Annotated in this window: 61 protein-coding genes and 6 pseudogenes (1 of these 67 cut by a window edge); 24 read left to right on the forward strand and 43 right to left on the reverse strand. The window is 58.9% G+C overall.

Annotated elements, in window-relative coordinates; all coding sequences use genetic code 11:
- Positions 1–37 precede the first annotated feature (37 nt).
- From ACEUKI_RS04825 to ACEUKI_RS04850, 6 genes are all read left to right on the forward strand, one after another.
- Positions 38–1,567 (forward strand): UTP--glucose-1-phosphate uridylyltransferase, encoded by a 1,530-nt coding sequence (locus ACEUKI_RS04825; RefSeq protein WP_080784798.1) that lies wholly within the window; start codon positions 38–40, stop codon positions 1,565–1,567.
- Between the two features lie 139 nt (positions 1,568–1,706).
- Entirely contained in the window at positions 1,707–3,620 is a 1,914-nt protein-coding gene (locus tag ACEUKI_RS04830; RefSeq protein WP_080784799.1) for a YafY family protein, read from the forward strand.
- A 10-nt stretch (positions 3,621–3,630) separates the two neighbouring features.
- The gene (locus tag ACEUKI_RS04835) at positions 3,631–3,948 is read left to right on the forward strand and encodes a hypothetical protein (protein ID WP_041080559.1); all 318 of its coding nucleotides are present in this window, start codon (positions 3,631–3,633) and stop codon (positions 3,946–3,948) included.
- Positions 3,949–3,960: 12 nt separating this feature from the next.
- Positions 3,961–6,552 (forward strand): DEAD/DEAH box helicase, encoded by a 2,592-nt coding sequence (locus ACEUKI_RS04840; RefSeq protein WP_374156566.1) that lies wholly within the window; start codon positions 3,961–3,963, stop codon positions 6,550–6,552.
- Positions 6,553–6,665: 113 nt separating this feature from the next.
- Positions 6,666–7,013, forward strand: coding sequence for an RNA polymerase-binding protein RbpA (locus ACEUKI_RS04845; RefSeq protein ID WP_374156567.1), 348 nt, complete (start codon positions 6,666–6,668; stop codon positions 7,011–7,013).
- A 131-nt stretch (positions 7,014–7,144) separates the two neighbouring features.
- Positions 7,145–7,864, forward strand: coding sequence for an HAD family hydrolase (locus tag ACEUKI_RS04850; protein ID WP_374156568.1), 720 nt, complete (start codon positions 7,145–7,147; stop codon positions 7,862–7,864).
- A 151-nt stretch (positions 7,865–8,015) separates the two neighbouring features.
- Here the strand turns inward: ACEUKI_RS04850 and ACEUKI_RS04855 are convergent, their stop codons facing one another.
- The 13 genes from ACEUKI_RS04855 to ACEUKI_RS04915 all read right to left on the reverse strand — a co-directional run bounded on the left by ACEUKI_RS04855 (position 8,016) and on the right by ACEUKI_RS04915 (position 18,475).
- Positions 8,016–8,420, reverse strand: coding sequence for a hypothetical protein (locus ACEUKI_RS04855; RefSeq protein WP_080784803.1), 405 nt, complete (start codon positions 8,418–8,420; stop codon positions 8,016–8,018).
- 131 nt (positions 8,421–8,551) lie between these two features.
- Positions 8,552–9,184 carry a MerR family transcriptional regulator gene (locus tag ACEUKI_RS04860; protein ID WP_374156569.1) on the reverse strand — a complete coding sequence of 211 codons (633 nt, stop codon included), beginning with the start codon at positions 9,182–9,184 and terminating at the stop codon, positions 8,552–8,554.
- Between the two features lie 100 nt (positions 9,185–9,284).
- On the reverse strand, positions 9,285–9,728 hold the full coding sequence (locus tag ACEUKI_RS04865) for an FHA domain-containing protein (RefSeq protein ID WP_080784805.1): 444 nt from the start codon (positions 9,726–9,728) through the stop codon (positions 9,285–9,287).
- Positions 9,729–9,734: 6 nt separating this feature from the next.
- Positions 9,735–10,556, reverse strand: coding sequence for a DUF881 domain-containing protein (locus tag ACEUKI_RS04870; protein ID WP_080784806.1), 822 nt, complete (start codon positions 10,554–10,556; stop codon positions 9,735–9,737).
- Between the two features lie 15 nt (positions 10,557–10,571).
- Positions 10,572–10,904, reverse strand: a complete 333-nt coding sequence (locus tag ACEUKI_RS04875; protein WP_007052290.1) for a small basic family protein — start codon at positions 10,902–10,904, stop codon at positions 10,572–10,574.
- Positions 10,904–11,881, reverse strand: a complete 978-nt coding sequence (locus ACEUKI_RS04880; protein WP_080784807.1) for a DUF881 domain-containing protein — start codon at positions 11,879–11,881, stop codon at positions 10,904–10,906. Before ACEUKI_RS04880 ends, ACEUKI_RS04875 begins: the two co-directional genes overlap by 1 nt.
- Entirely contained in the window at positions 11,871–12,488 is a 618-nt protein-coding gene (locus ACEUKI_RS04885) for a CDP-alcohol phosphatidyltransferase family protein (RefSeq protein ID WP_374156570.1), read from the reverse strand. Before ACEUKI_RS04885 ends, ACEUKI_RS04880 begins: the two co-directional genes overlap by 11 nt.
- Positions 12,489–12,501: 13 nt before the next feature.
- Positions 12,502–13,353 carry an ATP phosphoribosyltransferase gene (gene hisG, locus ACEUKI_RS04890; RefSeq protein ID WP_374156571.1) on the reverse strand — a complete coding sequence of 284 codons (852 nt, stop codon included), beginning with the start codon at positions 13,351–13,353 and terminating at the stop codon, positions 12,502–12,504.
- 11 nt (positions 13,354–13,364) lie between these two features.
- On the reverse strand, positions 13,365–13,628 hold the full coding sequence (locus ACEUKI_RS04895) for a phosphoribosyl-ATP diphosphatase (RefSeq protein WP_374156572.1): 264 nt from the start codon (positions 13,626–13,628) through the stop codon (positions 13,365–13,367).
- A gap of 62 nt (positions 13,629–13,690) precedes the next feature.
- Entirely contained in the window at positions 13,691–14,359 is a 669-nt protein-coding gene (gene rpe / locus ACEUKI_RS04900) for a ribulose-phosphate 3-epimerase (protein ID WP_374156573.1), read from the reverse strand.
- Between the two features lie 75 nt (positions 14,360–14,434).
- Complete coding sequence (lgt, locus tag ACEUKI_RS04905; RefSeq protein ID WP_374156574.1) at positions 14,435–15,382, reverse strand: prolipoprotein diacylglyceryl transferase; 948 nt, start codon at positions 15,380–15,382, stop codon at positions 14,435–14,437.
- Between the two features lie 112 nt (positions 15,383–15,494).
- Positions 15,495–16,364 carry a tryptophan synthase subunit alpha gene (gene trpA, locus ACEUKI_RS04910; protein WP_007054259.1) on the reverse strand — a complete coding sequence of 290 codons (870 nt, stop codon included), beginning with the start codon at positions 16,362–16,364 and terminating at the stop codon, positions 15,495–15,497.
- Between the two features lie 23 nt (positions 16,365–16,387).
- Positions 16,388–18,475 (reverse strand): bifunctional indole-3-glycerol phosphate synthase/tryptophan synthase subunit beta, encoded by a 2,088-nt coding sequence (locus tag ACEUKI_RS04915; protein ID WP_374156575.1) that lies wholly within the window; start codon positions 18,473–18,475, stop codon positions 16,388–16,390.
- Between the two features lie 621 nt (positions 18,476–19,096).
- On the opposite strand from ACEUKI_RS04915, the gene ACEUKI_RS04920 reads away from it, so the two are divergent.
- Positions 19,097–19,318, forward strand: a complete 222-nt coding sequence (locus ACEUKI_RS04920) for a hypothetical protein (protein WP_201798051.1) — start codon at positions 19,097–19,099, stop codon at positions 19,316–19,318.
- A gap of 1 nt (position 19,319) precedes the next feature.
- On the opposite strand, the gene ACEUKI_RS04925 is transcribed toward ACEUKI_RS04920, so the two are convergent.
- Complete coding sequence (locus tag ACEUKI_RS04925; protein ID WP_115770367.1) at positions 19,320–20,171, reverse strand: deoxyribonuclease IV; 852 nt, start codon at positions 20,169–20,171, stop codon at positions 19,320–19,322.
- A gap of 123 nt (positions 20,172–20,294) precedes the next feature.
- Between ACEUKI_RS04925 and ACEUKI_RS04930 the strand changes: the two genes are divergently transcribed.
- Positions 20,295–21,695 (forward strand): amino acid permease, encoded by a 1,401-nt coding sequence (locus ACEUKI_RS04930; protein ID WP_115770368.1) that lies wholly within the window; start codon positions 20,295–20,297, stop codon positions 21,693–21,695.
- A gap of 92 nt (positions 21,696–21,787) precedes the next feature.
- Here ACEUKI_RS04930 and ACEUKI_RS04935 read toward each other — a convergent pair whose 3' ends face one another.
- A complete protein-coding gene (locus tag ACEUKI_RS04935) occupies positions 21,788–21,994 on the reverse strand; it encodes a hypothetical protein (protein WP_115770369.1) in 207 nt (68 codons plus the stop codon).
- A 63-nt stretch (positions 21,995–22,057) separates the two neighbouring features.
- Between ACEUKI_RS04935 and ACEUKI_RS04940 the strand changes: the two genes are divergently transcribed.
- Positions 22,058–22,660, forward strand: coding sequence for an MFS transporter (locus ACEUKI_RS04940; RefSeq protein WP_374156576.1), 603 nt, complete (start codon positions 22,058–22,060; stop codon positions 22,658–22,660).
- A gap of 23 nt (positions 22,661–22,683) precedes the next feature.
- Here ACEUKI_RS04940 and ACEUKI_RS04945 read toward each other — a convergent pair whose 3' ends face one another.
- Entirely contained in the window at positions 22,684–23,697 is a 1,014-nt protein-coding gene (locus tag ACEUKI_RS04945; RefSeq protein WP_374156577.1) for a VanZ family protein, read from the reverse strand.
- Between the two features lie 218 nt (positions 23,698–23,915).
- On the opposite strand from ACEUKI_RS04945, the gene ACEUKI_RS04950 reads away from it, so the two are divergent.
- Positions 23,916–25,196, forward strand: coding sequence for an aminotransferase class V-fold PLP-dependent enzyme (locus tag ACEUKI_RS04950; protein ID WP_374156578.1), 1,281 nt, complete (start codon positions 23,916–23,918; stop codon positions 25,194–25,196).
- Positions 25,197–25,327: 131 nt separating this feature from the next.
- Here the strand turns inward: ACEUKI_RS04950 and ACEUKI_RS04955 are convergent, their stop codons facing one another.
- The 3 genes and pseudogenes from ACEUKI_RS04955 to ACEUKI_RS04965 form a co-directional block, all read right to left on the reverse strand.
- A complete protein-coding gene (locus tag ACEUKI_RS04955; RefSeq protein ID WP_080785027.1) occupies positions 25,328–25,588 on the reverse strand; it encodes a hypothetical protein in 261 nt (86 codons plus the stop codon).
- A gap of 236 nt (positions 25,589–25,824) precedes the next feature.
- Entirely contained in the window at positions 25,825–26,361 is a 537-nt protein-coding gene (locus ACEUKI_RS04960; protein WP_374156579.1) for a GNAT family N-acetyltransferase, read from the reverse strand.
- Between the two features lie 171 nt (positions 26,362–26,532).
- Positions 26,533–26,898: pseudogene (locus tag ACEUKI_RS04965) on the reverse strand (hypothetical protein).
- 74 nt (positions 26,899–26,972) lie between these two features.
- On the opposite strand from ACEUKI_RS04965, the gene ACEUKI_RS04970 reads away from it, so the two are divergent.
- On the forward strand, positions 26,973–27,539 hold the full coding sequence (locus tag ACEUKI_RS04970) for a hypothetical protein (protein WP_374156580.1): 567 nt from the start codon (positions 26,973–26,975) through the stop codon (positions 27,537–27,539).
- An 8-nt stretch (positions 27,540–27,547) separates the two neighbouring features.
- Positions 27,548–28,021, forward strand: coding sequence for a hypothetical protein (locus ACEUKI_RS04975; RefSeq protein ID WP_374156589.1), 474 nt, complete (start codon positions 27,548–27,550; stop codon positions 28,019–28,021).
- Here ACEUKI_RS04975 and ACEUKI_RS04980 read toward each other — a convergent pair.
- A complete protein-coding gene (locus ACEUKI_RS04980) occupies positions 27,954–28,106 on the reverse strand; it encodes a hypothetical protein (protein WP_374156591.1) in 153 nt (50 codons plus the stop codon). The two genes, ACEUKI_RS04975 and ACEUKI_RS04980, sit on opposite strands and share 68 nt — an antisense overlap.
- On the opposite strand from ACEUKI_RS04980, the gene ACEUKI_RS04985 reads away from it, so the two are divergent.
- Positions 28,096–28,389 carry a hypothetical protein gene (locus ACEUKI_RS04985; protein WP_251847828.1) on the forward strand — a complete coding sequence of 98 codons (294 nt, stop codon included), beginning with the start codon at positions 28,096–28,098 and terminating at the stop codon, positions 28,387–28,389. The two genes, ACEUKI_RS04980 and ACEUKI_RS04985, sit on opposite strands and share 11 nt — an antisense overlap.
- A 127-nt stretch (positions 28,390–28,516) precedes the next feature.
- Here ACEUKI_RS04985 and ACEUKI_RS04990 read toward each other — a convergent pair.
- The 8 genes and pseudogenes from ACEUKI_RS04990 to ACEUKI_RS05025 all read right to left on the reverse strand — a co-directional run.
- A pseudogene (locus tag ACEUKI_RS04990) lies at positions 28,517–28,681 on the reverse strand (EamA family transporter); the annotation flags it as partial.
- 359 nt (positions 28,682–29,040) lie between these two features.
- Entirely contained in the window at positions 29,041–29,289 is a 249-nt protein-coding gene (locus ACEUKI_RS04995; RefSeq protein WP_260847445.1) for a hypothetical protein, read from the reverse strand.
- A 46-nt stretch (positions 29,290–29,335) separates the two neighbouring features.
- Entirely contained in the window at positions 29,336–30,076 is a 741-nt protein-coding gene (locus ACEUKI_RS05000; RefSeq protein ID WP_115770817.1) for an AAA family ATPase, read from the reverse strand.
- 67 nt (positions 30,077–30,143) lie between these two features.
- Positions 30,144–30,371 (reverse strand): hypothetical protein, encoded by a 228-nt coding sequence (locus tag ACEUKI_RS05005; protein ID WP_236838468.1) that lies wholly within the window; start codon positions 30,369–30,371, stop codon positions 30,144–30,146.
- A gap of 331 nt (positions 30,372–30,702) precedes the next feature.
- Positions 30,703–30,969, reverse strand: coding sequence for a Fic family protein (locus ACEUKI_RS05010; protein WP_350028964.1), 267 nt, complete (start codon positions 30,967–30,969; stop codon positions 30,703–30,705).
- Positions 30,857–31,369 carry a hypothetical protein gene (locus ACEUKI_RS05015; protein WP_236838467.1) on the reverse strand — a complete coding sequence of 171 codons (513 nt, stop codon included), beginning with the start codon at positions 31,367–31,369 and terminating at the stop codon, positions 30,857–30,859. Before ACEUKI_RS05015 ends, ACEUKI_RS05010 begins: the two co-directional genes overlap by 113 nt.
- Positions 31,347–31,610 carry an antitoxin VbhA family protein gene (locus ACEUKI_RS05020; RefSeq protein ID WP_143247994.1) on the reverse strand — a complete coding sequence of 88 codons (264 nt, stop codon included), beginning with the start codon at positions 31,608–31,610 and terminating at the stop codon, positions 31,347–31,349. Before ACEUKI_RS05020 ends, ACEUKI_RS05015 begins: the two co-directional genes overlap by 23 nt.
- A gap of 145 nt (positions 31,611–31,755) precedes the next feature.
- Positions 31,756–33,129, reverse strand: a complete 1,374-nt coding sequence (locus tag ACEUKI_RS05025) for a hypothetical protein (RefSeq protein ID WP_374156581.1) — start codon at positions 33,127–33,129, stop codon at positions 31,756–31,758.
- A 398-nt stretch (positions 33,130–33,527) separates the two neighbouring features.
- Between ACEUKI_RS05025 and ACEUKI_RS05030 the strand changes: the two genes are divergently transcribed.
- Positions 33,528–34,169, forward strand: coding sequence for a moaA protein (locus ACEUKI_RS05030; RefSeq protein WP_115770740.1), 642 nt, complete (start codon positions 33,528–33,530; stop codon positions 34,167–34,169).
- Between the two features lie 16 nt (positions 34,170–34,185).
- On the opposite strand, the gene ACEUKI_RS05035 is transcribed toward ACEUKI_RS05030, so the two are convergent.
- The 3 genes from ACEUKI_RS05035 to ACEUKI_RS05045 form a co-directional block, all read right to left on the reverse strand.
- Complete coding sequence (locus ACEUKI_RS05035; RefSeq protein WP_115770741.1) at positions 34,186–34,584, reverse strand: carbon-nitrogen hydrolase family protein; 399 nt, start codon at positions 34,582–34,584, stop codon at positions 34,186–34,188.
- Positions 34,585–34,810: 226 nt separating this feature from the next.
- Entirely contained in the window at positions 34,811–35,785 is a 975-nt protein-coding gene (gene yidC / locus ACEUKI_RS05040; protein WP_236838447.1) for a membrane protein insertase YidC, read from the reverse strand.
- Positions 35,786–36,027: 242 nt separating this feature from the next.
- Positions 36,028–36,489 (reverse strand): hypothetical protein, encoded by a 462-nt coding sequence (locus ACEUKI_RS05045; RefSeq protein ID WP_115770742.1) that lies wholly within the window; start codon positions 36,487–36,489, stop codon positions 36,028–36,030.
- Positions 36,490–36,745: 256 nt separating this feature from the next.
- Here ACEUKI_RS05045 and ACEUKI_RS05050 point away from each other — a divergent pair, with 256 nt between their 5' ends.
- Together ACEUKI_RS05050 and ACEUKI_RS05055 are read left to right on the forward strand one after the other, a co-directional pair.
- Positions 36,746–36,937 (forward strand): permease, encoded by a 192-nt coding sequence (locus tag ACEUKI_RS05050; RefSeq protein WP_080785029.1) that lies wholly within the window; start codon positions 36,746–36,748, stop codon positions 36,935–36,937.
- Positions 36,938–37,078: 141 nt separating this feature from the next.
- Positions 37,079–38,642, forward strand: a pseudogene (locus ACEUKI_RS05055) (amino acid permease).
- A 198-nt stretch (positions 38,643–38,840) separates the two neighbouring features.
- Here the strand turns inward: ACEUKI_RS05055 and lepB are convergent.
- From lepB to ACEUKI_RS05070, 3 genes and pseudogenes are all read right to left on the reverse strand, one after another.
- Positions 38,841–39,491, reverse strand: a complete 651-nt coding sequence (gene lepB, locus ACEUKI_RS05060) for a signal peptidase I (RefSeq protein ID WP_115770743.1) — start codon at positions 39,489–39,491, stop codon at positions 38,841–38,843.
- 79 nt (positions 39,492–39,570) lie between these two features.
- Positions 39,571–39,998 (reverse strand): annotated as a pseudogene (locus ACEUKI_RS05065) (hypothetical protein).
- A 24-nt stretch (positions 39,999–40,022) separates the two neighbouring features.
- On the reverse strand, positions 40,023–40,367 hold the full coding sequence (locus ACEUKI_RS05070; protein WP_179133404.1) for a hypothetical protein: 345 nt from the start codon (positions 40,365–40,367) through the stop codon (positions 40,023–40,025).
- Between the two features lie 87 nt (positions 40,368–40,454).
- Here ACEUKI_RS05070 and ACEUKI_RS05075 point away from each other — a divergent pair, with 87 nt between their 5' ends.
- From ACEUKI_RS05075 to ACEUKI_RS05090, 4 genes are all read left to right on the forward strand, one after another.
- A complete protein-coding gene (locus ACEUKI_RS05075; protein ID WP_251848148.1) occupies positions 40,455–41,480 on the forward strand; it encodes a hypothetical protein in 1,026 nt (341 codons plus the stop codon).
- 156 nt (positions 41,481–41,636) lie between these two features.
- Positions 41,637–42,560: a RhuM family protein gene (gene rhuM, locus ACEUKI_RS05080; protein WP_251848149.1), complete on the forward strand. Its 924-nt coding sequence runs from the start codon at positions 41,637–41,639 to the stop codon at positions 42,558–42,560.
- 196 nt (positions 42,561–42,756) lie between these two features.
- Positions 42,757–42,966 carry a hypothetical protein gene (locus ACEUKI_RS05085; protein WP_251848151.1) on the forward strand — a complete coding sequence of 70 codons (210 nt, stop codon included), beginning with the start codon at positions 42,757–42,759 and terminating at the stop codon, positions 42,964–42,966.
- A gap of 103 nt (positions 42,967–43,069) precedes the next feature.
- Complete coding sequence (locus ACEUKI_RS05090; protein WP_080784829.1) at positions 43,070–43,411, forward strand: DUF488 domain-containing protein; 342 nt, start codon at positions 43,070–43,072, stop codon at positions 43,409–43,411.
- Between the two features lie 8 nt (positions 43,412–43,419).
- On the opposite strand, the gene ACEUKI_RS05095 is transcribed toward ACEUKI_RS05090, so the two are convergent.
- The 4 genes and pseudogenes from ACEUKI_RS05095 to ACEUKI_RS05110 form a co-directional block, all read right to left on the reverse strand.
- Positions 43,420–44,598, reverse strand: coding sequence for a helicase-related protein (locus ACEUKI_RS05095; protein ID WP_336623715.1), 1,179 nt, complete (start codon positions 44,596–44,598; stop codon positions 43,420–43,422).
- Positions 44,599–44,676: 78 nt separating this feature from the next.
- Positions 44,677–44,733 (reverse strand): annotated as a pseudogene (locus ACEUKI_RS05100) (hypothetical protein); the annotation flags it as partial.
- Positions 44,717–45,412 (reverse strand): DEAD/DEAH box helicase family protein, encoded by a 696-nt coding sequence (locus ACEUKI_RS05105; protein WP_144169400.1) that lies wholly within the window; start codon positions 45,410–45,412, stop codon positions 44,717–44,719. The pseudogene ACEUKI_RS05100 and the gene ACEUKI_RS05105, both read right to left, overlap by 17 nt.
- Before the next feature lie 63 nt (positions 45,413–45,475).
- Positions 45,476–46,387 carry a hypothetical protein gene (locus ACEUKI_RS05110; protein ID WP_144169401.1) on the reverse strand — a complete coding sequence of 304 codons (912 nt, stop codon included), beginning with the start codon at positions 46,385–46,387 and terminating at the stop codon, positions 45,476–45,478.
- A 580-nt stretch (positions 46,388–46,967) separates the two neighbouring features.
- On the opposite strand from ACEUKI_RS05110, the gene ACEUKI_RS05115 reads away from it, so the two are divergent.
- The 3 genes from ACEUKI_RS05115 (at position 46,968) to ACEUKI_RS05125 (ending at position 50,749) form a co-directional block, all read left to right on the forward strand.
- Complete coding sequence (locus ACEUKI_RS05115; protein WP_144169402.1) at positions 46,968–48,158, forward strand: pyridoxal phosphate-dependent aminotransferase; 1,191 nt, start codon at positions 46,968–46,970, stop codon at positions 48,156–48,158.
- A 39-nt stretch (positions 48,159–48,197) separates the two neighbouring features.
- Complete coding sequence (locus ACEUKI_RS05120) at positions 48,198–49,961, forward strand: bifunctional ADP-dependent NAD(P)H-hydrate dehydratase/NAD(P)H-hydrate epimerase (RefSeq protein ID WP_374156582.1); 1,764 nt, start codon at positions 48,198–48,200, stop codon at positions 49,959–49,961.
- Between the two features lie 158 nt (positions 49,962–50,119).
- Complete coding sequence (locus ACEUKI_RS05125; RefSeq protein ID WP_144169403.1) at positions 50,120–50,749, forward strand: HAD family phosphatase; 630 nt, start codon at positions 50,120–50,122, stop codon at positions 50,747–50,749.
- A gap of 113 nt (positions 50,750–50,862) precedes the next feature.
- Here ACEUKI_RS05125 and ACEUKI_RS05130 read toward each other — a convergent pair.
- Positions 50,863–51,087: pseudogene (locus tag ACEUKI_RS05130) on the reverse strand (ABC transporter transmembrane domain-containing protein); the annotation flags it as partial.
- 187 nt (positions 51,088–51,274) lie between these two features.
- Here ACEUKI_RS05130 and ACEUKI_RS05135 point away from each other — a divergent pair.
- Positions 51,275–52,198, forward strand: coding sequence for a LysR family transcriptional regulator (locus tag ACEUKI_RS05135; protein ID WP_080784835.1), 924 nt, complete (start codon positions 51,275–51,277; stop codon positions 52,196–52,198).
- Positions 52,199–52,512: 314 nt separating this feature from the next.
- Here the strand turns inward: ACEUKI_RS05135 and pyrE are convergent, their stop codons facing one another.
- The 4 genes in view from pyrE to pyrF are tightly spaced (at most 17 nt apart) and all read right to left on the reverse strand, a layout consistent with a single transcriptional unit that may run on beyond the window.
- Positions 52,513–53,208, reverse strand: a complete 696-nt coding sequence (gene pyrE, locus ACEUKI_RS05140; protein WP_080784836.1) for an orotate phosphoribosyltransferase — start codon at positions 53,206–53,208, stop codon at positions 52,513–52,515.
- A gap of 8 nt (positions 53,209–53,216) precedes the next feature.
- Complete coding sequence (locus ACEUKI_RS05145; RefSeq protein ID WP_080784837.1) at positions 53,217–54,188, reverse strand: dihydroorotate dehydrogenase; 972 nt, start codon at positions 54,186–54,188, stop codon at positions 53,217–53,219.
- A gap of 2 nt (positions 54,189–54,190) precedes the next feature.
- On the reverse strand, positions 54,191–55,015 hold the full coding sequence (locus ACEUKI_RS05150) for a dihydroorotate dehydrogenase electron transfer subunit (RefSeq protein ID WP_374156583.1): 825 nt from the start codon (positions 55,013–55,015) through the stop codon (positions 54,191–54,193).
- Between the two features lie 17 nt (positions 55,016–55,032).
- A protein-coding gene (gene pyrF / locus ACEUKI_RS05155) for an orotidine-5'-phosphate decarboxylase (protein ID WP_080784839.1) crosses the window boundary here: on the reverse strand, positions 55,033–55,320 show its final stretch. Its footprint extends 666 nt past the window's final position; the window shows 288 of its 954 coding nt (coding positions 667–954); its start codon lies beyond the right edge, outside the window — the gene reads right to left on this strand; it ends in the stop codon at positions 55,033–55,035.

The following is a 55,320-nucleotide window of genomic DNA, read 5'->3' on the forward strand; positions in this document are numbered from 1 at the left end:
AGACTGGTTCCTATTGATTTGACGAAAGGGACCCGAATTGACAGAAATAAACGATAAGGCCCAACTGGATATCACCGTCGCTGGCGACGCCGACGCCGTCACCTCGGACACCCCCGAAGAAACCGTAAACACCCCCGAAGTGGATGAGACTTTCGAGCTTTCGGCCGCCAAGATGCGCGAGCATGGCATGAGCGAAACCGCCATCAACCAGTTCCGCCATTTGTATGACGTATGGCGCCATGAAGAAGCCTCCAGCTGGATTCGCGAGGACGACATCGAGCCGCTTGGCCACGTGCCCAGCTTCCACGACGTCTATGAGACCATCAACCACGACAAGGCCGTGGACGCCTTCGCCAAGACCGCATTCCTCAAGCTCAATGGCGGTCTGGGCACCTCCATGGGATTGGACAAGGCCAAGTCGCTGTTGCCGGTGCGTAGGCACAAGGCCAAGCAGATGCGCTTCATCGACATCATCATCGGTCAGGTGCTTGCCGCTCGCACACGCCTGAACGTCGAACTGCCGCTGACGTTCATGAACTCCTTCCACACTTCGACGGACACGATGAAGGTGCTCAAGCATCATCGCAAGTTCAGCCAGCATGACGTGCCGATGGAAATCATCCAGCATCAGGAGCCCAAGCTCGTGACCGCCACCGGCGAACCTGTGAGCTACCCTGCGAACCCGGAGTTGGAATGGTGCCCGCCCGGCCACGGCGACCTGTTCTCCACCATCTGGGAGTCTGGTCTGCTTGACGTGTTGGAGGAGCGCGGCTTCAAGTATCTGTTCATCTCCAATTCCGACAATCTCGGTGCGCGCCCCTCGCGTACGTTGGCCCAGCACTTCGAAAACACAGGTGCCCCGTTTATGGCTGAAGTGGCCATCCGTACCAAGGCCGATCGCAAGGGCGGCCATATTGTGCGAGACAAGGCCACTGGTCGCCCAATACTGCGTGAAATGAGCCAGGTCCATCCGGACGATAAGGAAGCGGCCCAAGACATCACCAAGCATCCTTACTTCAACACCAACTCAATCTGGGTCCGCATCGACGCTTTGAAAGACAAGCTCGCCGAATGCGATGGTGTGTTGCCGTTGCCGGTGATTCGTAACAAAAAGACCGTGAATCCCACGGACCCGGATTCCGAACAGGTGATTCAGCTGGAAACCGCCATGGGTGCCGCAATCGGTCTGTTCAACGGTTCTATCTGCGTCCAAGTGGATCGTATGCGCTTCCTTCCGGTGAAAACCACCAATGATTTGTTCATTATGCGTTCCGATCGCTTCCACCTGACGGACACGTATGAGATGGAAGACGGCAATTACATCTTCCCGGACGTCGAACTTGATCCGCGATACTACAAGAACATCCACGATTTCGACGAACGGTTCCCCTACGCCGTGCCATCTTTGGCCGCAGCCAACTCGGTTTCCATTCAGGGCGACTGGACATTCGGACGTGACGTCATGATGTTCGCCGACGCCAAACTGGAAGATAAGGGCGAGCCAAGCTATGTGCCGAACGGCGAATACGTTGGCCCGCAAGGCATCGAACCGGACGATTGGGTGTGATTTACAACACGGTCGAACGATAAAAAAGATATTATTTTTGTGAAATGGCGCTCAACTGCGGAAAAAGCCTTTAAGATAGAGTGAGTGTGGGGAAACTCATACGCACTCATAACGAAACAATAACTATACGTGAGGACTAATGGCAGAGGGCACAAGCGGACGTCGGCGTTTTTCCGACAAATGGGGCAAGCACGAGCTGGACGTACTGGCTGTGTTGTCATCCGCGTTCCCGCAATGGCTCACATCCCGTCAAATTGCGCAGCGTGTCAAGGCTTACGCCGACTCGTATGGAGAGCTGGCAGATCAGGCCGCCAAGGCCGCGTTCGCCAAGCAGTTCCAGCGTGATCGCGCCAAGCTCGCCGCTATGGGCATCGCCATCGAATCACGGCAGCCTGAGTATTCGTCCAAGTCGGAAGGCCAGGACTTCGCGTCCTACCGTCTGCAGTTGGGCGACGAACCGCGCATCCGTCTGATGTTCGAGCCGGAAGATATGCCGGTGCTTGCCGCCGCCAACTATCTGGCTCGTTCGATGTCGATTTCCTCCGAGCCGGATCAGTCCCAGCTCGCCCAACATGCGTCGCGCACCACGCCGCGTGTGCCGCAGACCCCTATTCCCGGGCTCGGTTTGGATTCGATTGCGCCTGGCTTGGGCACGCAGCCCATTCCGGACTCGCTGGTCAAGGTTATCGATTCGCGTCGCTTTGCCGCCACCGTTGATGTGGACGGCGAACACCTGAACGTGGCCTACACCGATTCCGACGATTTGGCCATGTTTGTGCTGGAGCATCCGGGTGCCACGATTGTCAGCCCGCAGGAGGCTGTGGACGCCTATCATCGCCGCCTGCACGCCGCCAGCCGATTCACTCTGGCCGACGAATCCGCCAGCCCTGTAAGCGCCTCGGTGGTTTCCCCGTCGATTAGTCGCGATGTTCGTGAGCCGGGTGATCCCGAGTCGATCAAGGCCCAGAACAAGAAGAACGGATCCGCTTTCCAAACGGGCAGCGAGGTGGATCGTCGCCTGCGTCTGATGCTGTTCCTCTCCGCTCACCTAGGTGAGGAATTCTCGATGAGCGAGCTGGCCGAGCGCCTTATCGGCGAACCGAAGAACGACGACGAGCTCAAGAAATTCGTCAACATCATTCATAAGGACATCAACACCCTGACCACCGTTTCCGACGATGGTGAGATGGCTGGCAGCCAGTTCTTCGATATCGACTGGCCGCTGCTGGATGCCGAGGGTATTGTTTCCGCCACCAATTCGTTGGGCCTTGAACGTCTTGCCGGCATTTCGCCGCAATACCTCAGCATGCTCACCGCCTCGGTCAGCTACTTGGCTCATTCGCCGTTACTGCCGGACAAGCAGCGTGGGCAGGCCGAATCCCTGTATGAGCGTTTGCGCCGCCATGTCAGCCCGGGCCAGACCCCGTGGCTGAGCCTGACCGGCTATGAGCTGGAGCCCCGAAGCTTCTCCATCGTCAAGCGCGCGATCAACACCGATTCGCTGTTGGACATGGAGTACTCCGACGGTACCGGTAGTACCCGTCGCAAGCTGGTGGCCCCCTCCAAGATTTTCATCGACGAAGGCGTGTATTATGCCGCCGTCTACACGGATGTCGGTTCCGCCGCCCCCAAGGACAAGAAGGCCTACGTCTCCAAAGACAAGACCATCGACAAGGCGAGCGGCAAGCCGCGCATCTGGCAGGTGCTGCGCTTGGCCCGTATCGAAAAGGCGGAACTGGTCAAGCCCACCAAGCAGATCAACATCCCGAACATGCCGGTGAGCGAACTGCGCAAGTGGAGTTTCGACAACGGTACCGACGCGGTGTTCATCACCGATCAGCGCGATCTGGCATTCATCAAGACATTGCCGGGCGCTACCGTCGAACAATGCGGTGCCGGTGAAAAGGTGCATCTGACCGTTTCCTCCGACTCCTGGTTCGTGGCCTTCTGCATCGCACACGCGCGTCATATCACGGCGGTCGCCCCGGAAACGTTGCGCACCATGATCGTGGCACGCGCCGAACGCGAACTGAGCATCAGCGAGAACAAGTAAGGAGCCTTTCATGCCTTGGTGGATATGGCTGATTCTGGCCCTGTTCATGCTGGCCATGATTGTTGCCGGACTCATCTATGCAGCCCTTCATGGACTCCGTGCCTTGAAAGACATGTCCGACATCGGCGGCCAGCTCGGTGAGCGCGTGGCCGCGATGGGGGAGCCCGGCACTTCTGCCGACACCAGCGAGCCGCCTCTGTTCACTCAGCCGCTCAGCGTGGCACAGAATCGTTATGCCGAGGCCCATGCGGACGTGATTCGCAGCAAGGCCGCCAAGCGCGAGCGCCACACCCAGGCATGGGCCCGCTGGAAGCGATTCAACAACTAACGGAAAGCAGCAATGGCACGTCACCAACACCGTAAGGGCAATGCTGATTCCCAGACGCTGAGCCCTTCGCAGCGGTACGCATCATTCCAGAAAGTCCAACGCCATCGGGCGTCCGCAGCAGCGCGATTCGCCGAATCCCTGCCTTTCGAACTGGACGATTTCCAGACCGAAGCCAATGACGCGCTCGAAGCCGGCAGCAGCGTACTGGTCGCGGCCCCAACCGGTGCCGGCAAAACCGTCGTGGCGGATTTTGCCATTTATCTCGCCCAGGAACGCAACGTCAAAGCCTTCTACACCACACCGATCAAGGCGCTGAGCAATCAGAAATACCATGATCTGGTCGACGTGTACGGCCCGGACAAGGTAGGCCTGCTCACTGGCGACACCTCGATCAACTCCGAGGCGGACATCGTGGTCATGACCACCGAAGTGCTGCGCAACATGCTCTACGAGCGTTCCACCACGCTGAACGCACTGCGCTACGTGATTCTCGACGAAGTGCACTATCTGGCCGACCGGTTCCGCGGGCCCGTGTGGGAGGAAGTCATCATCCACCTGCCCAAGACGGTCAAGATCGTCGGCCTGTCCGCCACCGTGTCCAACGTGGAGGATTTCTCCAACTGGATTGCCTCGGTGCGAGGCGACACCAAACTGGTGATCAGCGAACACCGCCCCGTGCCTTTGGAACAGCACGTCATCGTGCAGGCGGACGAACACACCGAGCCTGAGGTGCTGGATCTCTATCGCCGCGACGGCAACGGCGAGCAGACCACCAAGCTCAACGCCGAACTCATCAACCGGCTCGACCAGTTGGACCGCAAGGCCGCACGCCGGCGCGGCGAGGAACGCCCCGATAAGCGCAAGGGCTTCGGCAGAGGCCGCGGCGGCAAAAGCGCCAAGAACCATGCCCCGAAAGCGGAACGCCGCACCCCGCGCCGCTGGGCCGTGGTGGACGAGCTTGACTTCCTGGGAATGTTGCCCGGCATCTACTTTATCTTCTCGCGCAACGGCTGTGACCAGGCCGTGGAACAGTGTATCAACGCTGGACTGGAGCTCACCACCGATGAGGAAGTGACCAAGATTCGCCGCATCGTGGATGAGATGGTGGAGGGGCAACTCACTCAGGAAGACCTGAAAGCCCTGCAGTTCTCCAAGTTCCGCTTTGCGTTGGAAGAAGGCTTCGCTTCGCATCATGCCGGCATGATTGCCCTGTTCCGCCAGGTAGTCGAACGATTGTTCGAAGAGGGTCTGGTCAAAATGGTGTTCGCCACGGAAACACTGGCCTTGGGCATCAATATGCCGGCCCGCTGCGTGGTGGTAGAGAAACTCGAGAAGTTCGACGGTACCGGTCATGTGGGCCTGACGCCCGGCGAATTCACGCAGCTCACCGGTCGTGCCGGTCGGCGCGGCATCGACACCATCGGCCACGCCATCGTGGTCGACCATCACGGTTTTGTGCCCGCCACGGCCGCCGCGCTGTCATCCAAGCGTGTCTACCCGCTGCACTCGAGCTTCCGACCCACGTTCAACATGGCCGTGAACCTGCTCAACTCCAGCGACTACGAGACCGCGCGCGTTACCCTGGACCAGTCGTTTGCCCAGTGGGAGGCCAACGAATCGGCCTGGCAGCTGGAATCGCAGATCAATACACTGAAGAACGCGCTGGCCGGATACGAACAGGCGTTCGCATGCGAACACGGCGACTTCAAACAGTTCATGACCCTGCGTATGGAGCTGAGCGACATCGAAAAGGAAGGCCGCCGTAAACTGAAGCACGAAGTGTTCCTGACCGATCAGGAGCGTTCACGCGCCTTCCAGAACCTTGACCAGCGCATTCGCGATTTGCGCAAGGCGGAACACGAGCATCCATGCCGCAACTGCCCGGACCTCCAGCAACACCTCAAGTGGGGCCACCGCTGGGCCCACGAGACCCGCGAACTGCAGCGCGTCACCGATCGCTACGACTCCCGTACCGGGTCCGTGGCCCGTCAGTTCGATCGCATCTGCGATATTGTCACCGGGCTTGGTTACCTCGAACGTCATGTCAATGCGGCCGGCCACATTGACATGACGTTGACCGAAAAAGGGTCGCTGCTGCGCCGCATCTACAGTGAACATGACCTGGAACTGTGCGAGGCGCTGCTCGCCGGCACGTTCGACAAGCTCGACGCCAACGGACTGGCCGCTGTGCTCTCTTCAATGGTATACGAGGCCAGACGCGGGGGAGACGGCGAACCGAGGCACTACCCGGGCGGCATCTCCGGGCCCATCGCCATCGCTTCGTCCAAGCTCAAGGGCATCTGTGAAGATATCGATATCCTGTGCGAGGATTACGGTCTGGACGAGATGCAGCGGCCGGACTTCGGCATTCTCGACATCATGTATGAATGGGCGGATGGCGGTTCGCTGGGATCGTGCCTGTACGGCACCGACATGACCGGCGGCGACTTCGTGCGCACTGCCAAACGACTGGCTGACGTGCTGCAGCAGATCGCTGTCGCCCAGCCGCTGCCGTTCGACGGGGGAGAGCGGCTGGCAGGCCTCGCCCACGAAGCGGCCGACCGGGTCAATCGTGGCGTGGTGGCCTACTCCGGCGTGGACTGACGGGGCCGTTTGACGGGAGTTTGTCAGCCGACGCCGGAAGCTTGGAATAGCGGCCAAGTCCGAACTGTTGCATAGATTAGTAGGGTTAAAGATCTTTCAAGGAGGATGCCGATATGGCAGAACGTAGCCTCAGGGGCATGAGCATCGGAGCGAAATCGCTGGAGTCCGACGACAACGTCGATTTCGCCGCACGAAACGATGTGGCGTATGTATGCCCGAAGGGCCACCGCACCATCCTGCCGTTTGCCGAGGGTGCCGAAATCCCGGACGAGTGGGAGTGCCGTTGTGGTTCCGTGGCCCACCGTGAGGGCGACGCCGACCGTGAGGGCAGCGAAATCAGCAAACCCACCCGCACCCACTGGGACATGCTGCTGGAACGCCGTAGCGAAGAGGAACTGGCCACCCTACTCGAAAAGCGCCTGCAAATGCACCGTGACGGTTGGATTCCCGACTACGAGTGATCTCCTACTGAACAACACGTGAACTTGATGCCCAGTCATCCCGACTGGGCATAATCATTGTTGGAACAAGTCGCATATCGTTTGACGACCATTCAAAGCAGTCGACATGAACAAAGGGGAGTGGAATCTCAATGGCACAGCATCCGATGAAAGTGGTCCTGTTGGATCTTGACGGCACGCTTACCAAGTCCGACGGCGGCATCATCGCTTCCGTCGTCAAGACGTTCGAGGAATTGGGTCGCCCGGTTCCCGACGATGCCGAGCTGCATCGTTTCATTGGTCCGGCCATCATCGAATCGCTGCGACGCAACCATGTGCCGGAGGAGGAGCTTGACCGGGCGGTCACCATCTACCGCAGCTACTATGTGGATCGCGCCGTGTTCGATGATCCGAACGAGCCCGGCAACAAAGTTCCCGGCCGCTTGGTGAACGTCGTGTTTCCCGGTATCCGCGAACAGCTGCTCAAGCTGCGTGCCGACGGCTATTATCTGGCGTTGGCCAGCTGCAAGCCCGAGTACCAATGCGTTCCGATCTGTGAGCATTTCCATCTGACCGAGCTGTTGGACGGCATCTATGGCGCATCCAGGGATAACTCTCGTTTGGACAAGGATCAGGTGATTCGGTACTGCTTCGACAAAATCGGTTTTGATGCTGCAGCGGGGGACAAGGCCGTGATGATCGGCGACCGCTACACCGACATCGACGGCGCCCACGCCTGCAATCTGGACGCCATTGGCTGCCGCTGGGGCTACGCTCCGGCTGGTGAGATGGAAGAACACGGTGCCTACGAAATCATCGAGCAACCTGAGCAGCTCGAAGACGCCGTGAACCGATACTTCGAGATGCACTGACTAATTGCTCCCACCGGCGGGAGCTGTCAGCGACGCTGACTGAGGGTGGTTACTACATGAGTAGAATCACCCTCAGTGGCGCTATGTGAAGCAACCCCTGCCAATCGAAGCTTTTTTTCAATAACCAATCTGACATAACGTACATTATCGGTTATTTAATATCATCTTTATTCCGGTGAGAAGCAACACCTAAACGCCTATCCATTTCGGTTTCTGAAGCGTTGCGTGCCTGCAGATACATGGCGATGATTTCCAGCAGCACCAACACAAATATGATGATTGCACCAGGCAATTGCGCACGATCATAGAACGCGAGCATATCCGCATCCATCAAATCCGCTGTAAACGTCAACACGGGAAACGGGATCAGCGCCGCCGCAAACGACAGGAAATGCGTTTTCACCATCGACCAGTCGACCGGATCGACCGGCGGTCGCCGGCGTCTCGGCGTGAACAGATGGCCTCGGCTGACCGTTATAGTGATGATGGACACAGCAAAGATGACGGCGACCATCCACAGAACGCCCGGCAACAATCCGACAACAATCCCGTTCACCCGGTCCTCCAATCAGTCATAATAATCACCTCAACATATAAAAAACATAAGATGGCAGGCGACAAAAGCAACACATACAACAAAGCGACCTGCCGACCAAAGCCGGCAAGTCGCCAACAACCATACATGTATCAGGCGGTTGCGCGTTGCAAGCGCTGCGCCTCGAGCTTCTTGCGCATCCTCATGGCAGTCAGTTCATCAATCGGACGGCCCGTGGCAATCGTCAGCGGCTTGGCCTCAAGATCAACATATTCTTCCTGTTCCAAGGCCGTCTCAATCTGATGCCACAACGAGCCCACCGACACGGCGAACACTGCCTTACCGCTTTGCAACAGTTCGAGCATCTGTTCGCTGGTCGTGCATTCATGCACGTTTTGACCATCGCACATGATGGTCACATTGGCCAGCTGATCGGTGCTGCGTTGAGTCAAGAATCCGATAGCCGCCGTCACGTTCTGCAGATTCACACCGGCATCAAGCAACTTCTTGGATACGGCGAGAATCACCACATCCTTAAACGAGTACAGTCGGCGTGAACCGGAGCCATGAGACGGCGTGATGGACGGCTCAACAATCTGCTTGCGCGCCCAATAATCGAGCTGTCGGTACGTGATGCCGGCCACCTTGGAGGCCACAGTGCCACGGTAGCCGCGCTTGATCTCCTCAGTATCGACATTGGAGAACAACTCCCCCTGAATCGCGTCAGCGTTCAGATTCTGACGGTCCTCAAGCAAAACATGAAGATGCAGCCCGGCCTGTCCCATGGCACTCCCCTAACTCACGCGTGTCTCGCATGTGACTCACACTGGTGTAATCACATGATTGCAATTTCTGCAATCAGTCTAACCCCGTGCTGGGCGTGGACTATTGGGAAATAATGGCAGATTTCGTGAAGAACACGAGACGGAATTTACCGATCATGATTTCGTCGCCGTTCTTCAGCATCGCCTGATCAACACGCTGACGGTTCACGTAGGTGCCGTTCAGACTTCCTGCGTCAACCACAAAGAACTGACCGTTGACCCTGCGGAACACGGCATGCTGACGGGATACGGTGGGGTCGTCGAGCAGAATATCAGCTCGCGGATCACGACTGACGGTGATTTCATCCTCGTCAAGCAAGTAACGAGAACCTGAGACCGCTCCCCTGGCGGAAATCAGCAATGCCGTTCCCTCGGACAATCTGGTGATGGTGTCCAGATCCTCTTGAGTCAGCGGTCGATCGCCGGTGGTGGTAACGGGCAGTACATTAATCGCGGGCAGGCCGATAATGGTGGTTTCGCCTGCGCTAGGAATCGGGTTGGTCATAATCTCCTATTCTACCGTCTTTGCATACTGGTTTTGCGTAGCTTCGCGTACTTCGTCGATAATGATGCTGTCAGAAGGCTGTACGTTGACGTTGGATCCGTATTTCACCTGGAGCTGAGCGCCCACACCGCCGGCGATATCGACTGCGTTGGACAGTTCCTGCGGATTGCCGATGGCCTTCACCGTGTATACGGGCTTGATGGTGGTGCCATCCACAATCAAACCTTCCTCGGCATCCTGAATGTAGGTGGAGGTGATGACGCGCACGTTATTGATGGCGATTACCTCGGCACCGGCATTGCGAAGTTCCTCGATAAGGTTGAACATGATTGAGGCGTCCACTTTAGTCGTCGAGCCTCGTCCGATTCGGATGGTCACGCCTTGACCCTTTGCCGGGAGTCTGCCGGAAATCAAGCCGCTGGTTTCCTCGTTTTGCTTGGCGATCTTACGCGCCTGCTCCTGCTCGTTAGCCGCCGATTTCAGCGAGTTGAGCTGGCTGTTCAACTGGGTTTTACGCTGCTCGAGATTGGAGATTTGCGTATTCGACTCGTTCAGCAGCCTTACCAGTTCGCTCTCGTCCATCGTTTCATACGTGGATTTAGTGTTATTGATCTGGCTCATGTAGGCGAACCCCAACAACGCGCACATCAGAGCGATGAGAATCGAGGATAGTAACCGTGATTTGTTGCTGGCACGGTTGAGATCCTTCCGGGGCTTCTTGCGCACCGTGGGAAACGACCCGGTTTCCATCCGGTCGTTGACCTTGTCTTGTGCATGCTGGTCGCGCATTTTCTCCAGCATGTTGTCTGATTGTGCTTTACGTGCCATACGTCAGTACCCTTGTCAGCCCCGGAAGATGAAGCGTCTGATCGCGGACACGTTGGAGAAGATGCGGATGCCGAGTACGACGATGACGGCCGTCTGCAGCTGCGAACCGACGCCGAGCTGGTTGCCGAGGAACACAAGCAGTGTTGCCGTCACCACGTTGGCGAGGAAGGAGATCACAAACACGCGGTCGGAGAAGCTGCGCTCGAAATAGGCTCGCGCGGCACCCAGCAGGGCGTCAAGAGCAGCGACCACCATAATCGGCAGATAAGGCTGCACGATGATCGGAATGTCCGGCTTGACGAACACGCCGATGACGACGCCGATGATCAGTCCCAGAACGGCTGCCATTATTCATTCCTTTCCGCGTACTTCACTTCGCCAGTGACTGCTGCCTCAAGTGTAATCGAATTGGATTTGCTCACCTGCGGGTAGATACCGGCTTCCTTGAAGGAATCGTAAAGACTTGCAAGTTTCTTCTCCCCCATCGCTTCGGCCAAGGCGCTCTTATCGCCTATGGCTTCAATGGTATAGGGGCTTTGTATCGCGGTCATGCCGATGAGAATATGCCCGCCGGCCTTGCGTATCGAGGTTTGCGCGCCGAGCCTATTACCGTTGATGGCAATGGCTGCGGCTCCGTTTTGGAACATCAGGGAGACCAGTTGCTGCAGATCCAGATCGGTGATGACTCGGATGTTGGTGGAGGTGCCGACTCTCGTCGAGGAGGATTGATCCGACTGGCTTGCCGCGATTGGATCGGCCAGTGTCATGGTGATTCCTTCGCCTTCGACCACCGTGGCACCATTGACCATTTCGTCTTGGATAAGCGTGTCGCTTTTCACGCTGCCGGAGATTTTCTTGGACTGTTCGTCAACTTGGGAGTGCAAATTATTGACGTCCGTGGTGAGTTCGTCTATTTGCGAGTTGCGATTCTCCAATTGCGTGGCCAAAGTCTGCCGTACCTGCTTACGCGGATCGGATTGCAACTGTTGCACGAATAGGCTGCAGGCAAAGCCAACGCCGACGCAGATGATGAATACGACGATGCGATTAAACCAGATGGAGAAGGTCGAATGATGCTCATGGACCAGTCGTGAGTCGGAGAACATCGGATCCATCGGACGATTGACAAGATCATCGATGAGCTGAAGCGAATCGTCGTTGGTTTTACGGCGGCGTCTAGTGCGGATGGCGGCGGCGTCATCCGGGGAAAGCGCATGATGCGATTCCGCGCCTCGGACTGAGTGGGAGAACACGGCGCGGCGTCGTACCGGCTCATTCTCCTTGGGTACGGGGAATGAGACCGGGGCCGTGGCCTCAAGCGCCATACTTCTCCCCCAGTTCCTTGCGTAGCAATCTGATGCCCTGCTCGGTATAGATATATCCGGCGAGCCAATACATGGCGATGCCCCAGATGCCGGCGGCCAGCGCGGCGATGTAGAGCAAGTGGAAGAACGTATTGGTGCCCAAATCGGCGAAAATCAGACTGACGATGGAAATCATCAGCAGCGCGGTACCGGCCTTGCCCACGAAATGCACGGGCAGCGGACCATAACCGTACTGGGCAAGCCATAGCACCTGAATCGCCATCCACAGATCCCTCAGTCCCACGATAATCAGCATCCACCATGGGATGATGCCAGCGACGCTGAGGGCCAGAATCGAGCAGAAAATGAGCAGTCGGTCGGCGATCGGATCAAGAATCTGACCGATCTTGCTCACTTGGTTGAATCTGCGCGCGATGATGCCGTCGAGTCCGTCCGAAGCCGAGGAAATGGCGATCAGGACTAGCGCCGCAATCATCTCGTGCTCGGAGATCAGCGCGCTGATGAAAGGAATCGAGATGATTCGCAGCACGCTGATCAAATTGGGCACGGTGAAATAGATGTCACGTGCTTCCGGACTGTATCCGGTGTTGACTTTCTGGTTGGTCATATCGACTAACAGTCTACATGCGGGAGGCTTGTAGAGCGGTAACGATGATGCCGCGTGCGCCGACTTCGTACAAATCATCCATCAGCTGGTTGACCTTGGCCTTGGGAACCATGACTCGCACGGCGTTCCACTGTTTATCGTGCAGCGGAGAGATCGTCGGGCTTTCAAAGCCGGGGGTCACGGCCACGGCGGCAGCGACCTTGCTGATCGGAATGTCATAGTCCATCAGCACATACTGATGTGCAGTGAGCACGCCTTGCAGACGACGGGTCAGCACGGCCAGACGTGAGTCCTGCTCGTTCAGACGCGGCGAACGAATCAGGCAGGCTTCGGAGTGCATGAGCGGTTCGGCAAACACGCGCAGGCCGGCGTTGCGCAGGGTGGTACCGGTGGAGACCACGTCGGCGATGAGGTCGGCCACGCCCAGCTGCACGGAGGATTCGACCGCACCGTCCAGATGGATGGTCTCGGCCTGGATGCCGTGCTCGACCAGATAGTCGTGTACGAGCTTATCGAATGTGGTGGCCACGCGCTTGCCCTGAATATCCTCCAGAGTGGTGATCGGGGATTCGTTCGGTGCGGCGAAACGGAAGGTCGAGGTACCCAAGCCGAGCGGCATGTGCTCGAGCGCGGCGGTACCGGAGTTCTTGAGCAGATCCTGGCCGGTGATGCCGACGTCGATGGCGCCGCGGCCCACGTATACGGCGATATCGAGCGGACGCAGGTAGAACAGCTCGATGCCATTGTCGGGATCTTGCACGACCAGCTGGCGAGGGTTGGTGCGCAGACGGTAGCCGGCCTCGGCCAGCATGTTCCACGCGGGTTCGGATAGCATGCCCTTGTTGGGCACTGCGATTCTCAGCATTTGCGTTCCTCTCACAGGTGCTTGTAGACGTCCTCAAGCGTCAGGCCGTGCTTGATCATCATGACCTGGACGTGGTAGAGCAGCTGGCTCATTTCCTCGGCGGTGCGTTCCGCGCCCTCGTATTCGGCGGCCATCCAGGTCTCGCCGGCCTCTTCGATGATCTTCTTGCCGATGAAGTGGGTGCCCTTGTCGAGCTCGTCGACGGTCAGGGAGCCTTCGGGGCGGGTCTGGGCCTTTTCGGACAGTTCGGCGAACAGGGATTCAAACGTCTTCATGTGATTCAGATTCTTTTCTTGTGGTTATGGATGAAAGGTGGATTGCGATTCAGGCTTGGAGCTCAGGCCTTGAACGCGGCCTCGGCCTTGGCGCGGATGTCGTCAATGGCTTGGGCAGGATTCTCGGCGCCGTACACGGCGGAACCGGCAACGAGCACGTCGGCACCGGCCTCGGCCACGATGTGCGCGGTCTTGGGGCTCACGCCGCCATCGACTTGGATGTGGGTCTTCAAGCCACGGCGGGTGATCTCATCGCGCAGGCGGCGGACTTTGGCCATCTGGTTGTCGAGGAACTTCTGGCCGCCGAAGCCGGGCTCAACGGTCATGATGAGGACCATGTCGAACTCGTCGAGGATATCGAAGATCGGCTCGACCGGTTCGGCCGGACGCACGGCGAAGCAGGCCTTGCAGCCCATCTCGCGCAGCTGGCGGGCCAGACGCACGGGGGCGTGGGTGGCACCCATGTGGAAGGAGACGGAGGCGGCGCCGAGCTTGGCGTATTCGGGAGCCCAACGGTCCGGGTCCTCGATCATGAGGTGCACGTCGACCGGCAGATCGGTGACCTGACAGATGCGGCCGACGATCGGCTCGCCCAGGGTCAGGTTCGGCACGAAATGATGGTCCATGACATCGACGTGGACCAAGTCGGCGTTGGCGATGGCCTTGAGATCACGTTCGAGGTTGCAGAAGTCAGCGGACAGGATGCTGGGTGCGATTGCGATATTGCTCATGGTTTCCTACCTTATCTGTGCAATGGGACTTGGAGCCCCGTGTTTCGCGCTGTTCCGGCGCTGTTTATCGTGGTGTCACTTAGTGCGCTTGGCTTGCTTTTTCTGGCGAAGCCGTTCCTCTTCGATGCTCTGGCGTTCGAGCTCGTCGGCGGTGACCGCCGCAAGCCCGCGCGCCTGCGCCTTGGGGTCCGGCCCGTACTGGTAGAGCACGACGAACAGGATGCAGCCGAGCACGAAGACGATGATCGCGGTCCACACGTTGGTCCTCAGGCCCAGGATCACCGTGGAGTAGTTGATGCGCACGTTCTCGATCCAGGTGCGGCCCAGGCCGTACCACATCAGGTACATGGCGAACTGCTGGCCGGCCTTGAGCCGGTCGGCGAGCTTGTGGCCGAGGTAGATGATGAGCGCGGCGCCAATGAGGTTCCAGATCATCTCGTAGAGGAACGTCGGGTGGAACAGCGTGGTCCTGTAGTCCGGGCATTGCGCGCCGGAATAGCAGATTTCGGATTTGCCGATGGCGTCCGCGTCGTTGAGCTTCAGGCCCCACGGCAACGTGGTGGGCCAGCCGTAGAGCTCTTGGTTGAACCAGTTGCCGAGTCGGCCGATGGCCTGGGCCACAGGCAGCGCGGGGGCGATGGCATCGGCGAAGATCGCGAACGGATAGTGCTTGTGGCGGCACCACAGGAACGTCACCAAGGTGCCGACGGAGATGCCGCCGAAGATGGCCATGCCGCCTTCCCACACCTTGAGGATGTTGACCAAGTTGCCGGTGGGCGGGAAGTAGTCGGCCGGCGTGGTGATGCAGTGGTAGAGGCGCGCGCCCACCAGTGCGCAGGGCACGGTGACGAGCGTGGTGTCGAGAATCTGGTCGAAGGTGCCGCCGTACCGCTTCCAACGCGTGGTGAGGATCCATACGGCCACGCAGATGCCGATCAGGATGCAGATCGCGTACATGTGGATAGTGAACGGGCCGATCTCGAACTTGGAGAAGGTCGGCGAGGGAATGTAAGCCAGATTCATCGTGCCTCTACTTGCTGGTGCTCATGGTGTGTGTCCACGCGCGGGTTGTGCTTGATGCTCTGTGACTACCCTACCGTGTCACGGCACAACCCGCGTGAGGCGCACCGGGTGTTCACCGGGCGTTGTGGATGCCTTCGGCCAGTTCCTCGCTCTTGGCGGCGAGCAGCTTCAAGCCTTCCTTCGGGTCGCGTGCGGTCTTGTTGTCGTCCGCGAGCAGGGTGTGCACGAGCGCGGAGCCGACGATGACGCCGTCCGCGTAGGAGCCGACCTTGGCGCCCTGTTCGGCGGTGGACACGCCGATGCCCACGCACACGTTCTCGGCACCGGCCTGACGGGTACGTTCCACGAGGAGTTCGGGCGAGGCGTCGATGGTGGCGCGTTCGCCGGTGACGCCCATGCGGGCGGCCGCGTACACGAAGCCACGTGCGTTGCGGGCCACGGTTTCGAGGCGCTCGGTGGACGAGTCCGGGGAGACCAGGAAGATGCGGTCGAGTCCGTGGCGGTCGGAGGCTTCGATCCACTCCCCCGCCTCGTCCGGGATAAGGTCCGGGGTGATGAGACCGGCGCCGCCGGCGTTCTCGAAGTCGCGGGCGAAGCGCTCGACGCCGTAGTGGTACACGAGGTTCCAGTAGCTCATGATGAGCGGCACGCCGCCGGCGTTGGCCACGGTTTCGACGGCCTCGAACACGCGCTTGATGGTCTCGCCGTTGTTCAGGGCGATGGAGGCGGCAGCCTGGATGACCGGGCCGTCCATGACCGGGTCGGAGTACGGCAGGCCGATTTCCACGGCGTCGACGCCGTGCTCGACCATCGTCTTGAAGGCGTCAAGCGAGACGTCCGGGTTGGGGAAGCCGTAGGGCAGGTAGCCGATGAAGGCGGGCTTGTTCTCGGCCTTGAACTTGGTGAACATAGCGCCCGACTTGCTGGGCTTGTGGCTGATGCCCAGCGGCTGGCCGGACGGCGTGGTTGCTTCGTTGGTCATAATCAAAAATCTCCTCTTCTTGTTCAGGCGACAGTATTGCCGTGGGCGCCGGTCACATCGAGCGCGGCGGCCTGGTCGTCGGTCAGGTAGCCGAACCACTTGCCGGCGGTGGCCATGTCCTTGTCGCCTCGGCCGGAGATGTTCACGATCATCACGGCCTTGTCATAGCCCTTGGCCTTCAGATCGGCGGCGGCTTTGTACGCGCCGGCCACGGCGTGCGAGCTTTCGATGGCGGGGATGATGCCCTCGGTCTGGCTCAGGTCGCGGAAGGCGTTCATGGCCTCCTCGTCGGTGGCCCAGCTGTAGTTCACGCGGCCGATGTCCTTGAGCCATGCGTGCTCAGGGCCCACGGACGCATAGTCGAGGCCTGCGGAGATCGAGTAGGTGTCGAGCGTCTGGCCTTCGTCGGTTTCCAGCAGGTAGCTCTTGGCGCCCTGGAACATGCCGAGCTGGCCGGTGCCGGGGGCGAAGCGGATGGCGTGCTTGCCGGATTCGGGGCCGTTGCCGCCGGCTTCGTAGCCGTAGAGGTTCACGCGCTCGTCGTCCAGGAAGGCGTTCATCACGCCGATGGCGTTGGAGCCGCCGCCCACGCAGGCGCAGATCGCGTCCGGATGGTCGATGCCGTACCAGTCCTGGAGTTGCTGCTTGGCCTCCTCGCCGATGATCTTCTGGAAGTCGCGCACCATGGCGGGGAACGGGTGCGGGCCCGCGACGGTGCCGAGCAGGTAGTGCGTGTCCTTGACGTTGGTGACCCAGTCGCGCAGGGCTTCGTTGATGGCGTCCTTCAGGATCTTGTCGCCAAGGGTCACCTCGACCACTTCGGCGCCGAGCATATGCATGCGGGCCACGTTGAGGGCCTGACGGCGGGCGTCGATCTGGCCCATGTAGATGCGGCACTTGAGGCCGAGCATGGCGCACACGGTGGCGGTGGCCACGCCGTGCTGGCCGGCGCCGGTCTCGGCGATCACGCGGGTCTTGCCCATGCGCTTGACGAGCAGGGCCTGGCCGAGCGCGTTGTTGATCTTGTGCGCGCCGGTATGGTTCAAGTCCTCGCGCTTGAGGAAGATACGGGCGTCGAGACCGGTCTTCTCTTTGACAAGTGCGGAGAAGCGCGGGGCTTCGGTCAGCGGGCTCGGGCGGCCCACGTAACGCTGCTGGAGCGTCATGAATTCCTTGTGGAATTCGGGGTCGGCCTTGGCCTCGTTGTACACGCGCTCAAGCTCGTCGAGGGCGGTGATGAGGGCCTCGGGCACATAGCGGCCACCGAACTGGCCCCAATACGGTCCCTGATGTTCGCTGAGCGGGGTTGTTTCGGATGCTTTCACTTGTGCTCCTGCCTTTACTAGTCGTTCCACTGCAAGTTCATGATTGTCGGCGGTGGCCACGCCCTCGCCGACCAGTACCGCGTCCGCTCCCGCGCGGGCGTAGTCTTCGACCTCGACCGCGCCGAATACGCCGGATTCCGCCACCTTGATGACGTCATCGGGCAGATCGGCCGCGAGTTCGTTGTATTTGTTCACGTCCACCTTGAGGTTCTTCAGGTTGCGCGCGTTGATGCCGATCACCTTGGCACCGGCCTTGCGGGCGCGTTCGATCTCTTCGCGGGTGTGCGTCTCCACCAGCACGGTCATGCCGAGCTCGTGCGCCAGGTCGAGCAGGCGCTTGAGCTGGGCGTCGTCCAATGCGGCGACGATGAGCAGCACCAGGTCGGCGCCGTGGGCGCGGGCCTCGAAGATCTGGTAGTCGGTGACGATGAAGTCCTTGCGCAGCACTGGAATGTGCACGGCGGCGCGGACCTTGTCGAAATCGTCAAGGCTGCCGAGGAATCTGCGGCCTTCGGTGAGCACGGAGATGGCGCTTGCGCCGCCCTTCTCGTACTCGCGGGCCAGCGCGGCCGGGTCCGGGATGTCGGACAGGTGGCCCTTGGACGGAGACGCGCGCTTAATCTCGGCGATCACGGGGATGCCGTCGGCGCGCTTAAGCCATCGTGTCGCGTCAATCGGAGCCGGGGCCGCCAGCGCGGCCTTCTTCACGTCCTCAAGCGATACGGTGAGCTCACGGGTGCGCTGATCCTTCAGCGCTCCCGCCACCAGTTCGTCCAAAACCGACATGGTCCTCCCTTTGTTGGTGTTCGGTCATGCGCCACTCTAGGTCACGCCCTGTCCCGATTGCCGAACCCGTCCTACATTTTGGGCTTTCACAGGCGATTCCGGCTTAGGCAGAACATCGGCATAAACTGGCACGCATGTGCAGACGTTTCGCGCTCGACTTGGAATGGGACGCCGTGGCTGGACCGCACCATCGACGGCGCATCCTTGCTCGCCGGCGTGCGGAACTCAGGCACTGCGTTATCCCGCCGCTTGCAATTTCACGAGGTCGCCCCGCTGCAGGGCGACGGCAAACGACTGATTCAGCCGTTGGATTCGACCGAGCCCATGCGCCTGTTTTGACGGAACATCTTTGACGAGAGATCGTCACTGAATCAATGCTTGCTATATATGTATCACAGTGTCATAACTATGAAATCATATTGTGGAATTGTGGTACATGAAGTTAGCATGACAACGATGTCACCGTTGGTAGGTGGACCAGTAGGTGCCGTTGCTGCCGGTGGTGGTGCTGAACTGCATGATGTTCATGATTTGGCGGTATTCGTTGGTCGTGGCGTAGCTGATACGGATGAGTAGCTCGTGTCATCGTCCGCCGGGCAGTTGGCTCGGGCCGGTTCGACGGTGACATCGTCACTTATGGCGGTGAGCCGTGCAACCGTATCGTGGCTGCGCTGCACGACGCGTTCGGCTTCGGACTGGCTGACGAGTTCACGGCAGGGCGGCATTGCGGCCCTGCTCCCCCAATGCCCGCGCGAGAACATGAACCCGCACGCCGCTCCGGTGGCCAGCACCGCGACCACCACCGTCGCGGCGTTCACCATGCGGGCCGAACTGCCGATGTGATTCAGTCCACCAGCCCGCGCAGCAGCACGATTTCGTCGCGGTGCGTGGTCGGCGTCTGCTCCTTGGTTTCGAGAATCATCGGGAGCTTGGCCATGGTCGGATCGTTGACCAGTCGCGTGAAGAACGGGATGCCGAGCTGGCCCTCGCCGATATTGGCGTGACGGTCCTTATGCGAGCCGAGGCCGAACTGCGAATCGTTCACATGAATCGCCTTGACCCTGGCCAAGCCGATCACCTCATCCAACTGGCGCATCACACCGTCGTAGTCGTTCACCAAATCGTAGCCGGCATCCAACGCATGGCAGGTGTCGAACGTGACGCCGACGTTCGCCTTATGCTCCACGCCATCCATGATCGTGGCGAGCTCATCGAAATTGCGGCCACATTCCGTGCCTTTGCCGGCCATGGTCTCCAGAAGCACCATGACGCCGGTCGTACGCTCGAACACCTGATTCAGTCCCTCGCTGATCAGTCGGCAGCCGGTCTCGGAGCCTTGGCCCACATGCGCGCCGGGATGAATATTGATATACACCTCCTGGCCGGCCTCGCGGATGGCGGTCAGCAGCTCGATGTCCTCGGCCAACGCCTCGATCGCGAATGCGCGCTTGGCCTCATCCTTGCCGGCCAGATTGTAGACGTACGGCGCGTGGACGACCAACGGCCCATAGCCCTCAGCCTTCAGACGCGCACCGAACGCCGCCGCGCCGGACGGGTCGAGCGCCTTCGAACGCTTGCCGTACGGGGAACGCGGGAAGAACGCGAACGCGGTGCCGCCCTCCTCATGGGAGCGTTCCAGCAGCGCATTCCATCCGCCGGCCGTCGACAGATGCGATCCGATATGCAGTTCCGTCATTCCAAACTCCTCGTGTTCCACTCGCTGTTCGTGTTACCGCTATCATATGGTAGGAGGCATCGAGCGCCGCCCGCACAACCGACACGAGACACAACTGTTCACCCGACCAAAGGAGACCCGAGCATGGTGGCAGCCGGCACACCCAAGGACGATACCGGCCTTGAACGGAAGATGGAGTCGCGCCACCTGACGATGATTTCCCTGGGCGGTGTGATTGGCACCGGTCTGTTCGTCAGCTCCGGCTATACGATTCATCAGGCGGGGCCGTTGGGCGCAATCCTCGCTTATGCGGTCGGCTCCCTGCTCGTCTACTGTGTGATGGTCTCGCTGGGCGAGCTGTCCGTGGCCATGCCGTATGCCGGCAGCTTCCACATGTATGCGAAGCGGTTCATCGGCCCCGGCACCGCGTTCACCATTGCTATCCTGTATTGGCTGAACTGGGCAGTGGCGCTCGCGTCGGAGTTCACGGCGGCCGGGCTGCTGATGCAGCGATGGTTTCCTCATTCGCCGTCCTGGGTGTGGTCGGCCGTGTTCATTGTGGTGGTGTTCGCGTTCAACATCATGTCCGTGCGGCTGTATGGTGAGGCGGAGTTCTGGTTCGCGTCGATCAAGGTGTTCGCCATCATCGCGTTTATTGTGATCGGCCTGCTGGCGATTTTCGGCGCCATACCGATTGCCGGCCATGATTCCGCGCCGTTGCTGGGCAACTTCGTGGCCGACGGCTGGTTCCCAAGCGGCATCGCACCTATTTTCTCGACTTTGCTGACCGTGGTGTTCGCGTTCTCCGGCACCGAAGTGGTGGGCGTGGCGGCCGGCGAAACCAAAGATCCATCGCGCGCGATTCCCAAAGCCGTGCACACCACGGTGCTGCGCCTGGCGATTTTCTTCATCGGCTCGATTCTGGTGATGGCGGCCTTGATCCCCTGGCACCAGGCCGGCGTGGACACGAGCCCGTTCGTGCTGGTGTTCCAGTCGATCGGCATGCCGTTCGCCGGCGACATCATGAACTTCGTGGTGCTCACGGCCGTGCTTTCCGCCGCGAACTCCGGCCTGTACGTGTGTTCGCGCATGGTATGGTCGCTGGCCAAGGAGCGGCTGATTCCCGCGCGTTTCGCCAAGACGAATTTCCGTGGTGTGCCGGTGTGGGCCGTGCTGTTCAGCATGGCGGGTTCGCTGCTGGCGCTGCTGTCTTCCGTGATCGCCGCCTCGACCGTGTATCTGGTGTTGGTCGCGGTATCCGGTTTGGCGACGCTGGTGGTGTGGTTCTCCGTGTGCGTGTGCCATATCCGTTTCCGGCGTGAATGGGCGAGGGACGGGCACAGCGCCGATGAGCTCGACTACCGTGCGCCCGGTTTCCCGGTGCTGCCGTGGCTGGCCATCGTGATGTGCATCGGCGCGCTGGTGCTCGTGGTGCTCGATGAGACGCAACGTTCGACCCTGTATTGCATGATTCCGTTCGTCGCCTGCTGTTATGCGGCCTATTACGCCCTCGAACGGCAGCTCAAACGCGAAAAGAATGCCTAACTCGGTTTCGAGGGGCTGATTCGGCGTTCGCCGGAGGTCTACTTGCGTTTTCAAGGGGCTGATGCCCAAGTAGACAAGGCTCTGAAATGGCGTCATGCCGTTGCCACAAAGCCGTTTATACTTGCGGTTTGGCGTTTGAGCAGCCCCTCGAAAGCCAAGTAGATGTCCCCACCGGACGAAATCAGCCCCTCGAAGCCGAGAAACCATTGATGGCCGATTATGTTGTGCCCGGTGACGTGCCTGGTTCCGTGCTCGAACTGGTGCAATAATTGGGGTTTGTTTTTTGCAAAATAGACCATACGCGCGTGATACGCGATGCACGTGAAGCTCCGAATACGGCATGATTCATGAAACGAGTCATCATGTCAACAAACGCCAATCCCCCATCGTCTTCAAATCCATCTCCAGGCCACAGTGCCAATGCGACTTCCGCCTCGCCATCATTGTGGCGCGCTCGCAGTTATCGACTGTGGTTTGCGGCCGACACCACCGACGTGCTCGCCGTCAGTCTGCGCACATTCGTCATACCACTCTTGGCCCTGCAACTGTCCGGCTCGGAATTCATCGCCGGCATCATCGTCGCCTTGGAATCAGCTATCGGACTGTTGCTGCTGCCATTCGGCGGCACGCTGGCCGACCGCCACGATCGCAGACGGATGATGATTCTGTTGGGTGCCATCGGCACTGGGCTGTCCGCCATCGCCATGGCATTGCTCGCCTTGCACGTGATGAATACGCCGATGTTCGCGCTATGCATAGCCTTATTCGCCATTATGAGCGGGCTGCTCGGCACGGCAATGGGCTTGAGTACGTTGGTCGGCTGGCTGTTGCAACAGCCAGATCTCGGTTTCACGGCGGTGATGGGCGTGGCCGTGGCCTGTTCCGTAGCGGGATTGGCCGTATCGTTGTCCGGCCCGCTGCGCAGCATTCCGACTCCCGAACGATGGTCGGAGGTTTCCCTGTAACGCCAAACGGCGGAGCGCCGGTCTTATATGAGGTCGTACGGCATCTGATGCTTGACCATCCAGAAGATGCCGAGGCCGATGAACACCAGCAGATTGAATCCGCCGCTATGCCACCACACCACGGCGATCAGCGTCGCCATGCGCGCCACATAGAACGCCACGCGAAGCCGCCCTTCGCGCGGCCGGGTCTCTATCGTCATGTGCGTGAAACTGCCGCCGAGCGTGCGGCCGCCGCACAGCCAGGGAACCACGCCTTCAAAGATGATGAGCGCCGCCAGGAAGAGGATCGAGCCGGTCCAGTCGAACGGTTCCATCGACTGCCATGAGCCATTGGAGCCCGAGGGCAGGTTCGAGCGGACGATTATGACGAACAGATGCGTCGGCATCACGGCGAACGCAATCAGCGTCATGTCGATGATGAACGTGATCAGCCGCCTCATGAAGCCAGGTGTGGTGGTCGGCGTCATATCGGCGACCCGCGCCGGAATCAGGCGCAGCGAAAGTATGGCCAGCGCGAATCCGATCAGCGCGCCGGTCGTGTTCCACAGGAGATCGTCCACGTCGAACAGACGGTAGGCGCACGGGAACACGCCCATGAGGCCGGTCAGCTGCATCGTCTCCAGGAATAGCGACGTGGCGAACGACAGTACTGCGGTAACTGGCAGCGGCCAACGCCATATGCGGCCCATGATGAAGCCCAACGGCAGGAAGAACACGATATTAAACGCGATTTGCAGTACGGCGGTGAGACCATCGGTACGGATGTCACCGATGAACTGCAGTGGGTTGAGCTGCGATGTCAGATGGTGCGCGGCGCAATAGGCCGCCGCATCGGCCGGCATCGGATACAGTGTGAAACACAGCAGGCCGAGCAGGTACAGCACCGTGCCATACGCCACTATGGCCGACGACAGTCGGATGCGATTGTCACGGTGATACAGCAACGCCAGCACTGGCACAGTCAGCAGCATGGACACAAACGGCCACAATGCCAGCGCGAACGCAAACGGTTCGGAAAAGTTCTTAAGAAATCCCATCTTCAATGCTCCCTGCTTCGGTCCGCTCCATTCGGTTTCGGACCATAACTCTCGACTTCTGATTCCAAGGTACGGAACATGACGGCACGCGGGTATCGGCCATGAGAGCGAAATCATTGGGATGAAAGGCGATTCGTCTCATTCGTATGGATGAGGGAGATGCACCAGTTACCATTGACGTTGAATCCAGCAGAACGGCAAACGAGCAGGGAGCGGCAATGGACCAGGTTTCTTACGAACATCGGCAGGCATCGATGACGGATTCGTCCGACGTTTTCCCTTCCGCCCGTCCGCTGCCGCTGACGTTGCCGGATGGGAAGCCCGCCATCGAGGCTTGGCCGCTGGACCAGTCGATCCTGCATCTCAACCATGGTTCGTTTGGCGCGGTGCCGAACAGCACGTTGAAAGCGGTAACCGAGTATGAGTCGCAGGCCAACCGTGCGCCGATCGGATGGTTCCCCGGGGTCGGCGCGTGCATCAGGGACATGCGCTCGCAGCTCGCGGAGTTTCTGGGAGTGCCGCCGAGCCGTGTGGCGTGGGTGCCGAACGCCTCGGCCGGAGCCAGTGTGGTGTATGCCAATATTCGCGTGCCGCGCGGATCCGAGGTGCTGGCCACCGATCACGGGTATGGTGCCGTGCTGCAAGGTGCGGCTCGCATGGCCAGGCGCGATGGAGCGGTGCTGAAGATTGCGCATGTGCCGATTGACGCCGACGAGGATGGCGTGGTCGACGCCGTGACCGCGCAGATGAGCGAGCGTACGTCGTTCATCGTGTTGGATCAGATCACTTCCGCCACTGCTATGCTGTTTCCGGTCCAGCGTATCGCCGCTGAAGCCCATCGCCGCGGTATCCGCATTTTGGTTGATGGCGCGCACGCCCCGGCCCAACTGGCCGATCCGGTCGGCGGGCTGCAGTCCGATTGGTGGGTCGGCAATTTCCATAAGTTCCCGTGTGCGCCGCGCGGTACGGCATTGCTGGTGATTCCACCCGAAGGCGGTCAGGATGGTCAGGATTTGTGGCCACTGATCGACTCGTGGGGTTTCGCTGACCCGTTCCCGGAACGATTCGACGAACAAGGCACCCAAAATCTGTGCGGTCCGATTGCCGCGCCCGAGTCCCTGCGCGAGATCGAGCGACTGTGGGGCTGGGATGTCGTGCGCCGGTACATGTCCGATCTTGCCGATTACGCGGAGAGCCGGGTGGCCGAGGCCGCCAGCGCGGTCAGCGGCGAGGATTGCTCGTCGCCGGTGCGCATTCCCTCCCCCGCCATGCGTCTGGTGAAGCTGCCTCACGGAAACCGCACGCCGCAGGAGCTGGACGCTCTATGCCCGGTATTCCGGGACCGGATTCTCAACGAACTGCATGCCGAAGTCGCGGTCACCCAGTTCGATGGCGAACTGTACCTGCGCCTCACCGCCCACGCCTACGTCACCGCCGATGTCATAGACCGCTTCGCCGAACAATCCATCCCAACCATCGTCGGATGGCTGCGTGTGTAAGCGAATCATATGTTGCGTTGGTGCCTTAACTATGGATGATTAAGGCACCAACGCAACATTATTGGAGTTTTGTGGGAATTGGAGAGCTGCTTACAGGGAATTGGCGATTGAGCGGCAGCTTTAATCTTGCGTCACAGCGGCTTGACGAAATCTTCGCCGTTGAAGTAGCCGGCGATGGTGTTGTGCTCGATGACAAGTTGCGGGTCGATGCTGGCGACTACCGCGAACACGCCCTCCTTAGCCTCCACGATATACGTGGCCGCCGCCTGATTGATGTCGAACACCTGCGCGCCGGAAGCCAGATCCACAATCGCCGTCTCGTGCTCTATGAGTTCGGCGCGGTCGCCATGCTCCGCTGCGAACCGCTTGATTGCCTCGTATTTGCTATTCATATTCATCCGTCACCTAGCCGTATTCTACTGATTCCCCCTAATGGTCAATTATCTCTTCCTCAATATATCTCTTCCTCAATAATCAATATGCTGTCATGTGATCGCATGACAGCATATTGACATTCCCCGAACAAAGCGTTCACCGTGTTTAGTTAACTGGTGGGTTGAGTGGCGACGCTGACGCTCGCACCATGCGTGGTGTTGTTTGAACGGTATGCATGGGCGTGGACGTGGTGTTAGCGTGTGCCGCGTCGTGCGGAGCGTTTGCGGTTGCCGGCCGTGGCGATGCGTGTGTAGTATTCCGTCTTGTCCTCATGGTCGATACGTGCGCCGCAATGCTGCTGCACCACAAGACTTGCCGGATTGGTTTTGTGGACACTCAGGTGAGCCTCCTCGATGCCGAGCTCGCGGGCCTTGGCGAGCGTGATCTTGAGCCCGGCGGTCGCGTAGCCGTGGCCGCGGTATTCGCGGGCGATACCGTAGCCGATGTGGCCCGGACCGTTGCGCAGGAAGTCGGTGAGCCGGTGACGCAGGTTGAAGATGCCCACATAGTCGCCCTCATCGTTGACGAGAATGTATTTGGTGGCTGGCACCCAGCCGTCCGGCAGGCCGACGCCAAGCGACTCATCACGCAACCCTCGCACATATGCGGCGAACCGTTCACGATTCATGCCGGCCGCTGGGTTCTCGAATCCCGTCTCCTCCGCCGGGAATTTCGCGAACAAGTCAAACGCTCGTTCCTGGTCCGCCAGCCACGTCTCAATCAGCCGCATTGGTCACACTCCTCCTGTTGACACAGCAGACCACACTACTACTGCTCGGCCAACGGCCGCAAGCCTTATCTAGTTGGCCATTCCTCGGCAGTAATGCGGCGTACGAGCTCATCACGATATACGTCGCCGAGCAGCTGGACGGTCCGTTACGAAAAGAAAAACCCCGGGGTTTCATGATGTCTCGCATGAGTGACTTTCCGGGGCATTCGCTAGTGGCATAGCCCGCCATGAGCCTCGAAAGTCAACTTGTATGATGAACAGTCCCAGCAGGAAGATCAGAGCTCCCGGCCGGTACGTGCGGTAGAAGTCGACCATATCCGGCTACGCCAAAGGCACTGCCATGATATACACCAGCGCAGCGAACACGGCGCCGAGCGCGGAAACAACCAAGAACGCGCCTACGGCAAAACGCAGCAGGCCACGATCCGAGGTCCTCCGACGCAGGCCACGGCATCCCACGAAGACGAATACCGAGACCAGCAGATAGAACAGCAGCCCGTACGCGGGCAGCATATCGATAATCAGCAGATCATTCATGGCATATCCTTTCGTGGCGTAATCCCATTCAACCTGCGCATGGCTAAAAACACAACATCATGTCAAGTAATCGCATGACAGCAGGTTTCGTCCGGCTTGGTTCGCACATAGAGCATCCGGTGATCGCGGCGTCCTGCGCCGTATTGTCCGTGGCGGTGCTCGCGGAGTACGTGTTCTCGATGGCGGCACGGGTCCCCGGCACCGCGACCGTGCGCGATATCGTGTTGGCTCTGGCGGTGCTTGCCGGCCTGGTCGGCGGCATGTTCCGCCCGGACCGGTTCCTGTGGCCGGCGCTTGTCACGGGCGTAATCCTCATGCTGGATGTCCCGATGGTCACGCCGATAGCCGTCGGCGTCGCCTGCGTGGGGTTCCTCACCTATCTCGACGCACGGGCCGGCGTCATCGCCACCGTGATCCTGCTCGCCTCATCCCTGTTCGGCTTCACCGAGCCCGACGAAAGTCGCAGAATGGTGGCCGCAGTGCAGAGTCTGACGTTCTGTTGTGTCCCGTTCCTGGCCGGCCTGCTGCTGCATGTGATGCGCCAGCGAGACCATGACTCGTACCTGTTGCAGCGGCAACGCAAACGCGAGGCACGGCCCGTAGCCTGCACGACACCATCAGCAACGACCTGGCCTACCTGATCCTGCGCATCGACCACACCGGAACCAACGGCATGCCCGCCGACGAACACGAGTACCGGCAACAGCTCGACGAATTGCGCGACGCCGCCAGCCGGGCCATGGGCCACACGCACGAGGTCATCGACTCGCTCGAAGAACACACGCCGACCCGGGCGAATGGCACGCCATCTGCGTCACCTTCGACACGGACGCCATCCGCATCTCCGCCAGCGACACCATCACATCCGATGACACGAGACTCGGCCTGGGCAGCGGCCTCGACCGCTACCGGACCATCATCGAAACAGGCGGCGGCACCTTCCAAACCCACACCGAACAAGCCCACTGGCAGCTGGATGTTAGCATTCCAATCGATGGCGACCGGTAAAACAGGCATTCGCAGACCAGCCATGTCAAGCAATCGCATGACAAGAATCATCCGTTTACGGCATCGCCGCCGGATGACCACACCAGCAGGGCACCCGCGAAGGAGACGACGATGATGCCGAGCACAGCCATCACGGTGATGGTCTGGCGCAATATCAGCGCGGCGATGACCACGCTCATGGCGGGGTCGATGGAGAACAAGCGTGCCGACCACGCGCGCCGACGTGATACGCCCGGACAACGTGTCCATCGTGTAGGGAATCGCGACTCCCAGCACCGCCGAGGCGGCGATGACGCCCCACTGGGCGGCCGACGCATGCGGGGCGTGACCGATGGATACCGGCGAAGTGTCCAGCGCCGCGACCGTGACCGACAGGGCGAGCCCGTCGAGCCCGGCGCCCGTCTTGCCGACCCGGTCGGCGAAGAGCGTGTACAGGCCGAAGCACACGTCCGAGCCCGGCGCGAACAGGTAGCCGGCCGGTGAAATAGCCTCCCGGCGTGAACGAGATCAGGCCCTCGCCTACCAGCGCGACCACCGCGCACAGGCCCTCGCGCCAGTGATGCGAACCGGCCAGGGCGACCACGCAGGGCCCGAGGAATTCCAAGGTGACGGCCACGCCCATCGGAATGCGGTCGATGGCCGAATACAGGCAGACGTTCATCGCCGCCATCGCCAGCCCGTAGACCACGATGCCCAGCCATTCGCCTTTCGGCCGGCCAACCAGTTTCGGGCGGACGAGCGCGAGCATGACGATCGTGGCGACCAGCATGCGCATCGAACTGACCGGAATCGGCCCCAACGCGCCGAACGCGGCACCCGAAGCTTGCCCAATACCCCTCCCCCGTCGCGGCCATTCCCACACGACCTCTGCGCCACCAATGATAGTGTTCGGCGAAGGCTCGCGACGTGCGGAGTCGACTTTGTATGGCGAGATCAGCAGAGAGCGGCAGGCTCACCCCAGCAGAAGACCGGCGATCACGAGGACCGCCGCCGGCATCATGGCGCATGCCGCGAGAATCCTACGATTCCGGCTGCTCATCATCGTCGGCCCCTACGGGTTGCAGCGAATATCCTACGGCCGTTTGCGGAAACACGCCTTGCCGATGCCCAAGACCGCCAGATAAAGCAGGAACATCACGGGCGCCATGTCACGTACCGCCACGGGTCGATCTGGAACGTATCGAAGACGATGAACATGACGCCCCACACGTTGATGGCGACGATCGCCAGAATCTGGGCGGCCGCCGAATCGAACCTGGATTCGGCCGAACGGGCATCATTCGCGCCGGCCGGAGCGTCAGGCGTCCGCCCGGCGCGACGCATGACGCCGATTACCGCCCACACGATGGCCGCCACCAACGCCACGGGCAGGCACAACAGCAATGCCGTGGGCAGCGGCGCGGGCCCGAGTCAACCGACCCGCCCGAACCTACTCGTCCGCGAACAACCGGCGCAACACAGCATCCCGATGATTGATGAACAGGCCGAGGACGCGATAGCTGTCGGTGTCCTCGTACTCGATGGGACGAATCACATCACCGCCGAAATCAAGGATCGTTGCACCGGGCAGGGCGAGCAGGATCGGCGAATGCGTGGCGATAATGAACTGCGCGCCGCGGGCCGCCGACTCGTGCAGGCGGGTCAGTAGGGCGAGCTGGCGCTGCGGGGACAGTGCGGCCTCCGGCTCATCCATGATGTACAGACCGGCACCGTCGAACGAGTTGAAGAAATCGAGGAATCCCTCACCATGCGAACGCTCGTGCAGATGCGCCAGCACCTGCGAACGATAGCCGCCGCCCGCATAATCGCGCGCCTTGGTCGCCACATTGAAGAAGCTTTCGGCACGGAAGAAGTAGCTCGACTGCGATTTGCCGCGCCCGCGTTCCACGGTCAGCGCATCACAGAGCCGCGACACGTCATCGACCGTGGAGAACCGGTAATTGAGCGTGCCGCCCTCCGCGTTGAACCCATAGGCGACGGCGATCGCCTCCAACAACGTCGATTTGCCGGTGCCGTTCTCGCCGACGAAGAACGTGACCGCAGAATCGAACGCAAGATGCTCGATCGAACGGATTGCCGGGATCTGTTGCACATACGACCGGGTGCCGAGCGCATCCCAATCGATGGAGACGCCCTCCACGAACCGCGGAGTCTGATACCAATCACCCATATCGCGACCATAACCAACTAACACCGTCGGCGCAATTGCGCGGCGGTGGCAACAGTATAGTCAAAACTCAAGCCCCATCAGCCGGCACCCCGGCCAGCAGGTTCGCGAACACCTCACGCGCATACCCGCCATACGCGGGCAACGCCACGGCTTCCGCGACACCCAGCCACACGATCAGCACGCCGGCCAACGCCAGATACCACCGATGCAACGTCACCCGCCGCCCATTGGCGATGCGCCACTTCACGCCCTCGAACCAGATCGAAAGCCCGACCGATAACGAACGACCGTCCATGATGAATCCCCTTCGACAATCACGTTATTGTGGCACCCTGCCGCGCCACGCCACTCGCGGCGTTGCCAACAGGATAGACGTTTACGCAACGTCAGCCGCAAGCGATAATGGCATGTATCGTTCAAGCCAGGCAATATGCCGTCAAGCAATCGCATGACAGGCCACCGCTGAGGGGTGATGATTCCGCGAGGTGAGCATTCAAGAACAATTAGTCGCTGGTATCCTAGTCGTGCTCTATCGGAACATAGCCAAGTATATTAACTGCAACCGGCAGTCCTCTCGATTAACATGTTATGAGCCGGTGACGGAAATTCCCGTAAAATCAATTAATTCACAAGTGTGATGCGGGAGTCTGTATAAGTAGACTTTCGGATTCTCTGCCATCGACCACGACTTTCTCAAGCAGATTTCGCAACTCCTCTAAATCGTCATCCATCGATTTGCGTGAAGCCCGAATCATCCAAGTTCCATCGATATTACGCCGGTCAAGCGGATGACCGGCCTCTTGCGCAATCAGAGTCCAAAACAGTCGTTGCGTGCGCCCATTCCCTTCGCGAAATGGATGAATACGATTCACCGTCACAAAATGCGAGGTCATTCTTTTCGATGAACCGATTCTCATCGAGATCTTGAAGAAGATTATCATTGCGCAATCTTGCCGCCTCTTCGCGCATCTCCTGCTCGATGTGCGACACATCAGTAAAAGCATGCTTGGCATCCACTTGTTTGCTAAGATTCACGATTCGAATCTTCCCCGCCCACGGATATACGTGGGAAAACAGCTGTCGATATATTTCCAGCAACTCAGCCAAGTCACCTGTGTTCTTCGGCGGATTGGACTTCATCACAGTTTCCATGATAGTGGCTGCGCGCACTTCTTCCTGGTCCAGTTCCTCCTGCGTCGTTGCGTTAACCAGGTTCTTCAGCAGACCTGTTTTCGGATCAAAATACGAATTCCATTGCAGCCGTTGCAGCTCAAACGCAACTATTGAGACCACGCTCCATCAGTTCAGAAGCCCCGATAAGACCGTTGACGTAATCCTCAAGAAGTCCCAATGTTCTGCTGTCCGGCAACGGCAGACCTCCCATGAGCGAATTGTGAATGGCGGAAGACATTGCCTGTTGACGCCTCAATACGGCGTTCGAATCATTTGCCTGTACTACAGCTCCAGTCATGACAGCGGCCTTTCTGCTAGAAAATTTACTAACTGCACTGTATGATACAGCTTGTTCTTTCATGCAAGCCAGTCAAAGTTGCAATATTCAAAAGCGATATCGTCTCTAAGTCTGACGACAATAATCCAATCATCAAGCAATCACTCATGATTATAACTATTTCGGACTCCGTCTCCTATGCAGAAATCATAAATTGGAAGCTCATTGATTATTTGAATACAAATCTAATATAGCTGAGTGAATAACGATGATGCGTTAAGTACTCTTTTAGCGCATTTATACTACAACCCACATAGTAAGCAATCCACAAGCGTATCACTTGCTTCGATTCAAGCAAGTATTCAACCATGCTTAATGTATCTGGACGTTTTTTTGCACGGAAAAAATGTTTGATTCCATTATATGAAGCGACGACCCTTCCTATCCACAATTGTCTATCTGCCTCACTAGACAGCAACGGTAATAATTGATTGAGAATAGCACTGAGTTGATCATGAAAATTTCCATCATGTTTTTGCGACATAGCGCCTATATGTTCAATAGCCACCCCCACGAGCAACACTTGTGTTTCAAGAGGTAAATATCTCTCATTCTCTAAAAGGCTAATAAAGGAATACGCGCCCGTAGGACGGGTTTGCAGTAACTCGAACCATTTATGTATTCCTTTTATACCAATATCCTGAAAACGAAATATTGAATCAGCCTTTTGTGCATGTCGAATCTCCTTGTGGCTCAAAGAAGGCACTTCAAATGTCGACAGTTTCCTGAATGCTACCGAACGGCTAGGAAATGGCTTATCGTCATTTCGAGCAATCTGTAAATCATTCATGTCGAGTTTGCATCCATATGCAATTTCCAATAATACTAGGAATGCCTGATGAATACGCAAATGTTCGGTAATATCAAGATGCTTGTGCGAGTACGTAGAGAAAACGGTATATGAATGCAGGGTCGCTTGCCCTCTTATTAAATTATCTGAAGCATCTCCACAAACTTGGATACGAGCACAGAAATTATTTTCACTAGAGATTCGCCCAATTTTAATCGGTTTTGCATTTTTTAGCCCATAGGCAATTATGGTATCTCTGTTTGTTTTAGCATTATTGGGCAGCCAGACAAACAAAGATGAATCTCCCCACCACTTATTGAGCGCAGGAATCATTGAACGCATACGATTGATTTTTAGATATTTAGAACCGATATGACTTAACGCGTAATCAGAAAGTTGGATAAGTCGTCGAACTGCTATCAAACGCCTAAAATTATACGGACCACCTCCATATGTAAAATCTGTATGTGCAATTTGGCAGTCTGAAAGCAGGTAACTCTTTTCACGTGGACCTGTGAAAAATGATATTGTTTCAGGACAAGGTTTCATTTTGGGCGCACTTATGGCGATTGCACCACTACTTTGTCGGTCCAGGCAAGATGGATCCAGTTGATCTAGATAATCTTCTTCCGGCCCCTTTTCTCCATTATGGAGTTCTAGCAACAGTCGACCATCGGACTCATATAACATGCCCGATGATAAGAAGTGATTATCTACATATGCTTTTCCCAATAAGGGAGCATCCAAAATCATGGTAATTTCCTTAAGAAAAGTGATATTAAATTTAAAGTGGAATTAATTCCAAACTCATGTCTATTTGTTCTTCGATATAGTCGCGCGCGTCTGCAAAAAAACGAGGATGTGACATCGCCGCCTTCCATACGGGCAGAATGGACGGCTTCCGCCACTCTCATCGCACGTATCTCTTGTTCCGTCATGTCAACCTCCTCATTGCAAACAACCATACCTACCGGAATAGGTTCCTGCAGAATCGGCAATCCCGTTCCGGAAAAGCGAATGTATTAATCAAAAGACATTTGCATAACCACCGCTACGCATCGCCAATAACATACCGATGAGCCAGAATGAGGCCCAGGCCATGATGCTAATCCGCGAATGACGCTGGTCAGAGTGGCAGGTACATTGGTCTTATGGCTAAGCGCAAACATATCGGCACTGTTGTTATTGCAATACTGGTCGCTATTCTGCTGGCGGTGGGCGTTTCCGGCTGGCTATTCTGGCAGTCGGCACAACGGGTAATCGGCGAGGCGCAGCAGGCGGGCGAATATGCGGCTGAAGCGCAGCAATCCGTCGGGCAGGGCGACTTCAAGCAGGCGCTTGAGCAGATGGACGGCGCGGGCAGTCACATCGTCGCGGCGCGCGACGAAACCCAGGGCATGCTATGGCAGGCCGCCGAATACGTGCCGTATTACGGTTCGGACGTGAAGGCGGTGCGCGGCATGCTGGATGCGGCCGCCGACGCCGCGACCAACGCCCTGCCCAAGATCGACAGTGCCGCGCAGGGCACGTTGGTGGACTTCAATATCGAAGAGCTGCTGTCCGGCATGAGCTTCTCCGACGGCACGTTGTCCATTCCCAAAATCGCCTCCATCAAGCAGGACTTGTCCGATGCTGGCGTGGTCTTGAAGCGCGTCAAGACGTCGATTTATGCGCTGCCGCAGCCCCACACGGAACAGATCACCGAAATGGTCGATCAGGGCAAGCAGGTGGTGGACCAGATTGATGAGACTTTCGACACCTTGAACACCATCATCGAGAAGATTCCGGGCTGACGTTGGTTCGTTCTTGTCAGGCGTACCATTCGGGTCGTCGCAGTTTCAGGAATGGTCGCTGCTTCCGAGCCATTGCGGTCTGCGTGAGATCGATGTCGGTGATAATCAACTGCTCTTGGTCATCGGCCTTGCTGACGACGTTGCCGTACGGGCCCACCACCACTGATTGGCCGGCGAACGTCACATCATCCTCCGTGCCGACCCGGTTGCACATGGCGATGGCCACCTGGTTCTGCATGGCCTGGACGCAAATCTCCCACAGGAACATCTCCAACGGTTCATCGGTAATATTCGCGGTCGGGATAATGACCAGATCGGCACCGGCATCGCCGGCCTGATCGCAGTAGGCCAAGGCCTTATCGGCGTTTTCGTCAATATCGTCGGTCATCGCCATCTGCGCCATCGCCAGTCTCATATCGTTTCCCCACCGCTAGACTGCAAGTCCACCTGTACATGACAATTGTGCTGTATTCCGGCGTCATCAGTCAATACACGCCAAATGTGAAAGCTATTAAATCTATACGGACAACACTATGCAGTCTTAGCAATGCTCCCCTCAGTCAGCTTCGCTGACAGCTCAACCGCAATTGAAGACGGTCTGACGACCGCGCTACATAGCTCGGCTGTCGCCTCGCCTTCGCCTACAAACAGCTCTGCTGTTTGCTTAACGGCTCAGCCTCAACGAGGGGAGCAAGTAGAGACGAGTAGTGCGTTACCGTTTCACGATTGAGCGCTTGGCAAGGTGTGGGGTTTTGTGTTGTTTGCGGTTGCGGCTGGCGGCCGACTTTTCGCGCTCGCGTCGGGCTTTCGTCTCCTCGCGGGCGGCCATCGCACGCTCCTCCTCTAGGGATGGCAGACCGGCTGCGGCACGGCGACGGTTGTCCTGCTCGTGGTCGCGCCTGGCCTTGCGCTCGCCTGCCGCCGAACCGAGCGTTGGGAACCATCGCAATTGACAGAGCGCCTGGCCGAGATTCCACAGATTGTTGGTCAACCAATAGAGCAGCACGAATGAGCATCCACTGAATCGCGAACAACGTCAGGCACATCAACGCCACGGCCACGCCGATGATGATGCGTGACTGCGGCGAGGCAACCGTGCCGAACGAGTCGGCGATGCGCACGCCGAATATGGACGATGATTCGATGTCGCCCGCCATGGCGTGGTCGATGCCGCCCAACGGTTCCGCATTCCCGTCGGCGATTGCGGGCAGGGATTGCAGCGTGTAGAACAGCGAGCACAGAATAGGCGCCTGGATCAGCGAAGGCAGGCAGGAGCCAAGCGGATTGGCGTTATGTCGCTGCTGCAAGGCCATGATTTCACGTTGCATGGCTTCTTTGGAACGCGGGTCCTTGCGCGCGGCGTACTTGTGCTGGATGCGTTGGATCTGCGGTTGGAGCACCTGTATCCGCTGCATCGCACGCATTTGGGAAAGGAAGAGCGGCAGCAGACAGATGCGGATGACGAGCACAAGGCACATGATCGCGATACCCCACGCGGGGCTGGGGCCAGCAGTCATGCCAAACGTGACCAGGGCGTGGTGAGACAGGGTGAGCAGTTGGGCGACGACCCATTCTAGGGGTCGCAGGATGTGGTTGAGGATATTGATGAAGTTCATTGGGATTCCTGATGAATTGACGAATCTGGGATGTGTTTTCCGAGTTCAAGCAACTGCAATCTGGTACGGCAACAGCTGGGAACTCCCCTCAGTCCGCTTCGCGGACAGCTCCCCTCAGAGAGGGGAACCAAATTAGGGGAGAAACAAGAACATCGCATAAATGCGTATCCACATGTCGCCTAAACAACACAATTGCGTTAGACCGTGGGGCGCAACGATGAGAGCTGAAAAGAGAAGCTAAATCAGATTCGGGAATCGGGAAGCGTGTAGCGGGGCCAGCGTGGCATCCATTGCGGGCGGGCCCATGAGCGGACGGCGTTCATCACCGTCGCATCGAAGCGAAAGCTGGCGGGCAACGGTCGGCGGCCGGCCGAACCTACGAACGACAACAGCACGACCGCGCAGCACGCACATACAGCCGTCACCGTGGCGGCGAAGACCATGGCGGCCAGGGCGGTCTGCGAATCACCGCCGGCAATCCAGCAGCCAGTGGCACTCAACGACAACAACAACGTCATCAACACGATGATGTCCGCCATCGGCATCGGACGCGACGGCACCCGGCCACGCGAAGCAACCACCGTCCATGTACCAGTCAAACGTTGCCGCAACGATTCCACACAGGCTACAGGCAGAAAAATCGGCATCAGCAACAGCACACATATGGCAAACCCCAGCCGGGTGCCAAGTGCAATGCCATTCATGATGTTCTACCCATTCCTTCTGAACCATACTTCCGCATGGAAGACGGCCCCAGTTTACTTTCCTGTAACACTGAACGCGCCGCGGGCTGGAATATATTTTGAGTCCTGAGTAGATCAGCCGTTCACAAGACCGATATCGCGACGGCGCAACACGAACATGTCCGAGAACATGGAAAAAACAAACAACAATCGATTTACCGTCGGGTTTCTGGCCTTTGGCCTCCTGTGAAGCACCGGCCTGTACGTGGTGGCCACCGTGCTGCTCCCCCAGCTGTTCAAGGACCTCGGCATCCTCAACCTTGCCACCACGCTTGGCCAGGCGGTCGGCCCCACCATCACCTCCGTGGTCAAGACCACGACCGGCACCTGCACGCCGGCGTTCGCCATCTTCATCATCATGGACGTGTGCGCCGCCATGTTCGTGCTGCGCATCCAGAAGGTGAAGTAGCCGCTGCGAGTGCCTATCTCCGTTTCAAGGGGCTGATTTTGACTCAGCATCATGCAGCGCAGCTATATCCCCGGTGCGGGTATACTGTTCCGGGCCGTCACGACGACGCCTATGGAACGCACGCATGGCAAAGAGAGAAACATGAGTCAGCCCGACACCGATACGGCGGCACAGTCGCCGTCCTCGCAACAGGAACCGCAGATTCAGGCGGATGGCCGTCGAAGCCATTCGGAACAGGTGAACCAACCAGCGCAAACCAGCCAGTCCGAGTCGTCACATGATGGCAAAGACGAGCACGCCCTACATACCAACCTGAAGCGCGGCATGGAATCCCGCCACCTGCAGATGATCTCATTAGGCGGCGTAATCGGCACCGGCCTGTTCCTGAGCTCCGGATACACCATCCAGCAGGCGGGCCCCATCGGCACGATCCTGGCATACAGCATCGGCGCGCTCATCGTCTATCTGGTCATGCTCACACTCGGCGAACTGTCCGTGGCCATGCCGGTGACCGGCTCCTTCCACGTGTATGCCGAAAAGTTCATCGGCCCCGGCCGGCACCGGCTTCGTGATCGCGATCCAGTATTGGCTCACCTGGACGGTGGCGCTCGGCTCCGAATTCACCGCCGCCGGACTGCTCATGCAACGTTGGTTCCCGGATAGCCCCACATGGGTGTGGAGCGCGGCGTGCATCATTCTCATCTTCACCTTGAACGCTTTGTCGGTGCGGTTCTTCGCCGAAGCGGAATTCTGGTTCGCCTCGATCAAGGTGTTCGCCATCTGCGCGTTCATCGTCATCGGCCTGCTCGCCATCTTCGGCGTTATTCCAATCGCCGGCTACCAGCATGCTCCGATGTTCGGCAACCTCGTCAAGGACGGTATCTTCCCCAATGGGTTCATGCCGGTGTTCGCCACGATTCTGACCGTCGACTTCGCGTTCTCCGGCACCGAGCTCATCGGCGTGACCGCCGGCGAGACGCGCGACCCGGAAACCGCCGTGCCGAAGGCCATCCACACCACGCTGTGGCGTCTGGTGCTGTTCTTCATCGGCTCGATCACCGTGATGTGCGCGCTGATCCCGTGGCGCCAGGCCGGCGTGGGCGAAAGCCCGTTCGTGCTCGCCTTCAACAGCATCGGCATCCCCTATGCGGGCGACATCATGAATTTCGTGGTGCTGACGGCCGTGCTTTCCGCCTCGAATTCCGGCTTGTACGCCTCCACGCGCATGGTGTGGTCGATGGGCAACGAGGGCATGATTCCGCGCTGGTTCGCCAAAACGAACCGCCGCGGTGTGCCGATGCTCGCCCTGTGCGCCGCGATGGCCGGCGGTCTGTTAGCGCTCCTGCCTCCCGTGATCGCCGCCTCGACCGTGTACCTGGTGTTGGTGGCGCTTTCCGGCCTGTCCGCCGTGGTGGTGTGGATTGCCATCGCCTACTGCCAGATCGTGTTCCGCCGCCGTTGGCTGGCTGCCGGCCATTCCGCCAGCGAACTCAAATACCGCACGCCCGGCTATCCGTACGTGTCTTGGGCGGCGTTCATCCTGTGCACCGCATCGTTCGTGTTGGTGATTTTCGACGTGGAGCAACGGTTCGCGCTCGTGGCCGAGCTCGTGTTCATCGTGGCCTGCTATGGGGCGTATTTCCTGCAACAGTGGGTACGCAAGCGCAAAAAGGCGACCGAGGCCGACGACCTCGATACGCCTTGATTCGCACGCGACTGAACACATGACCATGTTCGTGATACACGTCACTTCCTGAAGTACGTAGTCGTCATGGAATCACCCGCACGTTTCCCGTATCGGAGCTGTACGATAGCTGTGAGACAAGGGGGCCGTCAGATTTCGGGGGGAGTGTTCCGGTAACGGTCCGTGCGGCACGTATCAACTCGTGGATTCACGCCAAATTCAGTTCAACATGCCGATTCTCGTAAATGGCCAGAAGCGGAACAACGCCACACCTTGGATATCGTCGTATGGCACTTGCCCATTGTTGCCGTCGTCAAGATGGTATCGAGAATCTCTGGAATTGGAGCGATTATCACCAAGCACGAACACGTTGCCGTCAGTAACGGTTACGGAAAAAGGGCTGTCGCTTGGATTCACGCCGGACTTAAGATAAGCGCTTTCATCAATGGGTTTGCCGTTGACCGTGATGGGCTCCCCGGATCCCTTACAGGCGACGGTATCGCCGGGCAGACCGATGACGCGTTTGATTAGGTAACGATTGCTGTCGATTATCGACATCAGATTGGTGGGAAGCTGCTCCCCCTCCATCCAGTCTGCGGGATCTTTGAACACGATGATGTCGCCACGGTGCAGTGCAAAGAGTTTTGGAGTCAATCGCGAGGCAAATACACGGTCGCCGATTTGCAACGTGTCTTCCATGCTGCGGGATGGAATCACATATACGTTGAACACGAAGGTACGTCCCAGCAACACGACCAGCATCACCGCGATCACTGTCAGCAGATAGCCGCGAATTTCGCTCCAAACGGAGGGCTTTCGCGCGTGTCTCCTCGACTGGCCACGCGCTTTTTTGCTATGACGCCCCACCATCACATCCTTTCCGACCGATAACGCAACACCATAGTCCTCAAACCATGACGTTGCCTACGCCCATGTTTGAGCTCAGCTGTCACACCGGCGGTTCGCGCACGTCCAGTTCACAGGCGATACCGGTTTCCTTGCGGGCCATTCAGCCGCCTGTAATGCGGCGATGTTCCATAATGCGCACGGCACTCCGCCAAGGTCCGGATGCGATGCCCAGAATGTGAGGTCATCAGCGTATGCGGTGATGACCGATTCTTCCGTGACTGGCATAATCGTGTGGTACAAACGGTCCGCAAGCGTGGCCACGAATTCGTTGGCCGCGGCGAACGTGTCGATGAGATGCTGTTCGGCGGTCACCGGCGGGCCGACCAGCTCCCAGGATTCGACGTCCGTGGCACTCCAATGCGCGGCTTCGCCGTCCACATCGCGTTGCAAAGAGACGAACAGCCTGGCGAACTCATCCGAAGTCAGTCCCGTAACCCGGCGTCGGGTTGACAATTCAATCGGAGTCATCAGATACCGTTCCTTTCGCTTCGTTCATTCCGTTGTTTCGCTGTTTGGATTTGCTGCCAGCCGGTACAAAGCCCATCTCGCACACCTCACGATAGCCCAAACTACCGGCGTGGCCATGATTGCCAGCCCTACGACCAGTGGCCATGAGGAGACGGCGATTCCGGTCAGATTGGTCATGGCGGTGGAGACGTCGTACATGCCATGGGCCACGATCAGCGGTGTGATCATGCCCATACGGCGGTACAGCAGCACGGCGAGCACTGCAATCAGCACACGGTGACGTGCCGCCGGCGTAATGGTCTCATCGAGCATTGTCGGATGATTCGCGTGGCCCACAATCGAGACAGTATCGGTTTCCGTTCGGTTCATGCGGCCAGACTATCGCCCGTTCTTGCCGATTGCCTGTGAGCAGGTTCGGATAGGCTGGCGCGAGAACAATGCGAGAAAGAGGCAAGGATGACCCGGAAACAGTCGCAACAGCACGACGCACAACGCAAACCGTCCTGGCGCGTACGCTGGAAAACCATGAGCCGAGCCGTGGACATGGAAATCCGCGAACACAAAAACTCATTCGCGGTCTATGTGGTGCTGCGCATGCTGGTGCTCGCCATGGCAATACTCCAGTTCTTTAACGGCGACTACGAAAATGTGTTCCTGTGCATCCTGACGTTGCTGCTGCTGTTGGCGCCGGCGTTCATCCAGGTGCAGTTCCGCATCGAGCTGCCTTCGGTGCTGGAAGTCATCGTGCTGGTGTTCGTGTCCTCGGCTGAGATTCTTGGCGAGATCAGTTCGTTCTATGAGATCTTCCCGTTCTGGGACACGGTGTTGCATACGATGAACGGCTTCCTCGCTGCGGCGATCGGCTTCTCGCTGGTCGACCTGCTCAACCGGTCCAACCGGGTGAAGTTCGAGCTTCCGCCCCTGTACCTGGCGATCGTGTCCTTCTGCTTCTCCATGACCATCGGCGTGATCTGGGAGTTCTTCGAATTCGGCATGGACCAGTTGTTCGGGTTCGACATGCAGAAGGACGCCATCGTGCATTCCATCAGCTCGGTGATGCTCGGCCCCACGCACACCAACCATGCGATTCGCATCAACGACATCACCCAGGTCACGGTCAATGGCCAAAACTTGGGCCTCGGCGGCTACCTCGACATCGGTCTGATCGACACGATGGAGGATCTTATCGTCAACTTCATCGGCGCGGTCGTGTTCTCCGTGTTCGGCTTCCTATACGTGAAGAACCGCGGCAAGAAAGACTCCATCATCAGTCGGTTCGTGCCGCGCCGCAAGTCCGCCGACCGCGATTATCTGCGACTGGTGATCGACGGCGGGAACGCGGCTGGTGCCAAGGCCAAAGCCGGCGATGCCAACGCTGACGATAGCGCTAACGCCAGTGCGGCCGGCACCGATTCAGCTGATGCAGCCGGAGCCAAAGCCGGCAATGCCGACGCCGCTCCGACCGTCACCGCCAAGCCCTGAGTACGCTCTGCAGCACTTTCGAAGCGTCGAGCCTGTCGTGGCGGGTGGCGGCCTTGCGGTAGTGCTTCATGCGGTTGAAGACGCGTTCGGCCATGTTCCGCCCTCCCCGGGAGACGCCGACGGACCGGGAGCCCCCTTTTCCGGCGCCCCGGCCGCGTGCCGGCGGACCTCCACGCTCGTGGAGTCCATGGCGAGCACCCGGATCCCCACCCCGATGATCCGCCCCTCCTGCAATGCCGTGAACAGGCGCCCTGTCGCGCCGTTCTCGGCAAGCATATCGGCAATGCATTGAGGGAAGAGCTCAATGGATTTTCAGTTGTCGCAAAATTTGCGACAACTGCATCTGACGGTAAGACATACCAAGTCGAGCATTACAACTTGGATATGATCCTGTCGGTCGGATACCGCGTCAAATCCAAGGAAGGCATCTATTTCCGGCGATGGGCCAACTCAGTTCTGAAGCAGCATCTCGTTGATGGCTATACCATCAATCGCAAGCGGTCTGACGCACTTCACGCCGTCGTCAAGGTGCTATCGAGGTCCACCGAACCGGAAATTGCTGACACCGCCGAGATCTTGGAACGATATCTGCCGAGTCTAGTGCTGCTTAACGACTATGACACAGGCAATGTCCCTATACCCAAGGGCGACGAGTCCCAGTGGGTCTTGACCTATGAGGACGCGATGCTGTTCATACGGTCGATGCCGTTCTACACGCAATCCGATCTGTTCGGGAGGGAACGCAACGGTTCGTTCCAAGGAATCGTCGCAGGACTCTACCAGACGTTCGGAGGCGAAGAACTGTACCGTTCCACCCAGGAGAAAGCCGCGAACCTGCTGTATCAAGTTGTCAAGGATCACCCATTCTCCGACGGCAATAAACGTTGTGCCGCCGCACTGTTCGTGTATTTCCTGAACGGCAACGGTATACTGGGCGACGATGACTCCCTGCTTGTGGAGGGTAACGCCTTGGCGGCGATGACGCTGATGATTGCACTGTCCGCACCTGCAGAGAAGGACACGATGATCGCACTAGTCGAGAATTTCCTCATACGGCACGAATCACAGGAGATCAATTGAGAGACCGTCGATGAAGGGTGCGCATCAATCACGTTCTAGCATTGCGCGACTATCTGTACGAGTCGTCTGAACGATCTGCTGGGAGTGCTCTTCGCAGAAAAAACAACAGCAGACCGGAGACCGCATCCACTATGCGTTGTTCAACCCTTGGGCCGTGCGCAGCAATGGGGCAATGAACAGTTTCGATTCGCCACTGATGAAGCTGCTGGTGCGTGCCATTTACGCCATTGTGGGCGTCAGCGTCGAGGAGGCGATTGTCCCCATCACCCACTTGATCGACAACCCGCCGCACACCGCGCTGTCGGCGTTCATCAAGACCAAACCCGTCGATTTCACTATGAACACCTTCGACAGGGGCAAGGCGGTTCGGTTGGACGATATCACCAAAAAGCTGCTGAATCGCTAGCTGTCATAGCACAAGGCCTTAGGCAGAACACCCAGAAATCGAACGGGTAGATGGATCGCCTCTCCCCTTGACTTCCGGCAAGCGCACGCCTATCGTGGGTCGTATGGGGATTGCAATCAAACGCATATATGAAGAACCGGCTGCGTCGGACGGGTATCGGGTGCTGGTGGATCGCCTGTGGCCTCGCGGCATGACGAAAGAGCGTGCGGCGTTGGACCTGTGGATGAAGGACGTCGCTCCCTCTCCCCTCCTGCGCACATGGTTCGGCCATGACCCCGCCAAATTCGCGGAATTCCGCACTCGATACATCGCCGAGCTTGACGCCAATGCCGCCGTGGACAATCTGCGCCGCATCTGCGCGGAGCATCCCGACGTGACCCTGCTCTACGCCGCCAAAGACCCGCACGTCAATCACGCCCTCGTGCTGCGCGATTGTCTTGATTGAATATTGAATCAAGACAATCGTCGTTTCAGTCCATCTGCGAGGTTTTCGCCGATTTTCGTATCCTTGAATCGAAGCGCACAGTCGTCACTCCTTGGATTGCCAAGCAAAGGGATGCCTCCAAACCAAATCAACCCGTCATCGATTATGGCGGAATCGGAACACGATTCGACGGTCCGGACAATGCACCCAATAGCACGCAGCCGATTGATATTCCGTTCTATTCGTGTTCTGGTTGCCGCCGCAGCAGTCGCCGGCAAACGAACATAAACTTCGATGAGCGCTTTCCTGTCGGCCAGTCGGAGCAATTCATCATCAATCGCACTGAGCCCTTGTTGCGGCACATATTCAGCCGAGATAATCAGGGAACGTGCGCAACCGGCAATATCCTTGCGAAGTATCTCCGCATAATTCGTGGCCGCAACGATGCTGCCCTCGAATAATCCGTCAGACCGGGCATCGGACATCGCATCCGCAGCATCTTCGCCCTGCGTCGCAGCCGTCATGCGAGCGCGCAACGCTTCCGTCTTTGCGCTGAGCATGTCCGTTTTCTCAGTATGGTCAGGATTTACCGAATATCCTTGATTTGCGTATGCCTTCAGCCGTTTTCGATACATGACAGCGGATAACGGCACGGTCACGTCGATGTAATCATAGACACGAACCTCGGTCTTGCCATCATTCTCGCGATGAAGTCGCCCTACATATTGCGAGAGAGTACCCTCAAACGAGACCGGAGCGGCAAGCAGGAGTGTGTCGAAACGCTTCTGGTCGAATCCTTCTCCGATATAGCTGCCCGTAGCCACTACAGTCAGGCTCTCATTATTCGGCACCAAGGATAGATCATGCAATTTCTGTTGACGATCTTTCCTTGAACCGCCACCATGCAGCAACATCACATGGGTGCAACCGCTTTTTTCCAAAGCTTGCGACAATATTTTTGCATGGTCGATACGTTTGGTCAGAATCAGCGGAGTCCGTCCCTCTGTGATGAGCTTTTTCGCGTCTTTGAGAATCATCTGATTACGCTCATCGCTATTGCAAACAGCTTCCAGATACTCGTTGTATGTCACGGGTTCCATCAAGGGAAAACTCACAGCAGTAAATCTTGGGACCAATATTCGCGTGAATCGTTGGGCGACCATCTGGTCTATAACATCAACCGTGTAACGAATCGGACCACATTGCATGTACGTGATGCCTTGCAAACCGTCCTCGCGTTTAGGCGTTCCAGTTAACCCATAGACATATTTCGCAGTGACGGCGCGAGCAATTGCCGCATTATCCACAGATGCGACGTGATGGCATTCATCGAAAATGACCATACCGTAGCCGGTCACGCCATTGTTCCATCAGAGATGACGAACGGATGATGATCAATGTATTGGTTTTGCGCTTTGCTATTAGATCCGCGGCAATTACCGTTTTCCCGAAGCCAGTTGGTGCGACAAGAATTCCATCATCATATTCCAGCATTGTCTTCGCGGCTTCACTTTGTGGTGCACGGAGACTCCCGATGAATTTGACTCGAATACGTTTGCCCTGATTTCGTTCATCGTCGAATGTCACGGTGCATCCGGCATCCGTCAGCAACGCCACAACGGCTTCTCTGCATCCGCGCGGCAACAATATGCTGTCATCGGTTTCTTCGCCGCAATAGATGATGCGTGGCTTGTTATGCACAGGCTGTCTCATGGCCTGAGCCCGATAGAAGTCCGGATTGGCGAACGCGGCAAGACGGCGAACGGCATTCTGCGCAAGCGGAGTCAGATTTGTCTTTGATATTTCCAACATGCTGCGTTCAATGATGGTAATCGTCTCCGGAACGTCCGCATTAGAGAGTGGGGTACGGGAGCCAGTGCGCAAACTGCCGTTTCCCGTAGTCGGGGCTTGTTTGTCGGTCTTCTTTTTCTGGCCTACAGCATGAGGAATGGGCGAATCGAATTTCGCAAGATTGCCAAGAGGACCGGTATTGGAGGATGCCAGTGTAGCGATGGTATTCACTTGTTGCGCCGTGATTCGTTGTACGGGATCCAAGAATGCCCACTGATCGGCATAGGGGTTGAATTATTCGTCGACGAATACGCTATTCCCCGCATCTCTGGCCAATCGTTGCAGAGGCAACGCAATCAAATTCCCAAAGCCACCTGATGGCAGCAAATCCTGGTTGGGGAACATCCGGTCATACGAACGAAACCGAATATGCGTTTTCTGAGCGGCTTCCGATAACAGCGCAGTGCCCATTTTGCGAGCTTGTGCGGCTCCGATCTCTTCAGAGAAGAACATCCAAAGATGACCGCCATCCCCTGAACGGGATCGTTCCATGATTGGATGTAATCCGTGGTTTTCGCACACCCGTTTGGTTGCAATGATTTCCTCTTTCCACCCATCATCATCGAAATCGATGGCGAGGAACCAGACCTTGGAATCTTTGGAAAGCGGATAAAGTCCGACAACATTATGGAATTGCGAATCACGCTTTGTGAAATGGTCAAGGAGCACCTGATCTGTCAGTGGCTTGCATCGTCGTTGATCGGATGGAGTCGGCACACGCTTGCCGTTCGGCAAAGTCATCCATTCATTCCACGCAGCGGGTGCATACCCGACTCTGCCGGTCTTTTTGCTCAGGAATCCGTAAGCGTATACATCATCGCGGCCGCGGAACAAAGAACGAAAAAGCTGTATCTTCTGTGCCGCCGAACTGCGAGCAGTGATTTCAGCCACTACGCCGTTCGATGGTGAACTCACTTGGCTCGTGCAGCGACGCTGAGCCTCATATTGTTCGACGCCTGCGTTCCACTCGGCTTTAGTTGCGTACCGTAAATCATGGTCCAGCGATACTGTCTGATCTTCACCGGTCTTCTCAGCAGTCGCCCGGTAAGGAACGCACAGTATCACCGCATTGCCATCTCCGGCATGAGGAAGACGCCGGATAGACCGATAAAGGCTCCCTCCCAGAATCGAGATTACTGTTGTCATTTCCGTCTCCCTCGCCGAAACCATGTGCCTCCAGCAATAGTCAAAAGTACGCTACGGATACAAGACATTGGTTTTTCATCGGAGTCCCTATTCGACATAGGTCTGACTCGATTCCCTATATATGCCAATCACTGTTGTGTTTGCGAACTCCTTCGCTCATGGTGCCGAAAATGCATACATTTGGTTATTCGCTGTTTGCGGTGGGGCGGGCATAGGTTAGTGTTTCGGGTTCGATTCCCTGTCAAAAAATAATCGAGTGCGGGATTACGGCCGGTAAGGCTCCTATCGTGGATGCGGATGCACGCCAGTCTTACGGTGGTGCTTTCCCGAAACGTGGATTGCACGAGGTGTGGGACGGCACGCGGATTCGGCCGTTTTCCGCCCGCCGTCCCACAGCGCTCGCTATGAACGGTTGTGGATAATCATGGAGCTGTATCGGGAATCGGCGTTATTCCGCGGTTTCGACAGTTAATAGAACAAATAGAACAGCCGGCTTAGGCACGGCGCGGCAAATGGCGCAAACCGGCCGCGATAGTAGTAGCGTGGTGCATACCAGTACGACCATGCGAGGAGAACAGCCATGATCAATGAGGAATACAAGGCCATGCTTGGCGGCAAGTCTGTGATTCGCGAGCTGAGCGAGTACGCCACGAGCCGCGGTGCCGAAATCGGCTACCAGAACGTGTTCGATTACAGCCTTGGCAATCCCTCGGTGCCGGCTCCGAAATCCTTCACCGACGTCATGGCCGACCTCTACGAAAACGGCGATCCGGTGGCCATCCACGGCTACTCCCCCTCGCTCGGTATCCCATCCGTCAAGGACGCGATCGCCGAAAACCTCAACGAACGTTTCGGCATGACATACACCGGCAACCACATCTTCCCGACCACGGGCGCGGCGGGCGCGCTGTCCCACGCGATGCGTGCGGTGACCAAGCCGGGCGATGAGATCATCACCTTCGCCCCCTACTTCCCCGAATACCAGCCGTACGTCAAGGGCGCCGGCGCCAAGCTGACTATCGTGCCGGCCGACACCGAGAACTTCCAAATCAACTTCGACGCATTCGAGGCTGCACTTAACCCGAACGTGCAGGTCGTGCTTATCAACACCCCGAACAACCCGTCCGGCGCGGTGTATTCGGCGGACACGCTCAAGCGTCTGGCCGCGATCCTGACCGCCAAGCAGGCCGAATACGGCCACGATATCTTCCTGATCAGCGACGAACCGTACCGCGAAATCGTGTTCGACGGCGCCACCCAGCCCTACCCGGCCAGCTTCTACGCGGACTCGCTGACCTGCTACTCGTGGTCGAAGTCGCTGAGCCTGCCGGGCGAACGCATCGGCTATGTCGCGGTGAACCCCACAGCCACCGACGCCGACCTGCTCGTGCCCATGATGGGCCAGATCTCGCGCGGCACCGGCCACAACTGCCCGCCGAGCTCGATTCAGCTGGGCGTGGCCAAGGTCATCGACCAGACCGCCGATCTCAACGTCTACGAGACGAACATGAACCTGCTCTACGATGCGCTGACCGGCATCGGATTCGACGTGGTACGCCCCGGCGGCACGTTCTACATCTTCCCCAAGGCGCTGGAGGACGACGCCGTGGCGTTCTGCATGAAGGCCAAGGAATACGACCTGATCCTCGTGCCGTCCGACAGCTTCGGCGTGCCCGGATACTTCCGCATGGCCTACTGCATCGACACGGAGAAGGTCAAGCGCTCGATCCCCGTGCTCGAAAAGTTCGCCCACGAGGTGTACGGCCTGTAAACACGGACCGCAAGTAACAAACACAAGAAAGGGGTTGCCATGGAATACACCGAAGACGCCGATCGCCGCGAACTGCTGCTGCACAGCGCCTATGACTCCGATACGGTCCGGGTCATGGAGCGACCCCTGCTGGACAAAGGCGTGCCGCTGATGCGCATGGCCGCCCAGGCCGCGGCCCACATGGCGGCCGGTATGCTGGACGACGAGGATCTGGCGCTGGAGGACACGTCGATCGTGCTGCTGACCGGGGCCGGAGACAATGGTGGCGATGGTCTGTTCGCGGCCGCCGCGCTGGCCCAGGAGGGTGCGAACGTCACCGCCATCGCCGTGGGCCGGTCGTTGCATGAGGCCGGATTCGCCTCGTTCGTGCGCGCCGGAGGCAAGGTGCTGGTGCTTGATCCCGCGGCTGATATTCCCGGTTGCGCGTCCGGGTTTTCCGCCGGTGAGGCCGGCGAGCGATTGCAGACCGCCATCGCCGTGGCCAGGAAATCGCATCTGATCATCGACGCGATGACCGGCATCGGCATCCAAGGCTCGCTACGCGGCATTCCCACCGCACTCGCCTCCGCCCTTGGCCTCGACGGCGAGGCTCCCGATGAGCCCGCCCTGCCGAACCGTGAGTCGTCAGGCGATTTTCCGCTGGTACTTGCCGTGGATACGCCATCCGGCGTCGGTGTGAACGATGGTTCTCTGCCCGGCCCGTACATTCCGGCCACGGTCACGGTCACGTTCGGCGCGATGAAGCCGTGCGCGGTGCTGCCGCCCGCCACGTTCGCCTGCGGCCGTATCGAGTTGTTCGATTTCGGATTCGATATCGACGACAAGGATCCGGACGTCGAGGTGGTGGATAATTCGTTCGCGTCCGACGCGGTCCGTCTCCCCCGGTTCGAGGATTCCAAATACTCCCGGGGCGTGGTTGGTCTGGTGACCGGCTCGCAGCGCTACCCCGGTGCCGCCGTGCTCACCACCAGCGCCGCCGCCCGCGCGAACACCGGCATGGTCCGGTATCTGGGCCCGGAGCGCGCGCAGAACATGGTGCTCGCCGCACTGCCGGAAGCCGTGATCGGCAAGGGACATGTGCAGTCCTGGGTCGTGGGGTCCGGCGTGCCCGAGGCTAGCGTCGAGGGCGCCGACGGCGATATGCAGCGGGACACCATCGCCGCATTGCTCAAGCATTACGCGCTCGGCAGCGAGGATGAGAACAAGGACGCCTACGACATGCCACCGATCGTGGTGGATGCCGGCGCACTCGACCTGCTGCCGGAGCGTGTGCCCGGCCAGGTGGTGATCACGCCACATGCCGGCGAAATGGCGAAACTGCTCAACCGGTTCGAAACCGCCGCCAGCACCGCGGAGCATGCCGATTCGCACGAGCCGTACACCGCCGACGACGTGCGGTTGAACCCGTTGGCCAGCGCGAAGCGCGCCCACGAGCTCACCGGCGCCACCGTATTGCTGAAGGGCGCGGTGACCATCGTGGTGGATGAGGACCACGTCTATGCGTCGGGCAGCGCGCCGGCCTGGCTGGGCACCGCCGGCGCGGGCGACGTGCTGGCCGGTCTGACCGGCGCCCTGCTCGCCCAGCAGGATGATGCGGCCACCACGGCCGAGACCGTGGCCTCGGCCGCATACCTGCATGGCCTGGCGGCGGCGATCGCCTCCGAATCCGATCAGCAGGGCTGGCAGGAGCCGGAACTGATCGGCCGCGAGCATCGCCAGCGCTTCATAACGCTCGGCCACCCGATCGTGGCCGGCGATGTGATCCACGCCATCCCCGAAGCCATCGCCGACGTCATCGCATAACCTTGTTGACCTCCCTCTGACAAGGGAGGTGTCTCGGCAAAGCCAAGACGGAGGGAGAGAAACATAAGCCTCAAACTCCACATACCCCGACCTATACACAAACCCCGTACACTAAATCGCAGACCCCACTCAACGATCCCAACAACACAAGGAGCATCATGGCCAACTCCCCTATCACCGACGTGATTTTCGACTTCTGCGGCGTGCTGCTGGACTGGAACACCCGCGCATGTCTGGAAGGCCGATTCCCCGATGAGATCGTGGAACGCATCTGCGACGACGACGACCCCTGCGGCTTCTTCCACTACGAGGACCGCATGGACGTCGGCGAGGATTTCGCGGACATCTACCCGGATGTGGTGCGCGAGCAAGGCCAGGAACTCGCCGACATCTTCAAGTTCTACATCGGCCACTACGCGGACGCGCTGCCCCGCACGCTTCCGGGCATGGTCGAGCTGCTGGCGGATTTGAAGGCCCACGGCTACGGCGTATGGGGTCTGACCAACTGGTCGCATGAGACCTTCCACCTGGCCTTCGAGAAGTACCCGCGCCTTGAACAGCTGTTGCAGGGCACCGTGATCTCCGGCGTGGAGAAGATGCACAAGCCGAACGCCGACATCTACGAGCTGGCCCTGACCCGTTTCGGCCTCACGGCCGAGCGCTGCGTGTTCTTCGACGACACCGCCAAGAACATCGTCGGCGCCAACGAGGTCGGCATCCACGGCATCCTCTTCGAGAACGCGTCGCAGGCACGCGAATCGCTCGCCGAACTCGGCGTATGCCTGTAAGTCGCCAAACGTTGCATCGCGGCAGTTGAAGTCTGTGGACCCGTCCTTGACGACGGTGACCGGCCGTTTGGCGACCGGCATGTCGCACTGTTCGGTGAGCACTTCGACGACGCGGCGCGCGGCACCATGCGCAGAATCATCATGAAGGCGTTCTGGATGTTCATCACGTCGGCGCCGAGTCTGGTCACTAGGCTCGGCGTGGAGAAGCGGTCTATGTTGGAGAAGGAGAAGGTCTGGATGGCATCGTACTGGTCCTGCCTCAGGTTCCGAGCGAAGCCGGCCGCGGCCTTGGAGCCGAACACGGATCCCAGGCAGCCGACGGTCAGACCGCACAGCATCAGCACTTTGACAACCCTCACGCTTGGCCCTTCCCGCTCGTGTCGATGTCATTAGGTTACCGATGTGGCGCATATCCCGTTACACAGCGTCCGCGATATGCGAGGCGTCTCATATTGTGTCGCCATAGTGGATTGATGAGGTTATAAACCCGTGTGGCGACCATCCCTAGCGATATAAATAGACTTTATGACACTGCTGCAGCTGAAATACATCGTCAAAATCGTCGAGTGCGGCTCGATGAACGAGGCCTCCCATGCCCTGTACGTCTCCCAGCCGGCCCTGAGCTCGTCGGTCAAGGAATTGGAGAACGAGCTGGGCATCGAGATCTTCACCCGCTCCTCGCAGGGCATCGCCCTGACCGTGGACGGCGCGGAATTCCTGACCTACGCCCGCCAGGTGCTCGACCAGGCCGACCTGCTCGAAGAGCGCTACAAGCACGCCAAACCACGCAAGCAGCTGTGCCAGGTCTCCACCCAGCACTACATGTTCGCCGTCGAGGCGTTCGTGGAGATGATCAACTCCATCAAGTCCGACGAATACGAGTTCACCATCCGCGAGACCCGCACGCGCGACATCATCAACCAGGTCGCCAACATGCAGTCCGAAATCGGCATCATCTACCTGTCCGATTTTAACAAGGACGTGATCGGCAAGCTCCTGCGCGAGAAGCACCTCGGATTCCACCCGCTCTTCCGCGCGCCGCTGCACGTGTTCATCTCGCGCAACAACCCGCTGGCCGCCAAGAAGGTCATCACCATGGAGGACCTGAAACCTTACCCGTTCATCCAGTACGAGCAGGGCGAGGAAGGCTCGTTCTACTTCTATGAGGAAGCGGTCTGGCCGGAGTACTCCCCCAAGCAGATCAACGTGACCGACCGTGCCACAATCCTGAACTTCATCATCGGCCTCAACGGCTACACAGTGTGCACCGGCATCGACAACGGCGACCTCAACAACGAGAAGATCGTCACCGTGCCGCTCGACACCGACGAAACGATGTTGGTCGGCTGGATCACGAACGAGCGTTCCAAGCTCTCCAAGGCCGCCGAAACCTATCTCGACAAGCTCAAGTCCGTAGTCTCCGACCACGGCTACAAGCTCATCGACTAGTCAATTTTTGGCTCTTCGGGTGTTTGTGTGGGTGGGGATTGCTGGTTGTTCCTACTGGTTATTGGCGTCCGGGGAATCGGAGGTTGAGTCCGCCGCATTTGAGCATGACCAGGGCGATGAGGTTGCCGAGGTTCCTGTAGCCGTAGCCGATCTTGATGGCGGTCTTGATTCGGAACCGTGCGTATCATCAGGGCCGATATTCGCTGACCGCGCGGAACATGGCGCGATGACAGAAAAGCGGGCTTATGAAAGCCCGCTTACTGCGTTATGTGAGATTACGTGAGATTGTATGAAATTGCCGTGAGCGCGGAAAATCAGGCGCCGTATTCCTCAAGGTAGGCGGCGGCGCGCTGCTGGATGTCGTGGCTGAGCAACGGGGTGCCGTCGGGGTTCTTCATCCTGGCGGCGGCGTCGAAGATCTCGCGCACGTTGGCGATGGAGAGCACCGGGAAGCCGAATTCGGCTTCCACGGCCTTCACGGCGGACAGGTCGGAGTCCTTGGTCTTCTCCATGCGGTCCACGGAGAGCACGAGACCCACGATCTCGACGTTCGCCTCGGCCTTGAGTTTGGGGATGACTTCGCGCACGGCGGTGCCGGCGGTCATCACGTCGTCCACGAGCAGCACCTTCATGCCGTCGGTCAGCGGGGTGCCGACCATCCAGCCGCCATCGCCGTGGTCCTTCTTCTCCTTGCGGTCGAAGGTGTATCCGACGGTCATGTTGTGGCCGGCGGTCAGCGCGATCGCGGTGGACACGGCCAGCGGAATGCCCTTGTAGGCGGGGCCGAACACGGTGTCGATGTCGCGGGGAATCGTGTTGTGCACGATGGCCTGGCTAATCTTTTCGGCGTAGAACGCGCCAAGCGCGGCGATCTTCTTGCCGTCGTCGAAGGCGCCGGCGTTGATGAAGTACGGGCTCTTGCGGCCGGACTTCAGCGTGAAGTCGCCGAACTTCAGCGCGTTGGATTCCAACAGGAATTCAGTGAACCGATGTGCGAGTGTTTCTGCCATGATGTTCCTTACCTCCAAGTCTGTCCTGCGGCCAGTTTAGCAGCGAGCTCGGGACGGCTGTCCAACAGGTCGTCGAGTTCGCGGGCGACGCGCAGCGGGGCCACCGGGTCGAAGAGCGCGGCCGCGCCCACTTCGACGGCGTTCGCGCCGGCGTACAGGTATTCGAGCGCCTTCTCGCCGCTGTCGATGCCGCCGAGGCCGATGATCGGAATCTCCGGCAGTGCGGTGCGCACCCGATAGACGGCTGCCAGGCCGACCGGCAGCACGGCCGGGCCGGATACGCCGCCGGTGACGTTGGCGATGATCGGCTTGCCGGTGCGAATGTCAATGCGCATGCCTTTGAGCGTGTTGATCATGCTCAACGCGTCGGCGCCATGTTCCACGGCCGCACGGGCCGGCACGGTGATGTCGGTGACGTTCGGCGTGAGTTTGACGATCATCGGCTTGTCGGTCATCGGGCGCAGCCGGTCCATAAGATTGGCGAGGGCCACCGGGTCGGTGCCCACGCTCATGCCGCCGGCGGAAACGTTCGGGCAGCTGACGTTGATTTCCAGCATGTCTGCGTCGGAGTCGGCGAGCTTTTCCACGACCGCCGCGTAATCGTCGTCGCAATGTCCGGCGACATTGGAAATGACGAACGCGCCCGCGGCCTTGAGCTTGGGCAGGTCCTCGGCCAAGTAATGGTCGATGCCGGGATTCTGCAGGCCCACGGCGTTGATGTTCGCGGCCGGCGATTCGGCGGTGCGCGGCGAGGGATTGCCTTCCCACGGCACGGGCGAGGCGCCCTTGGTACACACGGCGCCGAGCTGGCTGACGTCGTAGAACCAGCGGACGGCGGTGTACTGGAAGGTGCCGGAGGCGGTGCCGACCGGATTCTTCCATTCCAGACCAGCCACCTTGGTGTGGTGCTTCCACACGTGGGGCTCGTACAGGTTGATGTGGTTGTCGCCGCCCTGCGCGGACTGGTTGTTTGCACTCATCGTCACTTCCCCCATCCGAGCTGTTCGCGGGTGAACACGGGTCCGTCGGAGCAGACCTTGAGGCGGCCGTCCACGGTGTCGATGGTGCACAGCACGCAGGCGCCATAGCCGCAGCCCATGCGCTGTTCCATGCTCAGCTGCGCGGGGATGCCGCGTTCGGCGGTCCAGGCGGCCACGGCCTTCATCATAGGCAGCGGTCCGCAGGACAGAATGATCGGCTTGCGATCGTAGGCCTTCAGGTCGTCGCCTTGTTCCAGTTTGTTGAGCAGGTCGACCACGTTGCCTTCGGCGTCGTCGATGCTCCACGACCAGTCCGCGTACCGGGAGACGTATTCCTCGGCGAAGTGGTCGTTGCGGTAGCCGAATACGGCGGTGGCAAAGGAGGCGTCGTGTTCGGCGAGCTTTTGCGCGGCGTAGATTAGCGGGGGCACGCCGAGTCCGCCGCCGACGAGAATGTAGTTGGCGTCTTCCTTGAGGTTGAAGCCGCGGCCGAGCGGGCCGAGCACGTCGGCGGTGTCGCCGGCCTGCAGTCCTGCCAACTGTTCGGTGCCGTGTCCCACGACGGCGAAGATCACGCTGACTTCGTCGCCGTCGACTTCGCTGACGCCGAACGGACGCGGCATGAGCATGAAGTCGTCGTGCGTGAACAGGTTGACGAACTGGGCGGGCTTGGCATGGGAGGCGATGAACGGGTCGCGGAACGTCAGTCGCATCACGCGGTCGGTCAGTTCCGTAACCTGCGTGATTTCGACGTTGTGGCGCGGCGGGAAGAATCCGGCCGCAGTCGCCTCCGCAACCACATCATGGGTGGGGGTGAAAGTTGTCATTTCATTCCTACTGTCTATTACCTATATACGGCAACCCGCAGATTGTCGCGCATGTCGAGCGCCGCCTGGCGCGCGCTGCTCGCCACAAGGTCCAGCGCCTCGTCGGCGGTCATGGATTCGGAGTACTTGCCGCTCTTCTTCCATGCGCCGATGATGCCGCGCGACGAGTTGACGATGGCGCCGCTGCCCTGCTTGCCGAACATGCCTGCCACGTCCGCGGCCGTGCCGCCCTGCGCGCCGTAGCCCGGCACGAGGAAGAACGTGTGCGGCATGCGCGCGCGCAGCGCCTTGCCTTCCTCGGGGTG

It is taken from the genome of Bifidobacterium sp. 2450 (assembly GCF_041900695.1).
Classification (GTDB): domain Bacteria; phylum Actinomycetota; class Actinomycetes; order Actinomycetales; family Bifidobacteriaceae; genus Bifidobacterium; species Bifidobacterium longum.

Bases quoted from the DNA above. Each gene is read 5' to 3' on its own strand.
- ACEUKI_RS04830 (WP_080784799.1), top strand. From the start codon at position 1,707: ATGGCAGAGGGCACAAGCGGACGTCGGCGTTTTTCCGACAAATGGGGC.
- ACEUKI_RS04835 (WP_041080559.1), top strand. From the start codon at position 3,631: ATGCCTTGGTGGATATGGCTGATTCTGGCCCTGTTCATGCTGGCCATG.
- ACEUKI_RS04840 (WP_374156566.1), top strand. From the start codon at position 3,961: ATGGCACGTCACCAACACCGTAAGGGCAATGCTGATTCCCAGACGCTG.
- ACEUKI_RS04845 (WP_374156567.1), top strand. From the start codon at position 6,666: ATGGCAGAACGTAGCCTCAGGGGCATGAGCATCGGAGCGAAATCGCTG.
- ACEUKI_RS04850 (WP_374156568.1), top strand. From the start codon at position 7,145: ATGGCACAGCATCCGATGAAAGTGGTCCTGTTGGATCTTGACGGCACG.
- ACEUKI_RS04860 (WP_374156569.1), bottom strand. From the start codon at position 9,184: ATGGGACAGGCCGGGCTGCATCTTCATGTTTTGCTTGAGGACCGTCAG.
- ACEUKI_RS04865 (WP_080784805.1), bottom strand. From the start codon at position 9,728: ATGACCAACCCGATTCCTAGCGCAGGCGAAACCACCATTATCGGCCTG.
- ACEUKI_RS04870 (WP_080784806.1), bottom strand. From the start codon at position 10,556: ATGGCACGTAAAGCACAATCAGACAACATGCTGGAGAAAATGCGCGAC.
- ACEUKI_RS04875 (WP_007052290.1), bottom strand. From the start codon at position 10,904: ATGGCAGCCGTTCTGGGACTGATCATCGGCGTCGTCATCGGCGTGTTC.
- ACEUKI_RS04880 (WP_080784807.1), bottom strand. From the start codon at position 11,881: ATGGCGCTTGAGGCCACGGCCCCGGTCTCATTCCCCGTACCCAAGGAG.
- ACEUKI_RS04885 (WP_374156570.1), bottom strand. From the start codon at position 12,488: ATGACCAACCAGAAAGTCAACACCGGATACAGTCCGGAAGCACGTGAC.
- hisG (WP_374156571.1), bottom strand. From the start codon at position 13,353: ATGCTGAGAATCGCAGTGCCCAACAAGGGCATGCTATCCGAACCCGCG.
- ACEUKI_RS04895 (WP_374156572.1), bottom strand. From the start codon at position 13,628: ATGAAGACGTTTGAATCCCTGTTCGCCGAACTGTCCGAAAAGGCCCAG.
- rpe (WP_374156573.1), bottom strand. From the start codon at position 14,359: ATGAGCAATATCGCAATCGCACCCAGCATCCTGTCCGCTGACTTCTGC.
- lgt (WP_374156574.1), bottom strand. From the start codon at position 15,382: ATGAATCTGGCTTACATTCCCTCGCCGACCTTCTCCAAGTTCGAGATC.
- trpA (WP_007054259.1), bottom strand. From the start codon at position 16,364: ATGACCAACGAAGCAACCACGCCGTCCGGCCAGCCGCTGGGCATCAGC.
- ACEUKI_RS04915 (WP_374156575.1), bottom strand. From the start codon at position 18,475: ATGTCGGTTTTGGACGAACTGGTGGCGGGAGCGCTGAAGGATCAGCGC.
- ACEUKI_RS04925 (WP_115770367.1), bottom strand. From the start codon at position 20,171: ATGACGGAACTGCATATCGGATCGCATCTGTCGACGGCCGGCGGATGG.
- ACEUKI_RS04930 (WP_115770368.1), top strand. From the start codon at position 20,295: ATGGTGGCAGCCGGCACACCCAAGGACGATACCGGCCTTGAACGGAAG.
- ACEUKI_RS04935 (WP_115770369.1), bottom strand. From the start codon at position 21,994: ATGGTCTATTTTGCAAAAAACAAACCCCAATTATTGCACCAGTTCGAG.
- ACEUKI_RS04940 (WP_374156576.1), top strand. From the start codon at position 22,058: ATGTCAACAAACGCCAATCCCCCATCGTCTTCAAATCCATCTCCAGGC.
- ACEUKI_RS04945 (WP_374156577.1), bottom strand. From the start codon at position 23,697: ATGGGATTTCTTAAGAACTTTTCCGAACCGTTTGCGTTCGCGCTGGCA.
- ACEUKI_RS04950 (WP_374156578.1), top strand. From the start codon at position 23,916: ATGGACCAGGTTTCTTACGAACATCGGCAGGCATCGATGACGGATTCG.
- ACEUKI_RS04955 (WP_080785027.1), bottom strand. From the start codon at position 25,588: ATGAATAGCAAATACGAGGCAATCAAGCGGTTCGCAGCGGAGCATGGC.
- ACEUKI_RS04960 (WP_374156579.1), bottom strand. From the start codon at position 26,361: ATGCGGCTGATTGAGACGTGGCTGGCGGACCAGGAACGAGCGTTTGAC.
- ACEUKI_RS04970 (WP_374156580.1), top strand. From the start codon at position 26,973: ATGACAGCAGGTTTCGTCCGGCTTGGTTCGCACATAGAGCATCCGGTG.
- ACEUKI_RS04985 (WP_251847828.1), top strand. From the start codon at position 28,096: ATGGAGAACAAGCGTGCCGACCACGCGCGCCGACGTGATACGCCCGGA.
- ACEUKI_RS05000 (WP_115770817.1), bottom strand. From the start codon at position 30,076: ATGGGTGATTGGTATCAGACTCCGCGGTTCGTGGAGGGCGTCTCCATC.
- ACEUKI_RS05005 (WP_236838468.1), bottom strand. From the start codon at position 30,371: ATGGACGGTCGTTCGTTATCGGTCGGGCTTTCGATCTGGTTCGAGGGC.
- ACEUKI_RS05010 (WP_350028964.1), bottom strand. From the start codon at position 30,969: ATGACCTCGCATTTTGTGACGGTGAATCGTATTCATCCATTTCGCGAA.
- ACEUKI_RS05020 (WP_143247994.1), bottom strand. From the start codon at position 31,610: ATGAAAGAACAAGCTGTATCATACAGTGCAGTTAGTAAATTTTCTAGC.
- ACEUKI_RS05025 (WP_374156581.1), bottom strand. From the start codon at position 33,129: ATGATTTTGGATGCTCCCTTATTGGGAAAAGCATATGTAGATAATCAC.
- ACEUKI_RS05030 (WP_115770740.1), top strand. From the start codon at position 33,528: ATGGCTAAGCGCAAACATATCGGCACTGTTGTTATTGCAATACTGGTC.
- ACEUKI_RS05035 (WP_115770741.1), bottom strand. From the start codon at position 34,584: ATGAGACTGGCGATGGCGCAGATGGCGATGACCGACGATATTGACGAA.
- yidC (WP_236838447.1), bottom strand. From the start codon at position 35,785: ATGAACTTCATCAATATCCTCAACCACATCCTGCGACCCCTAGAATGG.
- ACEUKI_RS05045 (WP_115770742.1), bottom strand. From the start codon at position 36,489: ATGAATGGCATTGCACTTGGCACCCGGCTGGGGTTTGCCATATGTGTG.
- lepB (WP_115770743.1), bottom strand. From the start codon at position 39,491: ATGGTGGGGCGTCATAGCAAAAAAGCGCGTGGCCAGTCGAGGAGACAC.
- ACEUKI_RS05070 (WP_179133404.1), bottom strand. From the start codon at position 40,367: ATGAACCGAACGGAAACCGATACTGTCTCGATTGTGGGCCACGCGAAT.
- ACEUKI_RS05075 (WP_251848148.1), top strand. From the start codon at position 40,455: ATGACCCGGAAACAGTCGCAACAGCACGACGCACAACGCAAACCGTCC.
- ACEUKI_RS05085 (WP_251848151.1), top strand. From the start codon at position 42,757: ATGAAGCTGCTGGTGCGTGCCATTTACGCCATTGTGGGCGTCAGCGTC.
- ACEUKI_RS05090 (WP_080784829.1), top strand. From the start codon at position 43,070: ATGGGGATTGCAATCAAACGCATATATGAAGAACCGGCTGCGTCGGAC.
- ACEUKI_RS05095 (WP_336623715.1), bottom strand. From the start codon at position 44,598: ATGCAATGTGGTCCGATTCGTTACACGGTTGATGTTATAGACCAGATG.
- ACEUKI_RS05110 (WP_144169401.1), bottom strand. From the start codon at position 46,387: ATGACAACAGTAATCTCGATTCTGGGAGGGAGCCTTTATCGGTCTATC.
- ACEUKI_RS05115 (WP_144169402.1), top strand. From the start codon at position 46,968: ATGATCAATGAGGAATACAAGGCCATGCTTGGCGGCAAGTCTGTGATT.
- ACEUKI_RS05120 (WP_374156582.1), top strand. From the start codon at position 48,198: ATGGAATACACCGAAGACGCCGATCGCCGCGAACTGCTGCTGCACAGC.
- ACEUKI_RS05125 (WP_144169403.1), top strand. From the start codon at position 50,120: ATGGCCAACTCCCCTATCACCGACGTGATTTTCGACTTCTGCGGCGTG.
- ACEUKI_RS05135 (WP_080784835.1), top strand. From the start codon at position 51,275: ATGACACTGCTGCAGCTGAAATACATCGTCAAAATCGTCGAGTGCGGC.
- pyrE (WP_080784836.1), bottom strand. From the start codon at position 53,208: ATGGCAGAAACACTCGCACATCGGTTCACTGAATTCCTGTTGGAATCC.
- ACEUKI_RS05145 (WP_080784837.1), bottom strand. From the start codon at position 54,188: ATGAGTGCAAACAACCAGTCCGCGCAGGGCGGCGACAACCACATCAAC.
- ACEUKI_RS05150 (WP_374156583.1), bottom strand. From the start codon at position 55,015: ATGACAACTTTCACCCCCACCCATGATGTGGTTGCGGAGGCGACTGCG.